49 protein-coding genes (2 of these 49 running past the window's edge) are annotated in these 57,671 nt (G+C 33.1%); 29 read left to right on the top strand and 20 right to left on the bottom strand.

Annotated features, from left to right (window positions below; all coding sequences use genetic code 11):
- From AC2H4K_RS02830 to AC2H4K_RS02850, 5 genes are all read left to right on the top strand, one after another.
- On the top strand, nt 1-501 hold the 3' portion of the coding sequence (locus AC2H4K_RS02830; RefSeq protein ID WP_493742801.1) for a glycosyltransferase family 4 protein. 606 nt of this gene lie to the left of the window's left edge; 501 of the gene's 1,107 nt are visible here — the last part of the coding sequence; its start codon lies off the left edge, out of view; it ends in the stop codon at nt 499-501.
- Nucleotides 502-503: 2 nt separating this feature from the next.
- Nucleotides 504-1,685: a glycosyltransferase family 4 protein gene (locus AC2H4K_RS02835; RefSeq protein ID WP_281138189.1), complete on the top strand. Its 1,182-nt coding sequence runs from the start codon at nt 504-506 to the stop codon at nt 1,683-1,685.
- An 86-nt stretch (nt 1,686-1,771) separates the two neighbouring features.
- The gene (locus AC2H4K_RS02840) at nt 1,772-3,190 is read left to right on the top strand and encodes a CCA tRNA nucleotidyltransferase (RefSeq protein ID WP_281138190.1); all 1,419 of its coding nucleotides are present in this window, start codon (nt 1,772-1,774) and stop codon (nt 3,188-3,190) included.
- Nucleotides 3,191-3,208: 18 nt separating this feature from the next.
- Nucleotides 3,209-4,225: a COX15/CtaA family protein gene (locus AC2H4K_RS02845; protein WP_281138192.1), complete on the top strand. Its 1,017-nt coding sequence runs from the start codon at nt 3,209-3,211 to the stop codon at nt 4,223-4,225.
- A gap of 24 nt (nt 4,226-4,249) precedes the next feature.
- Entirely contained in the window at nt 4,250-4,765 is a 516-nt protein-coding gene (locus AC2H4K_RS02850; RefSeq protein ID WP_493742802.1) for an IS1096 element passenger TnpR family protein, read from the top strand.
- Between the two features lie 6 nt (nt 4,766-4,771).
- Here the strand turns inward: AC2H4K_RS02850 and AC2H4K_RS02855 are convergent, their stop codons facing one another.
- Nucleotides 4,772-5,833 carry a hypothetical protein gene (locus AC2H4K_RS02855; protein ID WP_493742803.1) on the bottom strand — a complete coding sequence of 354 codons (1,062 nt, stop codon included), beginning with the start codon at nt 5,831-5,833 and terminating at the stop codon, nt 4,772-4,774.
- A 99-nt stretch (nt 5,834-5,932) separates the two neighbouring features.
- On the opposite strand from AC2H4K_RS02855, the gene AC2H4K_RS02860 reads away from it, so the two are divergent.
- From AC2H4K_RS02860 to uvrB, 7 genes are all read left to right on the top strand, one after another.
- Entirely contained in the window at nt 5,933-6,832 is a 900-nt protein-coding gene (locus AC2H4K_RS02860; protein WP_281138196.1) for an ABC transporter ATP-binding protein, read from the top strand.
- Nucleotides 6,833-6,887: 55 nt separating this feature from the next.
- The gene (locus tag AC2H4K_RS02865) at nt 6,888-7,715 is read left to right on the top strand and encodes an ABC transporter permease (RefSeq protein ID WP_281138197.1); all 828 of its coding nucleotides are present in this window, start codon (nt 6,888-6,890) and stop codon (nt 7,713-7,715) included.
- Nucleotides 7,716-7,820: 105 nt separating this feature from the next.
- Complete coding sequence (locus AC2H4K_RS02870; protein ID WP_281138198.1) at nt 7,821-11,258, top strand: T9SS type B sorting domain-containing protein; 3,438 nt, start codon at nt 7,821-7,823, stop codon at nt 11,256-11,258.
- A gap of 38 nt (nt 11,259-11,296) precedes the next feature.
- Complete coding sequence (locus AC2H4K_RS02875) at nt 11,297-13,081, top strand: T9SS type B sorting domain-containing protein (protein ID WP_281138199.1); 1,785 nt, start codon at nt 11,297-11,299, stop codon at nt 13,079-13,081.
- Between the two features lie 449 nt (nt 13,082-13,530).
- Nucleotides 13,531-18,372, top strand: a complete 4,842-nt coding sequence (locus AC2H4K_RS02880) for a T9SS type B sorting domain-containing protein (protein ID WP_493742804.1) — start codon at nt 13,531-13,533, stop codon at nt 18,370-18,372.
- A 78-nt stretch (nt 18,373-18,450) separates the two neighbouring features.
- Complete coding sequence (locus AC2H4K_RS02885) at nt 18,451-20,799, top strand: T9SS type B sorting domain-containing protein (RefSeq protein WP_281138201.1); 2,349 nt, start codon at nt 18,451-18,453, stop codon at nt 20,797-20,799.
- 35 nt (nt 20,800-20,834) lie between these two features.
- Nucleotides 20,835-22,841 (top strand): excinuclease ABC subunit UvrB, encoded by a 2,007-nt coding sequence (gene uvrB, locus AC2H4K_RS02890; RefSeq protein ID WP_281138202.1) that lies wholly within the window; start codon nt 20,835-20,837, stop codon nt 22,839-22,841.
- Between the two features lie 119 nt (nt 22,842-22,960).
- On the opposite strand, the gene AC2H4K_RS02895 is transcribed toward uvrB, so the two are convergent.
- A complete protein-coding gene (locus tag AC2H4K_RS02895; protein WP_281138203.1) occupies nt 22,961-23,362 on the bottom strand; it encodes a TerB family tellurite resistance protein in 402 nt (133 codons plus the stop codon).
- A 141-nt stretch (nt 23,363-23,503) separates the two neighbouring features.
- On the opposite strand from AC2H4K_RS02895, the gene AC2H4K_RS02900 reads away from it, so the two are divergent.
- Together AC2H4K_RS02900 and AC2H4K_RS02905 are read left to right on the top strand one after the other, a co-directional pair.
- The gene (locus tag AC2H4K_RS02900) at nt 23,504-24,304 is read left to right on the top strand and encodes an alpha/beta hydrolase (protein ID WP_281138204.1); all 801 of its coding nucleotides are present in this window, start codon (nt 23,504-23,506) and stop codon (nt 24,302-24,304) included.
- Nucleotides 24,305-24,337: 33 nt separating this feature from the next.
- On the top strand, nt 24,338-24,598 hold the full coding sequence (locus AC2H4K_RS02905; protein WP_281138205.1) for a DUF1456 family protein: 261 nt from the start codon (nt 24,338-24,340) through the stop codon (nt 24,596-24,598).
- 33 nt (nt 24,599-24,631) lie between these two features.
- Here AC2H4K_RS02905 and sucC read toward each other — a convergent pair whose 3' ends face one another.
- Nucleotides 24,632-25,822, bottom strand: coding sequence for an ADP-forming succinate--CoA ligase subunit beta (gene sucC, locus AC2H4K_RS02910; protein WP_281138206.1), 1,191 nt, complete (start codon nt 25,820-25,822; stop codon nt 24,632-24,634).
- A 229-nt stretch (nt 25,823-26,051) separates the two neighbouring features.
- On the opposite strand from sucC, the gene lysA reads away from it, so the two are divergent.
- From lysA to AC2H4K_RS02925, 3 genes are all read left to right on the top strand, one after another.
- Nucleotides 26,052-27,254, top strand: coding sequence for a diaminopimelate decarboxylase (lysA, locus tag AC2H4K_RS02915; RefSeq protein ID WP_281138207.1), 1,203 nt, complete (start codon nt 26,052-26,054; stop codon nt 27,252-27,254).
- Nucleotides 27,255-27,414: 160 nt separating this feature from the next.
- Entirely contained in the window at nt 27,415-28,518 is a 1,104-nt protein-coding gene (locus tag AC2H4K_RS02920; protein WP_281138209.1) for a sensor histidine kinase, read from the top strand.
- Complete coding sequence (locus AC2H4K_RS02925) at nt 28,515-28,913, top strand: response regulator (RefSeq protein WP_281138210.1); 399 nt, start codon at nt 28,515-28,517, stop codon at nt 28,911-28,913. Before AC2H4K_RS02920 ends, AC2H4K_RS02925 begins: the two co-directional genes overlap by 4 nt.
- Nucleotides 28,914-29,077: 164 nt before the next feature.
- On the opposite strand, the gene AC2H4K_RS02930 is transcribed toward AC2H4K_RS02925, so the two are convergent.
- From AC2H4K_RS02930 to AC2H4K_RS02970, 9 genes are all read right to left on the bottom strand, one after another.
- Nucleotides 29,078-30,487: a M20/M25/M40 family metallo-hydrolase gene (locus AC2H4K_RS02930; RefSeq protein WP_281138211.1), complete on the bottom strand. Its 1,410-nt coding sequence runs from the start codon at nt 30,485-30,487 to the stop codon at nt 29,078-29,080.
- A 17-nt stretch (nt 30,488-30,504) separates the two neighbouring features.
- Complete coding sequence (locus tag AC2H4K_RS02935) at nt 30,505-31,383, bottom strand: PPK2 family polyphosphate kinase (protein WP_281138212.1); 879 nt, start codon at nt 31,381-31,383, stop codon at nt 30,505-30,507.
- 9 nt (nt 31,384-31,392) lie between these two features.
- Nucleotides 31,393-32,556 (bottom strand): sigma-54-dependent transcriptional regulator, encoded by a 1,164-nt coding sequence (locus AC2H4K_RS02940; protein WP_281138213.1) that lies wholly within the window; start codon nt 32,554-32,556, stop codon nt 31,393-31,395.
- Between the two features lies 1 nt (nt 32,557).
- Nucleotides 32,558-33,442 (bottom strand): DUF6268 family outer membrane beta-barrel protein, encoded by an 885-nt coding sequence (locus AC2H4K_RS02945; RefSeq protein WP_281138214.1) that lies wholly within the window; start codon nt 33,440-33,442, stop codon nt 32,558-32,560.
- Nucleotides 33,443-33,468: 26 nt separating this feature from the next.
- A complete protein-coding gene (locus AC2H4K_RS02950) occupies nt 33,469-34,347 on the bottom strand; it encodes a mechanosensitive ion channel family protein (RefSeq protein WP_281138790.1) in 879 nt (292 codons plus the stop codon).
- A gap of 7 nt (nt 34,348-34,354) precedes the next feature.
- Nucleotides 34,355-35,668 (bottom strand): ABC transporter permease, encoded by a 1,314-nt coding sequence (locus tag AC2H4K_RS02955; protein ID WP_281138215.1) that lies wholly within the window; start codon nt 35,666-35,668, stop codon nt 34,355-34,357.
- 2 nt (nt 35,669-35,670) lie between these two features.
- Nucleotides 35,671-36,597, bottom strand: a complete 927-nt coding sequence (locus AC2H4K_RS02960) for an ABC transporter ATP-binding protein (protein ID WP_281138216.1) — start codon at nt 36,595-36,597, stop codon at nt 35,671-35,673.
- 244 nt (nt 36,598-36,841) lie between these two features.
- A complete protein-coding gene (gene dnaJ, locus AC2H4K_RS02965; RefSeq protein WP_281138217.1) occupies nt 36,842-37,960 on the bottom strand; it encodes a molecular chaperone DnaJ in 1,119 nt (372 codons plus the stop codon).
- Between the two features lie 47 nt (nt 37,961-38,007).
- Nucleotides 38,008-38,559 carry a nucleotide exchange factor GrpE gene (locus AC2H4K_RS02970; protein WP_281138218.1) on the bottom strand — a complete coding sequence of 184 codons (552 nt, stop codon included), beginning with the start codon at nt 38,557-38,559 and terminating at the stop codon, nt 38,008-38,010.
- 153 nt (nt 38,560-38,712) lie between these two features.
- Between AC2H4K_RS02970 and AC2H4K_RS02975 the strand changes: the two genes are divergently transcribed.
- The gene (locus AC2H4K_RS02975) at nt 38,713-39,366 is read left to right on the top strand and encodes a YceI family protein (RefSeq protein WP_281138220.1); all 654 of its coding nucleotides are present in this window, start codon (nt 38,713-38,715) and stop codon (nt 39,364-39,366) included.
- 309 nt (nt 39,367-39,675) lie between these two features.
- Nucleotides 39,676-40,062 (top strand): nucleoside triphosphate pyrophosphohydrolase family protein, encoded by a 387-nt coding sequence (locus tag AC2H4K_RS02980; RefSeq protein WP_281138223.1) that lies wholly within the window; start codon nt 39,676-39,678, stop codon nt 40,060-40,062.
- Between the two features lie 53 nt (nt 40,063-40,115).
- Here the strand turns inward: AC2H4K_RS02980 and AC2H4K_RS02985 are convergent, their stop codons facing one another.
- Nucleotides 40,116-41,183, bottom strand: coding sequence for a branched-chain amino acid aminotransferase (locus tag AC2H4K_RS02985; RefSeq protein WP_281138225.1), 1,068 nt, complete (start codon nt 41,181-41,183; stop codon nt 40,116-40,118).
- Between the two features lie 117 nt (nt 41,184-41,300).
- Between AC2H4K_RS02985 and AC2H4K_RS02990 the strand changes: the two genes are divergently transcribed.
- The 4 genes from AC2H4K_RS02990 (at nt 41,301) to AC2H4K_RS03005 (ending at nt 43,978) form a co-directional block, all read left to right on the top strand.
- Entirely contained in the window at nt 41,301-41,810 is a 510-nt protein-coding gene (locus tag AC2H4K_RS02990) for a DUF4920 domain-containing protein (RefSeq protein ID WP_281138226.1), read from the top strand.
- Nucleotides 41,788-42,246 (top strand): hypothetical protein, encoded by a 459-nt coding sequence (locus AC2H4K_RS02995; RefSeq protein WP_493742805.1) that lies wholly within the window; start codon nt 41,788-41,790, stop codon nt 42,244-42,246. The genes AC2H4K_RS02990 and AC2H4K_RS02995 overlap by 23 nt, the downstream gene beginning before the upstream one ends.
- A gap of 1 nt (nt 42,247) precedes the next feature.
- Complete coding sequence (gene mnmC2 / locus AC2H4K_RS03000) at nt 42,248-42,946, top strand: tRNA (5-methylaminomethyl-2-thiouridine)(34)-methyltransferase MnmC2 (protein WP_281138229.1); 699 nt, start codon at nt 42,248-42,250, stop codon at nt 42,944-42,946.
- A 129-nt stretch (nt 42,947-43,075) separates the two neighbouring features.
- On the top strand, nt 43,076-43,978 hold the full coding sequence (locus AC2H4K_RS03005) for a TIGR01777 family oxidoreductase (RefSeq protein WP_281138230.1): 903 nt from the start codon (nt 43,076-43,078) through the stop codon (nt 43,976-43,978).
- Between the two features lie 81 nt (nt 43,979-44,059).
- Here AC2H4K_RS03005 and AC2H4K_RS03010 read toward each other — a convergent pair whose 3' ends face one another.
- Entirely contained in the window at nt 44,060-46,099 is a 2,040-nt protein-coding gene (locus AC2H4K_RS03010) for a dipeptidyl-peptidase 3 family protein (RefSeq protein ID WP_281138232.1), read from the bottom strand.
- 99 nt (nt 46,100-46,198) lie between these two features.
- On the opposite strand from AC2H4K_RS03010, the gene AC2H4K_RS03015 reads away from it, so the two are divergent.
- A complete protein-coding gene (locus tag AC2H4K_RS03015) occupies nt 46,199-47,221 on the top strand; it encodes an SRPBCC family protein (protein ID WP_281138234.1) in 1,023 nt (340 codons plus the stop codon).
- Nucleotides 47,222-47,590 (top strand): fluoride efflux transporter CrcB, encoded by a 369-nt coding sequence (gene crcB / locus AC2H4K_RS03020; protein WP_281138235.1) that lies wholly within the window; start codon nt 47,222-47,224, stop codon nt 47,588-47,590.
- On the opposite strand, the gene AC2H4K_RS03025 is transcribed toward crcB, so the two are convergent.
- On the bottom strand, nt 47,587-48,189 hold the full coding sequence (locus AC2H4K_RS03025; protein WP_281138236.1) for a DUF1684 domain-containing protein: 603 nt from the start codon (nt 48,187-48,189) through the stop codon (nt 47,587-47,589). The two genes, crcB and AC2H4K_RS03025, sit on opposite strands and share 4 nt — an antisense overlap.
- A gap of 235 nt (nt 48,190-48,424) precedes the next feature.
- Between AC2H4K_RS03025 and AC2H4K_RS03030 the strand changes: the two genes are divergently transcribed.
- A complete protein-coding gene (locus AC2H4K_RS03030) occupies nt 48,425-49,636 on the top strand; it encodes an MDR family MFS transporter (protein ID WP_281138238.1) in 1,212 nt (403 codons plus the stop codon).
- A 33-nt stretch (nt 49,637-49,669) separates the two neighbouring features.
- Nucleotides 49,670-50,641, top strand: a complete 972-nt coding sequence (locus AC2H4K_RS03035) for a YpdA family putative bacillithiol disulfide reductase (RefSeq protein WP_281138239.1) — start codon at nt 49,670-49,672, stop codon at nt 50,639-50,641.
- A 6-nt stretch (nt 50,642-50,647) separates the two neighbouring features.
- Here AC2H4K_RS03035 and AC2H4K_RS03040 read toward each other — a convergent pair whose 3' ends face one another.
- Nucleotides 50,648-51,085 (bottom strand): Lrp/AsnC family transcriptional regulator, encoded by a 438-nt coding sequence (locus tag AC2H4K_RS03040; RefSeq protein WP_281138240.1) that lies wholly within the window; start codon nt 51,083-51,085, stop codon nt 50,648-50,650.
- Between the two features lie 121 nt (nt 51,086-51,206).
- On the opposite strand from AC2H4K_RS03040, the gene AC2H4K_RS03045 reads away from it, so the two are divergent.
- Nucleotides 51,207-51,602, top strand: coding sequence for a hypothetical protein (locus AC2H4K_RS03045; RefSeq protein ID WP_281138241.1), 396 nt, complete (start codon nt 51,207-51,209; stop codon nt 51,600-51,602).
- Here the strand turns inward: AC2H4K_RS03045 and AC2H4K_RS03050 are convergent.
- The 4 genes from AC2H4K_RS03050 to AC2H4K_RS03065 all read right to left on the bottom strand — a co-directional run bounded on the left by AC2H4K_RS03050 (nt 51,599) and on the right by AC2H4K_RS03065 (nt 56,928).
- Nucleotides 51,599-52,138, bottom strand: a complete 540-nt coding sequence (locus AC2H4K_RS03050) for a sigma-70 family RNA polymerase sigma factor (protein WP_281138243.1) — start codon at nt 52,136-52,138, stop codon at nt 51,599-51,601. The genes AC2H4K_RS03045 and AC2H4K_RS03050 overlap by 4 nt on opposite strands.
- Nucleotides 52,139-52,357: 219 nt before the next feature.
- A complete protein-coding gene (locus tag AC2H4K_RS03055; RefSeq protein WP_281138244.1) occupies nt 52,358-52,693 on the bottom strand; it encodes a DUF3703 domain-containing protein in 336 nt (111 codons plus the stop codon).
- A 62-nt stretch (nt 52,694-52,755) separates the two neighbouring features.
- The gene (locus tag AC2H4K_RS03060; RefSeq protein ID WP_281138245.1) at nt 52,756-53,385 is read right to left on the bottom strand and encodes a transglutaminase-like domain-containing protein; all 630 of its coding nucleotides are present in this window, start codon (nt 53,383-53,385) and stop codon (nt 52,756-52,758) included.
- 102 nt (nt 53,386-53,487) lie between these two features.
- Nucleotides 53,488-56,928, bottom strand: coding sequence for a methylmalonyl-CoA mutase family protein (locus tag AC2H4K_RS03065; RefSeq protein WP_281138246.1), 3,441 nt, complete (start codon nt 56,926-56,928; stop codon nt 53,488-53,490).
- A 203-nt stretch (nt 56,929-57,131) separates the two neighbouring features.
- Between AC2H4K_RS03065 and AC2H4K_RS03070 the strand changes: the two genes are divergently transcribed.
- Nucleotides 57,132-57,671 carry the start of a sensor histidine kinase gene (locus AC2H4K_RS03070; RefSeq protein ID WP_281138247.1) on the top strand. 1,050 nt of this gene lie beyond the right edge of the window, so the window shows 540 of its 1,590 coding nt (coding positions 1-540); its start codon is at nt 57,132-57,134; its stop codon lies beyond the right edge, outside the window.

Raw genomic sequence — 57,671 nt, forward strand, 5'->3', positions numbered from 1 at the left:
GATCATTATACTTGGGTAGATACTGTTGAAATTTTAGTTAAAGAAAATGCTATCAAAGCTAAATACATACTTGTTGGCAAAGGTAGCATGGAACAAGACATAAAGAATTATGTAGAAGAAAAAGACCTAACAGAACACATTATTTTTACAGGTTTTAGAAGAGATGTTCCTGAAATTTTACCAGAATTTGATTTATTCTTATTCACTTCAAATAATGAACCTACAGGAGGAGTTCTTTTAGAATCTTATGCTTGTAAAGTTCCTATTGTAGCTGCCGATGCTGGAGGTATTTCTGAAGTTATTGTAGATGGCGAAACCGGTCTTTTAGCCAAGGTAGGCAATCCCAAAGATTTTGCAGAAAAAGTAAGTTTACTAATGCATAACGAAAACCTACAAGATAAATTTACCAAAAAAGGATATCAATATTTATTAGATAACTTTACCAAAAAAGTTATTGCTAAGAAAATGTATGATGAGTTATCTAAGCACGAAATAAATTAAGTATGAAAATCCTGTTTTTCACTAATGAATACTCACATACTAAATTACCTAATTCTGGTGGTGTAGGCTCTTTTTTAAAAATAATGAGCGAATCATTATCAAAGCAAGGACATGACATCTTTGTTTATGGCTTTTCTAAAAAACCTATAGAATTTAAAGACAAAGGCATTCATTTTAAATTCATAAAAAAGTACTCTAAACAATTTCGTTTTAACGAATTTATTAGATCTTCAGCTTCAAAGCTCGGACACAAAAAAGCTAACCTGAATTTTCTCATCAAAGAAAGAAAGTATTATGCCAAAAAGTTAAAAACCCACTGTAGAAAAAACAATATTGATATTATTGAGTCCTTTGTTTTTAACGGTTATACAGCATATTGGGATAACAGTACGCCTTTAGTTCTAAGATTTCATGGATCTAGAGGGTTTTGGCATTATTATTTGGGTGCTGAGAAAGATGAATTTAAAATTGAAATGGAACAAATAGCTTTAAAAAAAACAAAACACCTTATTGCTGTTTCAAAATTCTCAGCAGATGCTGTAAAGAAAATTTACAACATCAACATTCAGAATGTAATATATAATGGAATTGATTCTAGTTTTTTTGCTCCAGATGAGAAGAAATTCGATACAAAGAAACAATCTATATTTTATTTTGGAACAATTTCAAAAGCCAAAGGAGTTGATATTTTATGTGATGTATTTAATAGTATTTCTTTAAATTTCCCAGATGCAACTCTTCACCTCATTGGCAGAGGGCAAAATTACTGGGAACACCTATCAAAAGAAGTACTCACATCAAATGCTTTAAAGAAAACCACATACTACGGGCCAAAAAACCCAAGAGAACTAACAAGCCTACTTCAAGAAGCTAATATTTGTGTTTTCCCTTCTTTAAATGAAAATTTTAGTCTTGCAATAGAGGAAGCTATGTCATTGAAAAAAATTGTTATTGCTTCTGATATTCCTGCTTTTAAAGAAATTATTAATCATGGTGAGAATGGACTTATAGCTCATCATAAGAAAGATTATATAACTTTAATAAGTTATATTTTTAAATCGCCAGAAAGTTATAGTCCAATCGCGGTTAAAGCCAGAGAAGATATTCTCGAAAATTATACAAAGGAAAAAATGGTGGCTCAAACCCTTACTTTATATAAGAGTATTCTATCAAATAAATTTTAATAATCTAAAAATTAAGTTGTCATAAATCCTTTTGATTATACATGCCCTAAATTGTATCTTTGCAAAACCATTTTAGTGGGTAAAGTATGACACACAAAACAGCTCTAAAACACCTAATTTTTAAAATCATTTCTCAATCTGCTGAAGAATTGCAGCTAGATTGTTATGTGATTGGTGGCTTTGTACGCGATTATTTATTAGAGCGCGGAGATGCCAAAGATATAGATGTGGTTGCTGTTGGCAGTGGTATTGAATTGGCGCAACAAGTTTCTAAAAACATAGAAACCAATCCTAAGGTTCAAATATTTAAAACCTATGGTACAGCAATGTTGCGTTATGATGATATTGAAGTTGAATTTGTAGGTGCTCGTAAAGAAAGTTATCGTGAAAATAGTAGAAATCCTGTTGTTGAAAATGGAACTCTACAAGACGACCAAAATCGTCGTGACTTTACCATTAACGCTTTAGCATTAAGCCTCAATAAAGCTAATTTTGGTGAACTATTAGATCCTTTTAATGGAATAGCTGATTTAGATAAAGGTATTATAAGAACACCTTTAGATCCCGATATAACCTATAGTGACGATCCTCTTAGAATGATGCGTGCTATTCGTTTTGCAACGCAATTAAATTTCAAAATTGAAGAGCAGTCTCTTAAAGCTATTGCAGATAATAAAGATCGTATAAAAATTATCACCAAAGAGCGTATTGTTACCGAAATCAATAAAATTCTAGATAGTCAAAAACCTTCTATCGGTTTTTTATTGTTAGAAAAAACAGGGCTTTTAGATTATATTCTTCCAGAACTTATAGCACTCAAAGGTATTGATGAAGTTGAAGGCCAACGTCACAAAGATAATTTTTACCATACGCTTGAAGTGGTTGACAATATTTGTGAAACCACTGACAACCTTTGGTTGCGTTGGGCAGCCTTACTTCATGATATTGGAAAAGCTCCTACCAAGAAGTTTAGCAAAAAAGTAGGCTGGACTTTTCATGGCCATGAATTCGTTGGATCTAAAATGGTTTACAAGCTTTTCAAAAGATTAAAAATGCCATTGAATGACAAAATGAAGTTTGTTCAGAAAATGGTACTTATGAGTTCTAGACCAATTGTTTTAGCAACTGAAGTTACAGATTCTGCTGTTCGTCGTTTGGTCTTTGATGCTGGTGATAATGTAGAAGATTTAATGACACTATGTGAAGCTGATATTACTACAAAAAACCCTAAAAAATTCAAGAAATACCATAACAACTTTAAACTCGTAAGAGATAAAATTGTTGAAGTAGAAGAACGTGATAAAGTACGTAATTTTCAACCTCCTGTTTCTGGTGAAGAGATTATGAAAACTTTCAATCTCAAACCTTCTAAAGAAATTGGAATTATAAAAGAAGCCATTAAAGAGGCTATTCTTGAAGGTGAAATACCAAATGAACACGAAGCCGCTTATCAGTTGATGCTAGATAAGGGAAAAAAACTGGGTTTATCTATCAAGGATATATAAAATTCATAAGAAAGGCTAATGAAAAAAGACAATAAAGCCGTTATATATTGGCTACTTACAGGTTGTATTTTAATTTTTATTATGGTTATTGTAGGAGGCATTACTAGACTTACACATTCTGGGCTTTCTATTTCTAACTACAAACTTATCTCAGGAACAATTCCTCCAATGAATGACCTAGAGTGGCAAGAAGCCTTTGAGCTATATAAACAATACCCTGAATATCAAAAGTTGAATAACCATTTCACATTAGAGGATTTTAAGGATATTTATTTTTGGGAATGGATCCATCGTGTTATTGGTCGTTTTATTGGTTTAGTTTTTATACTTCCTTTTTTATACTTCTTAATACGAAAACAGCTTACTAAAGCCACGATCAAAAAATCTATCATCTTACTAATAATGGGTGGTTTCCAAGGTTTTTTAGGGTGGTATATGGTAAAAAGCGGATTAGTTGACAGACCAGATGTAAGTCATTTTAGATTGGCCGCGCATCTTACCACAGCGTTTTTAACTTTCGCTTACACGTTTTGGGTCGCATTGGATTTAATGTTTCCAAATAAAAAGAGTATAGATAAAAAACTCAGAAACTTTATAAGAATTGGTCTCGTAGTTCTTGTTTTACAGATTATTTATGGTGCTTTTGTTGCTGGTTTAGATGCTGGTTGGATTCATAACCATTGGCCATTTATGAACGAAGGTAAACTGATGCACGAAACCGTTTACACAGAACACACGCCAACTTATCTCAATTTTGTTGAGGGCAAAAGTGGTGTGCAGTTTGTACACAGAACTTTAGCTTATGTGGTAGTTATTTTTGTTCTTGCAATTTATTACAAAGCCAAAAAAACAACTTTAACACCTCTGCAAAACAAAGGAGTAAACGGTTTAATGATAATGGTTGGTGTTCAGTTTTTACTAGGAGTTTTAACTATTCTATTAGCCGTACCTGTTTGGCTTGGAGTAGCCCATCAGGTTGGTGCTTTTGTTTTATTAAGTTTAATGACATTTACATTACATCGTTTTTCTAAATAATCAAATTTCAATTAAATTTGCAGCATGATATACAGATTTAGAGTTATACTAGATAACGATACAGAAGACGACGTTTTTCGTGATTTAGAAATCCGTGAAACCGATACAATGGAAGACCTTCACAACATCATTACTCAATCTTTTGGTTTTGATGGTATGGAAATGGCTTCTTTTTATATAAGTGATGACGAATGGAATCAAGGTGAGGAAATCGCTATGATGGACATGAGTGAAGCTGGAAATGAAGTAAAAATGATGAATGAAACCATCATTAAAGATATTGTGCATGAAGCTTCACCTAAATTGATATACGTTTACGATTTTTTAAGTATGTGGACATTTTATGTTGAACTTGCTGAAATTGTAGAAGAAGCCCAAGGTACAGACTATCCAAACTTAATGTTTGTACACGGGCAAATTCCTGATGAAGCTCCAGATAAATCTTTTGAAGCTGATGATGACGATGCATTCAATGAGTTTGATGACGATCTAGACATCGACGACTATGATAGTTTAGATTTTGATGAAAACTGGAACTAATAGAAACTAAAAGAAATTTTTCATATTAATGCCTTGGTAATTTCGTCTCACGAAATCTAAGGCATTTTTTAGTACCGCTCCCATATTCTTACTACGTCTAAATTCAAGATCGTTAGTATAATTATATATTTCTTCCTTCAGCATTTCTATATGTTTTGGTATAGAAATAACGTCATCCTCCATACAATCTATCAACTCTGTAATTCTATCGTGATAACTAATCATACGACGTGCTACAATAGAGCGTTCCTCAATTTTATACTGATCTATGGACTCTTTTTGAATTTTTTCACGCACTAGCTCAACCATTTTAAAGTTTTCCTTAAAAAATTGAGGTCGATATATTTTAAGCTTTCCTTCATAACTCTGTTGATCAAAATCTATAGCCCTGATTTTAAAAACCACATGGTCAAAATCGTGTGTTGGCACAATCACGTAGTTGTAAGATCGCATATCTCCCAAAAGTCTAATCATACAACGCTCATTAAACTTCACAAACTCTTTGGCAATTTGAGATTTTTCTGAAGGACTGCACTCTGGCAACATATTCTTTATAAACTCATCACCAGGAATCCCAGCAATATGTTCTTCTATTAAAGTATCCTTATACACCAAAAAGTTAAGATTATAAGGAGATAACATATGCTCCAACTCCAACCCATATACACGTGAAGCATCAGCTTTTTTTACATAAAAATAGGTGTAGTTATCATTCAGAATATTCCTAACTTTTACTCGGAAAGGTTTTGAATTTCCGAACGTACAGTAATCAATAGCATCAACACTCAGGTATTTAAAAATATGCTCGTTACCATCTGATATTAATATGGAATAGACACGTTTTAGGCTTAAATCGATTTCTTCACGTTCAAATTCATTGTAATAAACCCTAACCCAAAGTGTATCTTCATCATTTTTATCGTACACAACAACCGAGCCTTGAAAACGCAATAAATCATCATAAAATATTGGCAGTCTAATGTTTCTATTATAGACTTGTAGATAGTTGTGCAGCTTTTCGCTTATTGGATAAGAAGGCTTCTTTTTTGAAATTTTTAAATCTTCCATAACAGTAAATTCATATCTAAAATAATCTTTTCTACTTTTATGATGTAACAATAACAGAATTAGTTCGTCATATTTTTAACTAATCAATCTATTTTTATTTTGGAGCCAATCCTTACAATCAATAATCTTACGAAAAAATTCGGCTATTTAACAGCCGTAAAAGACTTAAGTTTCACCATCAATAAAGGTAATGTCTATGGCATTTTGGGCCCTAATGGCAGTGGTAAATCCACAACTTTAGGTATTGTACTTAATGTCGTTAACAAAACAAACGGAAACTTCCATTGGTTTGATGGTAATACCACTACGCATGATGCTTTAAAACGTGTTGGTGCTATTATAGAACGCCCAAACTTTTACCCTTACATGACAGCCGAGCAAAACCTAAAACTCGTTTGTAAGATAAAAGGAGTTGACCATAGTAAAATTGCTGAAAAATTAGAAGTTGTTGGTCTATTAGACCGAAAAGACCATAAGTTTAAAACCTATTCTCTTGGTATGAAGCAACGTTTAGCCATTGCCTCTGCTCTACTTAATGATCCTGAAATTTTAATTTTGGATGAACCTACTAATGGTCTAGACCCTCAGGGTATTCATCAAATTCGCCAGATTATTAAGGATATTGCTGCAGACGGCACTACCATACTTTTAGCCTCTCATTTATTAGATGAAGTTGAAAAAGTATGTTCTCATGTTGTGGTTTTACGAAAAGGTGAAAAACTGTATTCTGGCCGTGTTGACGAGATGATAAACAGTTATGGTTTCTTTGAATTAAAAACTGAAAAACATGATGAGCTCCTTAAATTATTAGAGGATAATTCAGATTTCGGAAAAATAAAAGTAGAAGGTGAACTCATAACAGCATTTTTAAACGAACCAATGTCTGCTTCAGAATTTAATAGGTTGATGTTTGAAAAGGGCATTGTGCTTTCACATCTTGTAAAACGAAAAGAAAGCTTAGAGGAACAGTTTTTACAACTTACCGACAACCTTAACTAAAATCAATCAAAAACAATAATTCTAGTAATTTCAGAATTACCAATCCAATCCAATTATGTTACGTCTTATACAATTAGAATTACAAAAACTTTGGCTTAACCGCACAAGTAAAGTCCTGATTTTTATATCATTTATTTTACCATTTACAGTTTTAGTATTATCCTCTATAAAAATTAACTTTTTCGGTTTTTTCACTTTAGAATTAGGAGAACTTGGAATTTTTAATTTTCCAATAATTTGGCATATAACTACATTTTTCGCTTCATATTTTAAATTTTTCTTTGCCATTGTAGTAGTAAGTATGATTGGTAATGAGTACAGTAACAAAACTCTTAAACAGAATCTTATTGACGGCTTAAGCAAAAAAGAATTTATTCTATCTAAGTTTTATACGATTGTTTTCTTTTCAATATGTGCTACACTTCTTATCGGAATAGCTACATTTTTAATCGGACTTTACTATTCAAGTTATACAGAAGCTTCAATTATTTTCAGGGAAGTTGAGTTTTTATTAGCCTATTTTATGAAGTTAGTAGGCTTTTTCAGTTTATGTCTATTTTTTGGAATGTTATTAAAACGCTCTGCTTTTGCATTAGCATTCCTGTTTGTATTATATATTGTTGAATGGCTAGTATTTTGGGGAGCTTACGAAATTTTTGATAGCGCAGATAAAGCTTTTCAAGTAAAAAACTTTATGCCATTAGAATCGATGTACAAGCTAATAGACCAACCTATACAGCGAATTATAATGACTAAGTTTCCTGAAAAAACAGATATTGCTTATGATTATGCCGTGCATTGGTACGAAATAGCTATCGTACTTGGTTGGACTGCTATATTTATCTTTTTATCGTACAGATTATTAAAAAAGCGAGATTTATAATATCTTTAAAGCGATTGCTATTTTCTTACAACATTAACTGAGGAATTTTCAAGTTTTAGTTGTTATATAGCTAAACAAATGTGTTTGCTATTAGCCAAAATCGTTATGAAAAAGATATACTTTACGCTTCTTTCACTTATTATTTGTACCCCTATTTTTGCGCAGAATGAAGCCGCTTATTGGTATTTTGGACAAAATGCAGGTTTACGATTTGATGCTGACACAGGTAATGTTACTGCTTTAACCGATGGGCAAATAAGTACTCTAGAAGGTTGTACTTCCATATCTGATGCTAATGGTGATTTAATGCTTTATACAGATGGTAGAACTGTTTGGAATCGCAATCATCAAATTATGGCTAACGGAAATTATTTTGGTGGAACTGGTTTACTAGGCGATCCATCAAGTACGTCTTCTGGGCTTATAGTCCCAAAACCAGACGACCCAACAAAATATTACATTTTTACTGTTGACGAGCCTCATCATCAAAATGCAGCTGTTCATCCAAATCAGTTCACTGGATTTTATGATAGTGGTGGGTCCGTTCCCAGTCAAGATGACGGCTTCAACAATGGCTTTAATTATTCTTTAGTGGATATGACGCTAAACGGTGGTCTAGGAGATGTAGATCCTATAGAAAAAAATGTCCATTTAGTAACTTATGATACAACTAACCCTGAAGAAGTAAAGTTTAAATGTGCCGAAAAAATCACAGCTGTTAGGGCAGAAGATTGTTCTTCTTTCTGGGTGATTACACATTTTACCAGTTCATTTTATGCTTTTAAAATAGATGCTAATGGTGTAGATCCTAATCCAGTAATTTCAACTGTTGCACCAAATATTCCTATTTCTGGATACCGTCGCAATGCTTTAGGGTATCTTAAAGCTTCTCCTGATGGATCAAAAATAATTGTTGCTCATATGGGTGAAGCTACTGTAACTGCAGGTGATGCTGCCGGAAGTGTTCACTTATATGATTTTGATAACAGTACTGGAATTGTTTCTAATGGTATAGAACTCTATGGTACTGCAAATGGCGATAGTCCGTACGGTGTAGAATTTTCTGCTGAAAATAGAAAAGCTTACGCTACAATAGGATTAGGAGCAGCTGGAAATGGTGCGAGCCAAGTTGTACAATGGGATTTAGAGAGTAGCGACATTCCTTCTTCTATGCAAATTATTCATAGTTCTAGCACCACTAGTGCTGGTGCGCTTCAACTTGCAGCAGATAGGAAAATATATAGAGCTCAACTAAGTTTTACAGCTGCAGACGGATCTAATCGATTTTTAGGAATCATTCATAATCCTGAAGCTAATGGAACTGCTGCAAACTATGATGCGCAGGGCATTCTGTTAGATGTTACTGGGCTTAACCAAAATTTAAGTCAGATAGGTCTACCTCCCTTCATTCAATCTTTATTTAATTCTGAGATTGATATCATCAGAAATGATTTAAGCACAACTGAGCTTCGACTTTGTACTGGAGACAGCTACACACTTCAAGCAGATGACATAGCAACTGCAGATTATTTTTGGACATTTGATGGTAATCCATTAGCTGAGGACTCTCACGAATTATTTGTTGATACACCTGGATTTTATGAAGTCTACATTGAGCCTAACAATGGGGATTGTCCAATTATAGGAAGTGCAGTTGTTGGTGTCTATGAAATACCTGTAGCAAATAATTTAGCCAATGTTAATGTTTGTGATGGTGACATACATGACGGTATTTCTACGTTCGATTTTTCTTCTAAAAATTCCGAAGCTTTATTAAGTCAAGATCCTGCCGAACATAATGTTCGTTATTTTGAAAGTCTTGATGATGCCAATAATTTAGAAAATGAAATTGTTTTTCCTTACACCAATATTGAAAACCCACAGACTATATATGTAAGGGTTGATAATGTAGAAAACACCAACTGTTTTGATGTTAACAGTTTTCAACTTGAAGTTTATAGTACACCACAAATTGTACAATTGAATGATATTGAATTCTGTGATAATGAAGGTGATGCCATGGACGGTATTGCTACAATAGATTTAAATGTTCTTATTCCAGCAATTGCAGGAAGCCAAGAAAATGCAGAAGTTAGTTTTCACAGTTCACAGGAAGATGCAGATGATAATATATCTTCACTTCCTTTGAGTTATACCAATACATCCTCCCCTTTTAACGATACAATAGTTGTTAGAATAGAAAATTCAGAAAGTACTGATTGCTACAGCACCCAAAGCTTTGAAATTACTATTAATGATGCGCCTATAGCTAATGATATATCAATAATTCAATGTGATGAAGATGGTATTCCAGAAGGCTTTACTACATTCAATATTTTGGCTCATGAAGAAGAAGTGACAAATGGTAACACAAATTCAGAAGTTAAATATTATCTATCGGAAGACAATGCACAAAATGATATTAACGAATTGACCAACCCAGAAGCTTTCGATAACTTTTTCACCCCACAAATAATTTATACTAGAGTAACCAACACTACTACCGATTGTGTTAATTTTAGTGAAATTTCTTTGGAAATCAGTACTACTTCAATTAACAATGCTACTCTAGAACTCTGTGATACCGATGGCACTGAAGATGGTTTTATGAACTTTGATCTTTCGCAATCCGACGCTATTGTTCTGGCTGGTGCTCCCGTTGGACTAGATCTTCAATATTACGAAACTTATGAGGATGCACTGCTCGAAACCTTCCCTTTAACTTCTTCTTTTACCAATTCTATAGCTTATAACCAGACTATATATGCTCGTGTTGAAAATGCCAATGCTTGTTTTGGCATTAGTGAAATAGAACTTCGAGTTTTTGAGCTTCCTAATATTGAAACAGAAAACGAAACACTTTACTGTCTCAATTTTTTCCCTGAAACTATTGTTTTAGACGGAGGCATTCAAGAAGATCTGGCTAACAATTATCTTTACTCATGGTCTACAGGTGAAAATACTTCAACTATCGAAGTTAATGAAACAGGTACTTATACTGTTAGAGTAACAAATACAAATGGTTGTTTTAAAGATAGAACTATTAATGTACTACCCTCTAACATTGCCACTATTGAAAACATAGAAATCGTTGATGCCTCTTCAAATAATTCTATATCAGTGTTTGTTACTGGTGAAGGAGATTACGAATATGCCCTTGATAATGTAAACGGACCTTATCAAGACAGTCCTATTTTTGAAAACGTAGAACCTGGTTTTTATACAGTTTTTGTTAGAGATAAAAATAACTGTGGTATTGCCGAAGAACTCGTCTCGGTAATTGGATTTCCTAAGTTTTTTACACCAAACAACGATACTATAAACGATTTTTGGCAAGTCTATGGGATTTCTAATCAGTTCCAACAAAATTCAATAATTTATATCTTTGACCGTTACGGTAAGCTTCTTACCCAATTAGATCCTTTAGGACCTGGATGGGACGGAATGTACAACGGTAAAAAAATGCCTAGCAATGACTATTGGTTTAAGGTAACTCTAGAGGATGGCAGAACTTTTACAAGTCATTTTGCTTTGAAGCGCTAAGCAAAAATTGTAATTTAGACTTCATCTAAACCAACCCATTGAAAAAAATCAAGTACATACAGTTTCTCTTACTATTTGGTCTTTTTTTTCAGTCATCAGCTCAGGATATTTCGTTATTTCAACAATTTAACGGAAGATATGATTACCATGCTATTGGTAATACTCTAAATACAACTGAAAATGGTACCAACGGACCATGCACTATATTAACATCTTCTTCTGCTTCACTCAGCTTAAATAGTAATCAGAATGTTGTTGCCGCTTTCCTTTATTGGGCAGGTTCAGGAAATGGTGACTTTGATATTACATTAAACGGTGAATCTGTAACTGCTGAACGCACATTTAATGACGCTCTTGATAGTGCTCGTGTATTTTTTGCTGCATTTGCAGATGTTACAGATATAATTTTAGATCAAGGAAACACAAACTATACTGTATCAGATTTTGATTTAACTGCTGTTCTAAATTCATCTTATTGTGATACCGGAACAAATTTTGGAGGCTGGGCAATGACCATCATCTATGAAGACACAAGCTTACCCTTAAATCAATTGAATGTTTATGATGGTCTGCAAAGTGTCCCTACATTTCTAAGTATTACTTTAGATAACCTTAATGTTCTTGATAATGAAAATGCCAAGATAGGTTTTATAGCTTGGGAAGGAGATAGTTCCTTAGCTGTAAACGAACAATTAGCCATAAATGGTAATGTTATTAGTAATTTCCCATTAAATCCAGCTAATAATGCTTTTAATGGAACAAATAGTTTTACAGGTGCTACTGACTTATATAACATGGATATTGATGTTTATAATATTCAAAACAACATCAATATTGGTGACACTTCTGCAAGCATAACATTAACATCTGGTCAAGATTTCGTAATGATTAATAATATTATAACAGTACTAAACAGTCAATTACCAGATGCTACTATTATTGTTGACAATTATAGTGTTGATTGTGGTGACAATACTGTTCAGCTCTCTTTTACAATTAATAATTTTAATAGTACTGATGCACTACCAGCAAATACACCTATTTCCTTTTATGTAGATGGAATTTTAATCGGTCAATCGGCTACTATCAATGAAATTCCAATCAATGGAAGTGAAAGTAATTCTGTTAGTGTAACCATTCCTGAAAACACTAACCCTAACCTAACAATTGTAGCAGCAGTAGATGATGACGGAACCATGTCAGGAGTTATTACAGAAACTAATGAAAATAACAACACTGATATTGTGAACATTGAGTTATTGACAATACCAGATATAATTACACTTCCTAACCTTATAGGTTGTAATGAAGGTTTTGAAACTTCAACATATAATCTATTTGAAGCTATAACAAGTATTGACTTTTCTAATGAAGACATTACTTTTTACCAATCTATTGAGGATTTGGAGGATTATAATAATGAAATTTTAATCCCGAGTAATTTTAATAACACAACTAATCCTCAAACCATTTATGTAAGATTAGAAAGTGCTCCTTGCTACGAGATTTTTCAGTTTAATCTAACTATTGAAAATTGTCCTCCATTAATTCCAGAAGGTTTCTCACCAAATAATGACAGCTATAACGATTGGTTTAATATTCAAGGGCTCTATGACGTATTTACAGAACATCAATTAGAAATTTATAACAGGTATGGTGATATTATTTTCTCAGGAAACAATGACAAACCATGGCAAGGAGAAATTAATAAAGGGTTGGGTAACCACGGTAATATAGTACCTGTTGGTACTTACTTTTATATCTTAAATTTAAACGACCCGAATTACAGACCATTTGTAGGTTGGGTATATGTAAATTATTAAATATGTTAAAATTTTAGTCCATTCATCTTATTTTTTTGTTGTTTTGACATTCTCTAGTTAGCTTTACTTTCGTTATAGTATGCCTATGACATTCTCCCTCTATAAATAAAACTCTCCCTCATTAGCCATTTGGCTATTAAACTTTTGTTTAGTTAGGTTAATTAAAAAACTACATAGAAAACATTAAAATATTGAGTTTCAGGTTAAGGGGCTTTCGGTATTCTTTACCTAAGTCTTAGAATTCAATTTGGGATGAAAAAGACCTCAAAATGGGGTCTTTTTTGATTTTAAGGTAGGTTTTTTCTTTCATTATGTTAATGTTTAGCGTATTTCATCTTGTTTTTTTGCATTTCATCATAAACACCTTTACTTTTCGCCCCTAAACTAAGTACGTGTTAGTGTCAGACCCAAAACTATACTAACCTAAGTATTAAAAACTTAACCTACTAATGAAATACGTTAACCGTTCCCTCTGCTTATTTTTATGCATTTTTAGCAGCGCTTTGTTCTCTCAGCAAATCACTGTTGACAATACAGTAACCGCTCAAGATTTAATTCAAAATACATTAATACAAGGTTGTGTCGAAGTCTCAGACATTTCGTCTCCTTATAATGGAAGTTCTATTGGTCTAGGTAGCTTTGGCTACTTTGAAAAAGGATCATCAAACTTTCCTTTTGAAAATGGTATTGTATTAACAACAGGAAATGCTTACGCATCTGGAAACGGTCTTAACAATACAGTTCTTAACGATGGTGATGATACTTGGACCACAGATGCAGATTTAGAAACTGCTCTTGGAATTTCAGGAACATTAAATGCTACATCTATAGAGTTTAATTTCGTTTCTATTTCAAATCAAATTCAATTTAACTACATTTTGGCCTCAGAAGAATATTACGGAAATTTCCCTTGTGATTATTCTGATGGTTTTGCTTTTTTAATACGTGAAGCAGGATCTTCAGATCCTTATACCAATATCGCTTTAGTACCAGGAACTTCAACTCCAGTAAATACCAATACTGTTCATGATGATATTATAGGATTTTGTGAAGCTTCTAATGGTGAGTACTTTGAAGGTTATAACTTGGGTGACACCAACTATAATGGTAGAACAACAGTAATGTCTGCTACAGCATCTATACAACCAAATGTACAATACCAAATTAAGTTGGTTATAGCAGATCAAAATGATGAAAACTATGACTCAGCTGTATTTATAGAAGGTAATAGTTTTAATGCTTCTGTTAATTTAGGAGAAGACATTACAACTTGTGCTACAAGTGCAGACTTAAATGGAGATATCCAAAACCCTGATGCAACATACTCTTGGTATTTAAACGATGTTTTAATTCCTTCTGCTACTCTACCCGATTATACAGCAGTACTATCTGGTACTTATAGAATAGAAGTAGAAATTCCTTTAGCTGGATCTTCTTGTGTTATTGAAGATGAAGTGAATATTAGTTTAAGTTCTACACAAACTGCAGAACCTATAGATGATTATGTTTTATGTGATGACAGTAGCGCTGATGGTGTAGAATTTTTTGACTTATCGACCAAAGATTCTGAAGTTTTGGCATCTGTTCCTGCTTCAAATTATACATTTTCATACCACTACACTAGCCTTGATGCTTTAAACAATGTAAACCCTATAACAGCACCAATACAAAATACCTCAAGTCCACAAACTATCCATGTCAGAATTGAAGATATTGACAATGGCTGTTTAGCGTATTCATTTATAGATTTAGTAGTTAATCCTTTACCTTCTATAACAGATCCTACACCTTTAGAAATATGTAGTGGCCAAGAATCAAGTGGTACCGCTTCGATTGACTTAAACTCTCTGAAAGATGACGAGATAACAAATGGACAAACAAATCTTATCGTTACATACCACACAAGTGCATCGGACGCTGAAGCTGGCACAAACGCTATCCCTATGCCTTACGTTAATACTAACGCAAATGAGCAACTGTTCGTTAGTGTAGAAGACCCTGAAACTGGCTGTAATAGTACAACAAGCTTAAGCATAACGGTATTAGAAAACCCTGATATTAATACTGAAGATTTATACATTGATGCCTGTGATGTAGACCATGACGGCTTTGCTAGTTTTGATCTTACTTCTATTACGCCAGATGTTCTACAAGGTGTAACAGGTGTAACAGTAACTTTTCACACTTCTGAAGAAGACGCGCTTTCAGGAGCTAATCCCATTGCTGATGAAAACAACTATCAAAACGTAGATACTGAAGAACAAACACTATACGTAAGAGTTGTAAGCAACGCTACTGGTTGTCCTTCAATTGCTTCATTTGAAATTCATACAAATTTATTATTGACTGCTACAAACATTAGAGATGTTAATGCTTGTGACGAAGGAGATGATGGTGTAGAAGAGTTTGATTTTGAAAATATTTCGGTTGGGATAATTAATAATGTTCCAGATGTTACCATCACATATTATGAGTCTGAAACGGACAGAGCCAATCAAGTAAATGCTATTGATACTTCTTCACCGTACACTAATTTATCAAATCCTCAGACTATATATATTACTCTAGAAAATTCAACTTGTAGTGAAGATGCTGAAATAGAATTAGTATTATTTCCTATCATTGAGTTTGAATCCGTAGGTAACTTAACTGTTTGTGATGAAGATCAAGACGGAATTACAACTATTGATTTAACTCAGTTCAATGATATTATAACTGATGGTCAAAATGGTTTTCAGGTAAAATACTTTTTAACAGAAGAAGATGCACTTAATAATCAAAATGCTATACAAGGTTCTTACACTAATGAATCATCTACATTTACACTTTATCCAAGGATAAGGCTTCCTCAAACAAATTGTTCTTCAGTAAACTCATTTGAGGTTACCGTTTTACCTGCACCTCTTGGAGAATCACCAGAAGAAATAATTATATGTGACGCGGACATGGATGGATTTTCTATTGTGAATTTGTTTAATAGTATACCAAATTCTATTCTTTCTACTCCGGACAGAAATGTTACATTCTATAACACGCAAGAAGATGCTGACACAGCTGCAAATGTTATATCTAACACATCTAATTATAATGCACAAACCGAGATTGTTTATATGCGTATAGAAAATACTATTACAGGTTGTCACACTACAGAAGAACTTAGTATTATCGTAAACACATTACCTTATATTGGTGATTTATCTAACTATGTAAACGAATATAATTTCTGTGAAGACGAAACCGACGGTATCGGAGAATTTGTTTTTGAACTTAAAGATGACGAGGCTCTAGATGGGCAAACAGGAAAAGAGGTGTCTTACTATCTTACGCAAGCCGATGCAGACAATAAAGTGAATGCTATTGACAAAACTAGTGTTTACGAGAATGTTAGCAACCCACAACAGATATATGTAAGAATAGATAACATCTCTGACGAATCTTGTTACACAACATCTTCATTTACTATTGAAGTAGGTACAAACCCACTATATAACGAACCAACAGACATATTTGTTTGTGATGATTTTTCAAATGATGGTTCTGAAACATTTGACCTTTCTTCGAAAATTGCTGAAGTTTCTCAAGGAATTCCAGACATTCAAAATGTAACATTTTATGCTACTGAAGAAGATGCTAGAAATAGTACAAACGCACTTCCAACAGAGTTTACAAATACGGTAAACCCTCAAGAAATATACGTCCAAATAGATAATGGTACAATTTGTAATTCTATAACTTCATTCGTTATCAATGTTATTTTAGTTCCTGAAGTAACTGCTCCAGAGCCAATAGTTGAATGTGACGATGATACTGACGGTGTTTTAACTTTTGATATTACTCAAGCTGAAACTAATATTTTAGATGTTAGACAAGAAGATATTGTTATTGACTATTATTTAACTTGGGAAGATTCTGAAGCTAATGTAAATGAAATCACTAACCCTGAAAGTTTTAACAACACATCAAACCCTCAGACGGTTTTCTTTAAAGTTACAAATACGGTATCTAATTGTTATATTACCTTACCTATTGAACTAGTTGTAAATCAACCACCATTAATCAATGATTTCGAAGTTTACAATGTTTGTGAAAATGAAAGCAATACAGTTGATTTATCTGAGATTAACGAGATAGCAAGGGATACTAATTTTAATGTTTTATATAGCTACTTTGCTACCGAAGCAGATGCCATAGCAAATGAAAATGCTTTAGATACAAATTACACTTACTCTTCAAATCAAGAAACCTTATTTGTAAGAACTGAATACAGTACAACTCACTGTTCTACTTATTATGAATTTGATTTAGTTGTAAATCCATTACCGATTGCAAACCAAGCCAATGACTTAATTGACTGTGATGATAATTTTGATGGTATTTTAGAGTTTGATCTATCTCAACAAGACGCTGACATATTAGGGTCTCAAAGTTCAAGTAATTATACTGTAACATATCATAATAGTGAATTGCAAGCTCAAGAAGCAAACTCTGCTTTAGAGACTAATTATATGGCGTTTGACACAGAAGTTATTTATGCTAGAGTTGAAAACAACATGACGGGGTGTTACGATATATCACAATTCTCGGTCTTTGTTAATCCACTTCCAGTAATAGATATAGAGGATCAAGTTATTTGTTTAGATAACTTACCGTTATTGGTTTCTGCAAATACAAATAATCCAAATGACACCTATTTATGGTCTACAGGACAAACAACACCAGAAATAGAAATCACAGAAATAGGTTCTTATTGGGTTACTGTAACTAGTGAGTTTGGATGTGAGAACACTAGGGTTTTTGGAGTTACAGAATCTGAATCTGCGAGTATTGAAGTTACTGAAATTTTAGATTTCTCTGACCCAAATAATATCACTGTTACGATAAGCGGTATTGGTGATTATCTTTATCAACTAGACGATTTGGAGCCACAGGAATCTAATGTTTTTTATAACGTGGCAATGGGTTATCATACAGTAACAATTATAGATTTAAACGGTTGTTCTAATGTTACTAAAGAAGTTTTAGTGGTAGATATTCCTAAGTTCTTCACCCCTAATAACGATGGAGCTTTTGATACTTGGCATATCGTTGGTGTAGAAACCTTACCAGGAACTACTATTGATATTTTTGACCGTTATGGTAAATTTATCAAAAGGCTAACCTCTAATACACCTGGTTGGGATGGCTATTATAATGGTGTAAAAATGCCTACTAGCGATTATTGGTATGTTGCAAATGTTCAACGAAACAATATTTCATTTGAAGTAAAAGGACATTTTACCTTGAGAAGATAACCCAACATCTTTTTTAACATCTCGTTGCATTTTCAATAAGGGTTAGATACGTATCTTTGCAATCCCTTAAAAAAGAAAATGAAAAGAACGTTAATAGCTGTAATACTGTTATTTCAACTATTTAGTTATAGTCAAGGTATTTCAGTAGATAGTCAAACTTATACTCCTCAACAACTTATTGAAGACATCCTCATTGATAGTGATTGTATAGAAAATGTAGTTGTAACAAATGTATATGGTGGAGACTTTAATGGCTCTGATCAAAGTTATGGCTATTTTGATGCTAGCGGAACTTCATTCCCTTTTCAAAGTGGCTTAGTTTTAAGTACAGGAAGGCTTCAAAATGTACCTGGCCCTAATAACTCTCTTAGTGATGATGATGCACCGAATTGGCAAGGAGATGTTGATTTAGAAACGGCTCTAAACGAAAACAATACTATAAATGCTACTATTTTAGAATTCGATTTCACTTCAATTGCTTCACAAATTAGCTTTAGATATATTTTTGCTTCTGAAGAATATCAAGAAGGTAATGCCAATAGTTGTCAGTATTCAGATTTATTTGGCTTTTTAATCCGTCCCGTTTCTGGTGGAGGCCAATATCAAAATATTGCTTTAGTACCTAATACTTACACACCTGTAAAAGTTACAACAGTTACACCTGGTGTGCCTGGGGCTTGTCCACCGCAAAACGAAACTTATTTTGGTAACTATAATTACGGTAATACACCTATAAATTTCAATGGGCAAACTACAGTTTTAACAGCAACTGCCAATGTAACACCAAACGCAACCTATCATGTAAAATTGGTTATCGCTGATGAACAAAATTACAGATATGATTCTGCTGTTTTTTTAGAAGCTGCAAGTTTTGAACTATCTACTGATTTAGGTCCAGATCGACTATTAATAAATAATAATGCACTTTGTGAAGGTGAAACTTTAGAACTGAGTGCTTCCCAACCTGGGCAAAACACATACGAATGGTATAGAAATGGCAATTTAGTACAAGGCGTATCTACAGGCTGTGGATCTTGCGACACATTTACCGTTACAGAACCAGGAAATTACAGTGTAGAGGTTAATTATGCTAACGGCTGTATCTCTTACGGAGATGTTATTATAGAATATGCTGATTTACCTGTAGCAAATGACAATGTTCTTATTGAGTGTGATTCTAATGAAGATGGTCTTACAACTTTTAATCTTTACGATGCTATTTCTAACCTAACGAGTAATGACAATACCTTATCTGTTTCCGACTTCTTTTTAACCGAGAATGAAGCGTTGGACAATAGCAATCCTATCACTAACCCTAATGAGTTTCAGAATGATTATCCTATGCAAATTGTTTTTGCAAGAGTAGTAAATAGCAACAACTGTTTTGATATAGCTAGCTTAGAGTTACAAACCTCTAACAATACATTGAACATTCCTCAATTAGATGCTTGTGATAGTGATGATTTTGATGGTTTTGCAACATTTAATCTTAATGAAATTGAAACTTCTATAATAGCTCAAATTCCTACAGGTGCAAATGTCACTTATTACCAGACTGAAGAAGATGCCTTAAACGAAGTTAACGTGCTACCGATTAGTTTTGAAAACACATCAGCCTACTCACAAACTATTTATGTAAAAGTTGAAAGCAATAGTCAATGTTACAGTATTACTACAGCAAACCTCAATGTTTTAGATCCTCCAATTCTTGAAAGTGATGCCACTACTATATATTGTATCAACAGCTATCCTGAAACCATTACACTTTATGGTGGTGTTGCTAATGATATACCTAACAACTATTATTACGAGTGGTTACTCAATGGGAATCCAACCGGAACAGATACTTCTTTCATAGAAATCAACGAAACAGGTACTTATACTGTTATAGTGACTAATACAGATGGTTGTTCTTCTAGTAGAACTATAAATGTGAATCCGTCTAGTACAGCAATCATTGATGATGTGAGTTATTCAGGAATGTATCCTAACAATTTTGTGGAAATTATCACTTCTGGAGAAGGTATTTATCAATATGCACTTGACGATAGTGAAGGCGCCTATCAAGATAGTAATATCTTTTACGGTGTAACAGAAGGTTTTCATACCGTTTACATTAAAGACCTTAATGGTTGCGGAATTATAGAACAAACAATTTCTGTACTTGGTTTTCCTAAATTTTTCACACCTAACGGTGATAATGATAATGAAACTTGGAGAGTTATCGGTAACGATGAACAATTGAGTGAAATACAAACTATAGAAATCTATAACCGTTACGGAAAACTTATTACAGTACTTTCTTCATCAAATCTTGTTTGGGATGGCTCATACCATGGCAAAAAATTACCCAGTGATGATTATTGGTTCAGCGTAAAATTTCATAATGGTAAAACTATAGTTAATCATTTTGCATTAAAGCGCTAATCTTTTTTATGAAGCAATTATCGTAACTTTGCTGTATGCGCTTTAAAATAGAATCAGAATTCAAACCTACAGGAGATCAACCACAAGCTATAAAAAAATTGGCTGGTGGAATTGAAAGCAATGAAAAGTACCAAACCCTACTTGGTGTAACCGGCTCTGGTAAAACATTTACCGTTGCCAATGTTATACAAGAAGTACAACGACCAACATTGGTTTTGGCTCATAATAAAACGCTTGCAGCTCAATTGTATTCTGAGTTCAAACAGTTTTTTCCTGATAATGCTGTTGAATATTTTGTTTCCTACTACGATTACTATCAACCTGAAGCTTATATTCCTGTTTCTGGTGTTTATATAGAAAAGGATTTATCTATCAATGAAGAGATTGAAAAGATGCGTCTCAGCACCACCTCTTCCCTACTTTCTGGCCGAAGAGATGTCTTGGTTGTTGCCTCAGTATCTTGCTTGTATGGTATCGGTAACCCAGTAGAGTTTCAGAAAAATGTAATCACTTTAGAACGCGACCAGGTCATTTCAAGAACAAAACTATTACATCAACTCGTTCAAAGTTTGTATTCGAGGACTGAAGCCGATTTTAAAAACGGAAATTTCAGAATAAAAGGAGATACGGTTGACGTATTTCCTGGTTATGCAGATCATGCTTTTAGAATTCACTTTTTTGGTGATGAAATTGAAGAAATTGAGGCTTTTGATGCGCATTCTAATGAAGTTATAGAACGCTACGACCGTTTGAACATCTATCCTGCCAATATGTTTGTAACGTCACCTGATGTACTCAATGGTGCCATTAAAAATATTCAAGATGATTTAGTAAAACAACATGATTATTTTAAGGAAATTGGTAAACATCTTGAAGCAAAACGTCTTAAAGAACGTACAGAATTTGACCTTGAAATGATTCGGGAACTTGGCTACTGTTCTGGTATTGAAAACTATTCAAGATATTTAGATGGAAGAGCGCCTGGGACAAGACCATTCTGTTTGTTGGATTATTTCCCAGACGATTATTTAATGGTTGTAGATGAAAGTCACGTGACTATTTCTCAAGTTCATGCTATGTATGGTGGTGACCGAAGCAGAAAGGTAAATCTTGTAGATTATGGTTTCCGTCTACCTGCTGCTATGGATAATAGACCTTTAAAATTTGAAGAGTTTGAAGCACTTCAAAATCAAGTTATTTATGTATCCGCAACTCCTGCAGATTATGAAATGCAAAAGACAGATGGTGTTTATGTGGAGCAAGTGATTAGACCAACAGGTTTATTGGATCCTATTATTGAAGTTCGCCCTAGTTTGAATCAAATTGATGACTTAATAGAAGAAATTCAGAATAGAGTTGAAAAGGACGAGCGTACTCTAGTTACAACACTTACAAAGCGTATGGCAGAAGAGTTAGTGAAATATTTAACGCGTATTTCTATTCGTTGTCGCTACATTCATAGTGATGTAGACACTTTAGAACGTGTTGAAATTATGCAAGATTTACGAAAAGGGCTATTTGATGTTTTGGTCGGTGTTAATTTACTTCGTGAAGGCCTAGATTTACCCGAAGTGTCTTTAGTTGCCATACTAGATGCTGATAAAGAAGGCTTCCTTCGCTCTAATAGATCATTGACGCAAACGGTCGGTAGAGCTGCAAGAAACCTCAATGGAAAAGCTATAATGTATGCAGATAAAATTACAAATAGCATGCAACAAACTATAGATGAGACCAACTATAGACGTGAAAAGCAAATCGCATACAACACTAAGAACAATATTACCCCAAAGGCTTTAAATAAAAGTTTAGATAGTGCCTTAGCTAAAAATTCGGTCAGTACTTACAGAACGGAATTGGATGCTAAAATTGCTGCAGAACCAGAGAGTGAATACCTAACAAAAGCTCAGCTTGAAAAGAAAATACGAGAAAAACGTAAGCAAATGGAACAAGCTGCAAAAGCGCTCGACTTTATGGAAGCTGCAAAATTCAGAGACGAAATTACTGCCTATCAGGAAAAATTGGAGAAACTGAAAGTAAAGTGATTAGTGTTTAGTGTTTAGTGTTTAGTGTTTAGTGTTTAGTGTAACTAACAATCTAATGAGACCATAAACAACTTAAAGAAACGATTAAACAAATAAACGCTTCATCAGTTAAACATTATTTAATTATACTGAACCTTAAAGATATCAATCAAAAAGTCGGGTGGCACAATTTTATTAGGAAAACTATCCATTAGATCTAAAACTCTATTAATAGACTCATGGCTCAATCCCATTCTTAGACCAAAATTATGAATCTTTACCAATTGTTTTGGTGCAACTTTATGGTCTAAGTTCATTAATAAAACTAATCTATGGAACTGTACAATACGTTCACTGTGGGACTTTAAATGAACATAAGTTACAGGATGTTTAAAAAGGTATTCAAAATCTTCTTTAGAAATTTCCAATTGCTTGGCTATACTAAATAAGAAATTATATTCAATGGCTCTAATATTATCATCTGTCTGAGCGAATGCGATCATCTCGGAAAGTAGGCTCAATTTTTCAGCACGGTTAATCATAATCTTGAGGGAATTATTTATAGTGTAAAGTTAAAGAGGTTGTTTAATTTATTGTCGTTGATATAATGTATCTTGTCGAAAAGTTGGCTGTATTTAGTCGGTAATTTTAAACGTTTGTCAAACTTCGACACTTATAACTGCATGAAATTGAAGTATTTTCATTTATTAATAGTATTGATATTTCTTACAAAAATAAACAGTCAAACTACTGCCTCTAAACAAGTTATAAAAATAAACATAGATTCACCTGAACTTCATACAGATAAAACCATATGGATTTATTTACCTAAAAATTACGAAAATTCTAAAACGCGATTTCCTGTGATTTATATGCATGATGCACAAAATTTGTTTGATGCTGAAAGTGCCTATGCTGGAGAATGGCAAGTTGATGAATATTTAGGTGGCCTAGCCAATAATGAAAGTATCATTGTTGGCATAGAGCATGGCAATGAAAAACGTATAGAAGAACTTACTCCTTATAAACATGAAAAACATGGAGGAGGTAATGGTAATGCTTATATGAATTTCATCAAAAACACATTAAAACCACATATTGATCAATCTTACAGAACAAAACCTGAAGCAGAATATACTACACTTTTTGGTTCTTCTTTAGGTGGACTTATATCATTTTATGGTGTTATTAAATATCCTGAAGTTTTTGGTAAGGCAGGTGTTTTCTCACCATCATTCTGGATTAACCCTGAAATTTATGATTTTGTGAAATCTACAGAGATTCCTAAAAGTTCAAAATTCTATTTTTTAGCGGGAACCAATGAAAGCGAAGACATGGTTAAAGATCTTGAGAAAATGACAGCTTTATTAAATCTTAAAGGAGTTAAAAATAAAAACATCAAAAGTAATATTGTTGAAGGAGGTAAACACAATGAAACATTTTGGTCTGCTTATTTTGGTGAAGCTTATCAATGGTTGTATTAACTTTGTCCTATTAATAGAAATAAAAAAATAATTATGACTAATAACGATATATTTAAAAAGCTACGTGTTGCACACAAACTTCGTGATGACGATATTGTAAAAATACTGGCGTTAGTAGATTTTAGAATTTCTAAAAGTGAACTTAATGCTTTCTTTAGAAGAGAAGATCATCCTAAATATGTAGAATGTGGTGATCAAATATTGAGAAATTTCCTCAACGGTTTAATTATTCATCTAAGAGGGCCAATGCCAAAGAAAAACAACAACCCTAAACAAAAAAAGAGCAACGATTAAGTTGCTCTTTTTTATTTATATTATTAAAGCTTATTAGCTAAGTACTTCTTGTACTTTATCCGCAGCTTCTTTAAATTCTGTTGCACTTAATACATCTAAGCCAGAATTATCAATTAAGTCTTTAGCTACATCTGCATTTGTTCCTTGTAAACGTACAATAATTGGCACTTCAATGTTACCCATATTTTTATAAGCATCAATAACACCTTGCGCTACTCTATCACAACGTACAATACCACCAAAAATGTTAATTAAAATAGCTTTTACATTAGGATCTTTAAGAATAATCTTGAAAGCAGCCTCTACTCTAGCCGCATCAGCAGTACCACCAACATCTAAGAAGTTAGCTGGCTCACCACCTGCTTGCTTAATTAAATCCATGGTTGCCATTGCTAAACCAGCTCCGTTAACCATACACCCAACGTTTCCATCTAAATCTACGTAGTTTAAGCCTAAAGAACCTGCTTCAACTTCAATTGGGTTCTCTTCACGTAAATCACGCATTTCAGCTAAATCTCTATGTCTGTATAAAGCATTAGCGTCTAAAGTTACTTTAGAATCTACTGCCATGATTTTATCATCACTTGTTTTTAAAACGGGATTGATTTCAAAAAGAGAAGCATCAGATTTTGTGTATGCTGTATATAAAGCAGTAACAAACTTTGTCATTTCTTTAAAAGCTGTACCAGATAATCCTAAATTAAAAGCTACACGACGTGCTTGGAATGGTAAAATTCCAATTGCAGGATCAATTTCTTCAGTAAAGATTAAGTGAGGTGTTTCTTCAGCTACAGTTTCAATATCCATACCACCTTCGGTAGAATACATAATCATGTTTTTACCCGTACCACGATTAAGTAAAACAGACATGTAATATTCTTCTGGCTCACTATCACCTGGATAATATACATCTTCTGCGATTAATACTTGGTGTACTTTTTTCCCTTCAGCAGAGGTTTGTGGAGTTACCAAATTCATTCCAATGATTTGTCCTGCGATTTCTTCAACTTCTTGAAGGTTTTTGGCAAGCTTTACACCACCACCTTTTCCACGTCCACCAGCATGAACCTGAGCTTTAATAACATGCCAGCTAGTGCCAGTTTCCGATGTTAATTGTTTTGCTGCATCAACAGCCTCTTTTGCATTTTTAGCAACAATACCACGTTGGATACGTACGCCAAAACTACTTAGTAATTCTTTTCCTTGATATTCGTGTAAATTCATTTTTTATCAGAAATTTTTGATTGCTCTTCGGAAAAATTTAGACCGAAATATTAATGACACAAAAATAATTAATCGTATTTACTTACGCTAATATTTAATTATTAAATCCCCTAATTTTAAAGACAATCTCAAATTGTTAATTATATAACATATTGTTTAATATGTGAAATATTCTGTGGTATTCATTTTATAATGACTCTAAAAAAATATATTTGAAAAAAAATCTAGAATGAACAAGCAACTTTTACAAATCGCTAAAGACTTTGGAAGTCCAGTATATGTTTACGACTCTGAAAAAATTGTATCGCAATATCAACGTTTGACCAGCGCTTTTAGCAAAGTAAAAAAACTAAAGATAAATTATGCTGTAAAAGCACTTTCTAATATTTCTGTATTAAAACTATTTAATAGTCTAGGCTCTGGAATAGACACCGTTTCTATACAAGAAGTACAATTGGGTTTAAAAGCTGGTTTTAAGCCTGAAAACATCATCTACACTCCTAATGGAGTATCACTTGAAGAGATAGAAAACGTTGCGAAACTTGGTGTTCAAATTAATATAGATAACCTTTCCATTTTAGAACAATTTGGTACAAAACATCCTAATATTCCTGTTTGTATTCGTATAAACCCTCATGTGATGGCTGGTGGCAACACTAACATTTCTGTTGGACATATTGATAGTAAGTTTGGTATTTCAATACATCAAATTCCACTTTTGCTTCGTATTGTTGAGAATACAAAAATGAATATTAATGGTATTCACATGCATACTGGTAGCGACATTTTAGATATTGATGTCTTTTTATATGCTAGTGAAATTTTATTTGAAACTGCCAAAAACTTCAAGGACTTAGAGTTTATTGATTTTGGTTCGGGCTTCAAAGTACCATACAAAACTGGAGATATTGAAACAAATATTGAAGAACTTGGTAGTAAACTCTCAAAACGTTTTAATGAATTCTGTAAAGAATATGGTAAAGATTTAACTTTAGCTTTTGAGCCTGGTAAATTCTTGGTGAGCGAAGCTGGTGTGTTTTTGGTAAAAGTCAACGTTGTAAAACAAACCACCTCAACTGTTTTTGCTCAAGTAGATTCTGGTTTTAATCATTTAATTAGACCTATGCTTTATGGCTCTCAACACGAAATAATAAATATATCTAACCCAACAGGTCGTGAACGTTTTTATTCAGTTGTAGGTTACATATGCGAGACCGATACTTTTGCAAGCAACAGACGTATTTCTGAAATTACTGAAGGTGATATTCTTTGTTTCAAAAATGCTGGAGCTTACTGTTATTCAATGTCTAGCAATTACAATTCGCGCTACAGACCTGCCGAAGTACTCATTCATAATAAAAAACCTCACCTGATTAGAAAACGTGAGACTTTTGACGATATCATCAATAACCAACTGGAAATTAACATCTAACATTTTTTTAATCTCTATTTAGAGAAAAAACCTTACAAAGTATTATTATTACTGTGGTTTCCTTTTTAAAAAAATCATTATATTGAACTACGTTTGAATTTTTTATCATTATAAACACAATATAATCAACCCTTAGTAATCTGATCTAACCCTAAAGATTATGATAAAAAGTAAGTCCCTTAAAAGCAATAATGATGTTGATTTGTTCAACTTCATTCAAGAAGCTGCAGTAATTGGCACATGGGAATATGACGTAACAACTCAAGACTTATTCTGGAGTGATGTTACTCGCAAAATACATGAAGTCGACTCTGATTACGTTCCAAATGTAGAGTCCGCTATAAGTTTTTACAAAGAAGGTATTAGTAAATCTAAGATTACTCGACATTTTACCAGTGCTATAGAGTATAATAATAATTACGATATTGAAGTTGAGATAATCACCCCAAAAGGAAAGGAGAAATGGGTAAGAGCTATTGGTTATCCTGTTTTAGAAAACAATAAATGTATTAGGGTTCGTGGTTTATTTCAAGATATTTCTAAAGCAAAACGAACGGAAACAGAAATTAAAAAACTATTAAGAACCACAGTAGACCAGAATAAAAGACTAATTAATTTCGCTCATATTGTTTCCCACAATCTTAGGACACACTCTGGTAATTTATCTTTACTACTAAACCTAATTGAAGAAGAACACCCAAAAACTACGGAAAACGAACTTTTTCCTTTGTTGAAAAAAGCTTCTGAGAATCTTAATGAAACTATTTTGAATCTCAACGAAGTTGCTCAAATCAACATAGCTCTAACAGAAACTTACTTTAAAGTTAATGTTCACCAAGAAATTCAGAAACACATCAATAGTATTTCGGCAAAAGCTATTGATGCTCATGCTACAATAAATAATGATATTCCTGAAGATACTTTTTTAAACACTATTCCAGCTTATTTTGAAAGTATTGTAATAAATCTTTTATCTAATGCCATAAAATATAGAAGAGTTAATGTACCTTTAACTATTAATATCTTCTGTGAACAAAATGACGATTATTTTATTTTAAAATTTGAAGATAATGGTTGTGGTATAGATTTAGAACTACATGGCGATAGAATATTTGGCATGTACAAAACATTCCACAAAAACAAAGATGCAAGAGGCCTTGGATTATTTCTTATAAAAAATCAAATTGAAGCAATGCAAGGTAAAATAAAGGTGGATAGCTTTGTAAATAAAGGCTCTACTTTCACAATATTCCTGAGAAAATGAAAAAAATAGATACTGCCTGTATTATAGACGATGATGAAATATACATTTTTGCTGTAAAACGGTTAATTCAAAAAAATGATTTTTGCAATAATGTTATAGTCTACAACAACGGTAAAGATGCTTTGGAAAAAATCAAACATCTTATTTCAAGCAATGAAAATTTACCCGATGTTATTCTTTTAGATATAAACATGCCTATTATGGACGGTTGGCAATTCTTAGATGAATTCACCTCAATTAAAACTGAAAAAGAAATAACCATTTATATGGTCAGTTCCTCTATTAATCCTACTGATGTAGAACGTGCCAAATCTTACAAGAGAGTAAGTAATTATATTGTTAAGCCTATTTCAGGTGAAGATCTATGTGAAATCAAAAGATCGTTTGCTGCATAGTACTGCTTTATCATTTTAGATAATATACCATGACTGGTTTTGACATTGTTATAGTAATTTCCGTTATACTTTTCGCTAGACTTGGTGTGCGCTTAGTATCAAAATACATGAAGATGAAGAAAGGGAGCAAACAAGATGAAACGGATTAGATCTAATTAATAGCTCTAATTTTTTATTTCGGTTTCCTTAGTAATTGGATTAACACCATATTTATCATAAAGATAAACCAAAGCTGTCATAGTCGCAGCACCAAGTTCTAGTTCTCTTTTATTTACATGTTCAAACGTATCGTTAGATGCATGATGATGATCGAAATAACGTTGAGAGTCTGGTCTTAAACCAGCAACAACATTAGTTTCTGTTTTTAGAGGACCTACATCTGCTCCACTTCCACCTTGTTCAAAATAATGAATTAAATAAGGTTTGAATAATGATTGCCAACCCAAAACTTGATTAAAATTGGTATCATTTGCTGAAAATGAAAACCCTCTTGGAGTAAAACCTCCAGCATCACTTTCTAAAGCAAAAATGTGATTTTCATTATTTTCTTTTGCAACTCTAGCATATTCTGTAGCACCACGAAGGCCATTTTCCTCATTCATAAACAACACTACTCTAATACTTCTTTTTGGGGTAATACCACTTTCTTTTAAAAGTCTTAACACATCCATAGACTGCACCACTCCTGCACCATCATCATGCGCTCCATCTCCAAGGTCCCAAGAATCTAAATGACCACCAACAATGATATATTCATTAGGATATTCACTACCTGTAATTTCTCCAATAACATTATACGACGGCACATCTTCATACTGTTTACAATTCTGTTTAAAATAAAATTGTAAGTCTTTATTACTTTTTAATGCTACACTTAAAACATTAGCATCATTGGTACTTATTGCTGCAGAAGGAATACGTTGTTCTACCGGCAAATCACCATAACTCATGCTTCCTGTATGTGGAAAATCGTCTTGTCTTAAATTCATTGAACGTACTATAACACCAATAGCACCATATTTAGCAGCTTCCATTGCACCTGCATAACGCTGATTAACGCAACCTCCATAAGCATTAAAAGTGCTTATTAAATCAGCTTGCATTGGTCTATTGTAAAAAACAATTTTTCCTTCGATATTTTCTCTGCCAAGTTTTTCTAATTCTTCAAAATCATGAACTTCTACTATATTAGCTTGCAATCCATTCTCATCAGTTGCTATTGAACCGCCAAGGGCACAAATATTCACGTTTTTCTTTTGGTTTTCTATCAAATAAAAAGCTTCTTCCTTTTCTCCTCTTTCCCATTTTGGAACCATAACGGGTTGTAACCAAACTTTATCCAAACCTAATTTCTCAAGTTCAGCTTTGGTATACTGTACAGCTAACTCGGCATTTTTAGATCCAGATAATCTTCCACCTATTTCATTCGATAAATAATCTAGCCATTCATAACTTTTTCCATTGGTTAAGGATGTGGAATAAATAGTCTTTAATGCTGACTCATCCGTTTGACCGTTAACGTTAATAGAAATTAACAAAGAAAGTGTAAAGGCTAAAATTGAAAAATATCTCATTTCAGATGGTGTTTAAATTATTCGTTTTCCAGTTGCTGTTTATACAAATGAATTTTAGACTTTTCGTCAGCAGGTAATTCTGGTTCTTTAATATCGGTATATTCTTTTAAAGTATCGTATAAAATTTTAGCGACTAAATATCTTGCTGTAGGTTTATCATCTGCAGGAATGTTATACCAAGGTGCATGAAATTTAGATGTTTTATTGATGGCATCTTCATAACAATCCTGATATTGACCCCAAAGTTTACGCTCATCCAAATCATCAGAAGAAAATTTCCAATTCTTTGAAGGCTTTTCTAAACGTCTTATTAATCTATTTTTTTGTTCATCTTTTGAAACATTCAAAAAGAACTTAAAAATAATGGTACCATTATCTGCAATATGCTTTTCAAAATTATTGATTTCTTCAAACCGTATTTCCCAAAATGCTTCATTCACATCATCAACACTTTTAATGTCTGGCATATTTTCATACATCAAATATTCTGGATGAACTCTTGTTACCAATACATTTTCATAATGTGTACGATTAAATATTCCAAACTTACCTCTAGCAGGAAGTGCGATGTAGTGTCGCCACAAATAATCGTGTTTTAATTCATTTTCCGTTGGTTTTTTAAAACTATGCGCATCAATTCCCCTAACATTAAATTCTTTAAAAACCTCTCTAATCAAACTGTCCTTTCCTGCTGTATCCATACCTTGAATACAAAATAGTACAGCATATTTTCCATGTGCATACATGGTATTTTGAATTTCGGCTAATTCTTCACTTACCGTTCTTAACTCACGCTCGGTTTTCTTTTTGTTAACCTCTAAATCATAGGTTGTCGGTAAATCCTTAATACTGATTTTTGAAGTGATTTTAAAGTCTTCGATATTGATATCTTTCATAAGCTTAGTTTATTTTGAAGCAAAAGCTTTAACATCAGTTTCGCTTACTTCATTACCTCCAAGAATAATAAGTCGCTCTACAACATTGCGAAGTTCACGGATATTACCTGTCCAGTCATAATCTTGAAGCAATTTCACAGCTTTATCAGAAAATGATTTTTTTGATGTGCCTTGTTCGTTTGAAATTTTTTCAGAAAAATGTTCTATCAGCAGAGGAATATCATCTCGTCTGTCGTTCAATGCTGGAACCTCAATTAAAATCACAGCGAGTCTATGATATAAATCTTCTCTAAATTTTCCATCAGCAATTTCTTTTTTAAGATCTTTATTTGTTGCTGCAACTACCCTAACGTTGACTTTAATATCCTTATCACTACCAACACGTTGAATTCTACTTTCCTGTAATGCTCGTAGAACTTTAGCTTGGGCAGATAGACTCATATCACCGATTTCATCCAAGAAAATTGTTCCGCCATTGGCAGCTTCAAATTTACCTGCTCTGTCTTTAGCTGCAGAAGTAAAAGCCCCTTTTACATGACCAAACAATTCACTTTCTATAAGTTCGCTTGGTATGGCTGCACAGTTAACTTCAATCATTGGTCCTTTAGAACGCTCGCTCTTTTGATGTAACCAATGCGCCACTAATTCCTTTCCAGTTCCATTTGGTCCCGTTACAAGAACTCTTGCATCTGTGGGTGCCACTTTATCAATCATTTCTTTGATACGACCAATACTGTCACTCTCACCTATCATTTCGTAGTTTTTGCTAACCTTCTTTTTTAGCATCTTATTTTCAACTACAAGCTCTTTTCTATCTAAAGCAATACGTACAGTGTTAAGGAGTCTATTTAAATCTGGTGGTTTTGAGATATAATCAAAAGCTCCAAGACGCATCGTATTTACGGCTGTATCTAAATCTCCATGACCAGAAATCATCACCATTGGTGTTTCTGGTTTTATTTTTTTCACAGCTTCTAGCACTTCAACACCATCCATTTTTGGCATTTTAATGTCACAAAGCACTAAATCGTAATCGTCTTTTTTTATTTTTTCGACACCAACCAAACCGTCTTCGGCTTCTTCTACTTGGTATTTGTCATTTTCTTCGGATAGTATTTTTACCAGCACTCGTCGGATTGCTGCTTCATCTTCAATGATTAATATTTTTGGCATTTTATATTTTGAGTTTTATTCCCGTTCTAAAATACAAAGTATTTTTTGCTTCTATGGTATAAATGTCTTCACGTTCATTATCTCTTAACCTAAAGTCGTTAGAAATAGTATACGCAGCATAGCCATAAAACATAATATGATCTGTAAAATAATGCTCATAACCAAGACCTCCCAAAACTGTTGTCATAGAAATATTTTCAGCCACTCTACCATTTACTTCTTTATTAGCTTGAATATTTGCAAAGAAATTGTCAAGAGTTACAAAGGCTTGAACATGATTTGTCTTATCAAATTTATAACGAATGTTTGTTTTTGGCACACCTAAAGTATAGGTCCAATTGGGATGAAATTCTCTATAATAGTTTAAAATTGGTAATGGATAATTACGACCAGGTGTGGTTGTATACTGTAAACCTATTATGAGTCGATTGGGTTTATCTCCTTCTTTTACATCTTCTGTTCTATCTCTAATCGCATACACGTTTCCTACGTAAATGTAATCATCGCTAACTAACTTAGATGCGAAGTTAGATTGTAAACGCATTCCGGCTTTGGCAGCATAAATCCAATCACCACTTGTTCTATAAAGATAACCTAAAGAAGCTTCTATTCGTTGTACAGAATGTAAATCACTTGTATCAAAAGGCACATCTTTTAAATCTAAATTTATGTTTCTATACTCACCACCAACTACGATATAATTATTTTTCTTAAACTCTAATGGCAATTGAAAAAACGTTCTAAATCTTCCTATACTATTTCCTGTATTATCATTCGGAATATGTAAATATTCAATACGAAATAGATCTGAAGATTGCGCGTTTCCAACAAAAACCAAAGAAATTAAACAAAATAATAATGTAGCTTTAATGTGTTTTATAGACATAAATGATTTTTAAATTAAACTATACTTTATTGCGGTTTTTCAATAATATGAATATCGCGTTGAGGGAATGGAATCGTGACTTTATTTTCTCTAAATAACTTATCGATTTCAAACCGAATATCACTTTTTGGGAATTGTGCTTTAAAACTGTCTGCAAGTGTAAATACAAGCTTAAAGTTTAAAGAACTATCACCAAAATTGGTAAATATTACAGAGGGCTCTGGTTCTGAAATAACATCTGGATGTGTACTTGCTGCCTGTAATAATAATTTTCTTACCAACTCAACATCACTTCCGTAGGCTACACCAACTTCAACACTTTCACGTGTTGTGGTTCCGTTTTGTGTCCAATTGTAAAGCGAATTTGTTAAGTATAAATGATTAGGAATTACCAATACTTTATTGTCTATAGTTACTGCTCTTGTGGTTCTTAATTTTATTTCCTCAACTCTTCCTACTTTACCTTCTATTTCAATAATATCACCAACGTGTACCGACTGATCTACCAAAATAAATACTCCAGAAATTATATCTTGAAACAGTGTTTGAAGTGCTAAACCAACACCTATTAAAAGTGCTGCAGAAGCTGCAAAAACAGCCGTTACATTTACACCAACACTATGAAGCGTTATGAGCAAAATGATAAGATAAACAACCCATCGGAAGTAGCCATAAACCACATTAAACTTCCCTTTATCATCTTCTGGTAATTTTCTTGTAATTATTCTAAGTAGAATTCTTAAAACAATTGTGGTAATGAAAATAGCAGTTACTACTATGATAAGATCAAAAATTGATACGCTTATATCTTCCGTAAAATCTAAATGCATCCCAAGAAAATTCTTAACGGCTTCCCAAGCAGAACTTTCAGTAATTGTTTCTTCTATTTTTTCTAAATCCTGCATCATAATCTTAATACTTCAACCACTTAAATAGCTCCTTGTATGTTGGTTTTTTACCATACATTAAAATGCCTACTCTATATATTTTAGCTGCAAACCATACAGCAAAAATGAATGTTCCTATTAATAACAATAGTGACAAACCTTGTTGCCAAAGCGGTACACCAAAAGGAATACGCATTAACATAACCACAGGTGACGTTAGCGGAATAAAAGAAAACACTGTTGAAACCGTACCATGAGGATCTTCAATAACCGTAAATACACCAACATAAACTGCTAAAATCAAAGGCATTAATATTGGCAGCATAAATTGCTGTGTATCTGTTTCATTATCAACCGCAGCACCAATTGCTGCATATAATGAGCTGTATAATAAGTATCCACTAATAAAGAATAGTAAGAATGCAAAAACTAAATTAGCCAATGGTAAACTTTGAAATGCAATGAAAAAATCTCCTATATTCTTTTCTAACCCAGAACTTTCGATAGATTGCAACAAAACTTCTTGTCTCTGAGCTAACAGTGCTGTCACATCGATATTAAATATAAAACCAACTACTGCCATCAAAACTACACCAAGAATAGCCCAAATAGCAAATTGCGTAACACCTGCTAATGATGTACCTATAATCTTACCCATCATTAATTGTATTGGTTTCACAGAGGATATAATTACCTCAATTATTCTACTCGTTTTTTCTTCTATAATACTTCGCATTATCATATTTCCATAAATGATAATAAACATGAATAGCAAATAACCTGCCGCTCCACCAAAAGCTAGTTTTACAATATTATCTGCCTTAGAACTTTTTTGCCCATCAAAACTTTCTTGGGCAATATCAACCTTGGTGTTAGAGGCTTCTATCTGGGCCATCGTTACTCCATCTTTCTGCAATTTAAGCTCACGTAAACGATTTTCTATCTTGGACTCTAAATTAGAGATTACAGAAAATGATGGTGTTTCTTCTGAATAAAATTTTATCTCATTTGAAATATCATTGATAGAATCCGCTCCAGTAATATATAAAAGCCCATAACCATCGCTCTCTTTCACCAAAGTAATAGCGTCGTCCAAACTCAGCCCTGTTAATTGAGAATAAGTTGTATTTTCTGTATTCTTAAAACCTTCTGTTATATAGCCAGTTTCATCAAGTATGGAAATCGTTCGTTTTTTATCGTTGTTTAATTGAGATAAATAGGCAACAACAGCTATAAGCGCAATCATTATTACAGGACTTAAAAATGTCATAATAATGAACGACTTGTTTTTAACCTTAGTTAAATATTCGCGTTTTATTATAAGTGGTAAATGATTCATGCCTAATTATTTTTTACTGTTTGAATAAAAATGTCATTTGCTGAAGGAATAACTTCTACAAAATGATTTACCTGTGCTTTTGAAGTTAAAAATGACAACAAATCATTTGGAGATGTTGTTTCAGGAATCTTAACATTGAGTTTGATATCATCATACAAATTTTTGAATGTAGCTGGTAACACATCAAAACTATTCTGAATATCTGCAATCACTTTTTCCTTATCCAAAGCTTCTAAACCAACTTCAAACGTATTGGTTTTGTATTGACGTTTTATATCATTTAACTTGCCATCTAAAACTTTATTTGATTTATGAATCAAAGCAATATGATCGCATAATTCCTCAACAGATTCCATACGATGTGTAGAAAAAATAACAGTAGCTCCTTCATCTCTCAATTGTAAAATTTCATCCTTTATTAAATTGGCGTTAATAGGATCAAAACCAGAAAAAGGCTCATCAAAAATTAAAAGCTTTGGTTGATGCAAAACTGTGACGACAAACTGAATTTTTTGCGCTTGTCCTTTACTTAACTCTTGAATTTTTTTGTTCCACCAATCACCAATATCCAATTTATCAAACCAGTATTTTAATCTACTTTTTGCTTCAGATTTAGACATGCCTTTCAGTTGTGCCAAATACAAAGCTTGCTCACCGACTTTCATAGATTTATACAGTCCTCGTTCCTCTGGTAGATATCCAATATCCTGAATATGTTCTGGTTTAAGCGGTTGACCATCTAGCATTACAGTACCTTCATCTGGCATTGTAATTTGGTTTATAATTCTAATAAGTGTTGTTTTTCCTGCTCCGTTTGGTCCCAGCAAACCAAAAATACTTCCTTTTGGAACAGCTATAGATACTTGATTTAGTGCCTTGAAATCCCCATACTTTTTTGATACGGAATCAGCAACTAATAAGTCATTCATATTTGATAAGATTTTACTTAGGGTTAATACGTAAATATATTAAATGTTGTAGAGTAATAAAGAATAAATAGGATATATAATAATGTATTCTTTCACAGCAACTACCACACTTTCAACCTAAAAAACAAAACCCACCCTTATAATTAAATAAGGATGGGAAAAAATTGCTATGAAAAAGAAAAATTACCGCTAATTAGCATTAGCGATAATTCAAAGATAATATTTTTTATGAATTAATACCTTTTTATGAAAACATATCTTTTACCTTTTCAAAAAAAGATTTATCAGAGCTTTCTGGTTTTGGTTCAAAATGCTCGTCATCTTTCATACTTTCAAAAAATTCTTTTTGTTTTTTATTTAAGGTCTTTGGTGTCCAAACATTTACATGTACCAATAAATCTCCTTTACCATAACCATTAATACTTGGTATACCTTTGCCTCGTAATCTTAATATTTTACCAGACTGAACACCAGCTTCTATTTTAATTCTAACCTTACCAGTTACCGTATCTATTTCTTTAGATGAACCTAACACGGCATCAGGTAGACTTACATACATATCATAATGAAGATTATCACCTTCACGTTTCAATGTTGGATGTTCTTCTTCTTGTATTGCGACTAACAAATCACCAGAAATACCATTTCCAGGAGCTTCATTACCTTTTCCTGTAACTTTAAGCTGCATACCATCTACAACACCTGCAGGTATTTTTACAGACACTGTTTCCTCAGCTACTTTTAAACCTTGAGCATCTGCATCTGAAGGTTTTTTATCAATAGTTTGACCAGCTCCACCACAAGTTTGACAAGGAGCAGACGTCTGCATTCTTCCTAAAATTGTATTGGTAATTCTTGTCACTTGACCAGAACCGTTACAAGTACTACAAGTTTTATAAGTTGTACCAGGTGCTTGAACTTTGCGCTTAACTTTAATTTTCTTTTCTACTCCATTAGCCACTTCTTCTAAAGTCAGTGTGACACGAATACGTAAGTTACTTCCTTTTACAACGCGTTGTCTACCACCTCCACCAAAGCCGCTGAAACCGCCTCCTCCACCGAAAGCGCCTCCAAAAATGTCACCGAACTGGCTGAATATGTCATCCATATTCATACCACCTCCACCAAAACCACCTGATCCGTCAAAGGCTTGGTGACCAAACTGGTCGTAACGTGCTCTTTTATCAGCATTACTTAAAACTTCGTAAGCTTCTGCTGCTTTTTTAAACTTTTCTTCCGCTTCTTTATCATCAGGATTTTTATCTGGATGATATTTTAGCGCCATCTTTCGATAGGCTTTTTTTATCTCAGAATCTGATGCTCCTTTACTTATTCCTAATACGTCGTAATAATCTTCTTTCATCTAAATAATTAATTGTTCGTCTTTAATTCTCGAAAAACGATTTTCACTTACTGTCCAAAAACAACTTTTGGAAAACGGATAACTTTATCTCCTAACTTGTAACCTTGTTCAATTACATCTATGATTTTACCTTTAAGATCTTCTGAGGGTGCAGGAATTTGAGTTACCGCTTCATGGTCATCTGCATTGAAAGTGTCTCCTTTATTAACTTCTATTTTAGATAATCCTTTTTGCTGTAACGTACTCACCAATTTATTGTAGATTAACAAAACACCTTTTCTTAATTCTTCAGCTTCTTTGTCTTCTTCAATATGAGTTAAAGCACGCTCAAAATCATCTAAAATTGGTAACATAGCCGTCATAACATCTTGACTAGCTGTTTTGAACAAGTCTATACGTTCTTTAGTAGTTCGCTTCTTGTAATTTTCAAACTCTGCAAACAAACGCATGAATTTATCTTTTTCAGCAGCTAATTCACCTTGTAATTTTTCTTCTACAGATTGTTCTGTCTGTCCTTCATTTTCTGCTTCAGCAGTTGCAGTTGCTGTGTCCTCTATTTGAGGTTCTTCCACTTTTTTGTCTTTATCTTTTTTACTCATTTGAGTTCAATTTTTTAAATCTTCGATTTAGAAATGGCAAAAGTACTGCCATTATTATTAAAATGTCAAAATGTCATTAACATTTTTTTATAATTGTTGTGTTGAAACAATTATTAATTTTACGCCTCAAAAAAACAAACTTAAAACACTAACATGAAAACACCTATTTTTAAAATTTTTGCTGTTGTTGCTCTAATCACTTTTTCAAGTTGTGGTGACAAAGCTAAAGAAGCTGAAACAAAAGAAGCAACAGAAGCTGCAGTTGCTAAAGTTGAAGCTGTAGCCTATACTGCGAATACTGAAAAGTCAATGATTGAGTGGACAGGTTACAAGCCTACAGGATCTCACAATGGTACAATTGCTATTAAAGACGGAAAGTTAAAAGTAAATGATAATACTGTTGAGAGCGGAAAATTTGCAATTGATATGGCTAGTATCGAAGTTTTAGACATTCCTAAAGAAGATGAAGGAAATGCTAAATTAGCAGGACACTTAATGAATGCTGATTTCTTTGATGTAGAGAATCATCCTGTTGCTAATTTTGAAGTTACAGGTATTGAAACTGTTGACGGAAAAACAATGCTTTCTGGAAACTTAACTATGAAAGAAAAAACTAACAACATTAGTTTCCCTGTAACAATTGAAGTAAATGGTGATACTTTAACTTTAACAAGTGAAACGTTTACAATTGATCGTTCTAAGTGGAACATCGAGTACGGTTCTAAATCATTCTTTGATAATTTAGGTGATAAGTTTATCAATGATGATATTGAGTTAAAAGTGACTTTAGTAGCAAATAAAGCTTAATTAAAAGCAATTTTATATAAAAAAAAGCAGCTAGATAATAGCTGCTTTTTTTATGCTCTAAATTTAGCTATTACATAAAAATAAACTTAATAGCCGCTATCATGCCTATGAAAGCTATAAAAGCTATAAGTATCCAAATGGTTCCTTTGTAGTGTTGTTTATGAAGTTTAAGGTTTTTTCGATATTGAAAACCAATAATGATAACAAAAACAATAAAAAATAATAAACCAAAAATCAATTGACCGTTACTAAACATCTTCTTATTTTTATGCGAATTTAATAATTGCCAGAATAAAAAACTAACTAATAATGCAAGATAAAATCAATGCTGTTAAAGCATTTCATACCGCCTTCAAAATAGGACATAGAGGAACTCCGAAAGCCGATTTAGGTCTAGAAAAAAATATGCTTCGTTATAAATTAATGCGCGAAGAAAACGAAGAATATTTAGAAGCTGCCAACAATAATGATTTAGTAGAAGTTGCTGATGCTTTGGGTGATATGCTATATATTCTTTGCGGTACCATTATAGAACATGGTTTGCAACATAAAATAGAAGAAGTCTTTGAAGAAATTCAACGTAGTAATATGAGCAAACTTGGAGAAGATGGAGAACCAATTTACAGAGAAGACGGGAAAGTTCTTAAAGGCCCTAACTACTTTAAACCTAATATTAAAGATATTTTAGAGTCATAAAACAAAAAAGCAGTCAATAATTTGACTGCTTTTTTATTTTAATTATTTCCATATTACTTCACCTCATATCTCCAACCGTGAATATCCTCAGAGATATTGTTCTGAATATTCAGTAAGGTTTCCTTGAATAATTTTCCGTAAGAGTCTTCAATTTCAGGAACCTCAAACAATTCACCTTGATGTTGAAAAGCAGACACTGGACTTACAACAGCAGCTGTACCAACACCAAAAACTTCTTTTAGGTTACCTTCTCTAGCTGCCGTTTTAATTTCACCAACAGCTATTTGTCTTACCTCACATTCTATATTAAGGTCTTCTGCTAATTGAATGATACTTTTTCTTGTAATACCATCCAAAATTCTATCGCTAGTTGGTGCTGTTACCAATTTGTCATTGATTCTAAAAAAGACATTCATAGTACCAGCTTCCTCAAGATATTTGTGTGTATTGGCATCTGTCCAAATTACTTGCTGAAAGCCTTCTTTCTGAGCTAAGCTTGTTGGGTAGAATTGTCCTGCATAGTTACCTGCTGCTTTAGCAAAACCTATACCTCCATCAGCAGAACGGCTAAACTCTTCAGCAATTAAAACGCGCACTGGCGAATTATAATATGATTTTGCAGGTGAGCATATAATCATAAAACGGTAAGTGCTTGCTGGTGATGCCGATATTGCTGGTTCAGTAGCTATTACAAAAGGTCTTATGTATAAAGAATTTCCAACTCCTGCTTTTATCCATTCGTTATCTAATTTTAAAAGTGTCTCTAAACCTTCAAAGAAATAATCTTCAGGAAATTCTGGCATTGCCAAACGTGCTGCAGATTTATTAATTCTGTCAAAATTCTGTTTTGGTCTAAACAAAAATACTTTTCCGTTCTCATCTTTATAGGCTTTCATACCTTCAAAAACTGCTTGTCCGTAATGAAACACACGTGCAGAAGGTTCAAACGTCATAGCTTGGTAAGGCTTTATTTCAGGATTTTGCCATTTTCCATCTACATAATCGCAGACAAACATATGATCTGTAAAAATTCGACCAAAGTCTAGTTTACTAAAATCAACACTGTTTATTTTTGAAGATTGTATAGTTTCTACGGTAAGTTTGCCTGTTTCAATAGCCATAATTATCAATAATTTAGTCCACAAAAATACGCAATCATTACCGTTAAAAAAAGGCTACAATCTCTTAAATTTATGTAAATTTGTTAATCAATAACTTATTCAAATAAAAACTTAATAATGAAAAAATTAGCTTTATTAGCTATACTTGGTTTAGCTATGTACTCATGCAAAGACGACACAAAAAAAGTTGAAGAAGACGTCGCTGATGTTAAAGAAGTAAAGGAAGAAATTGCTTACGCATCTTTTGGTGATAAAATTAACGATACTGATGCTTTAAGTCCAGATAATATGATGGAAAAATACAAAGGTCTTAAAGCTGGTGACACTATTAATGTTAAAACCACAGGAAAAATTATTGAAGTATGCTCTAAAAAAGGTTGTTGGATGACTTTAGATATGGGTAGTGATGAAGTTATGGTACGATTTAAAGATTACGGTTTCTTTATGCCATTAAATGCTGAAGGCGAAGTTGTAATAAATGGTAAAGCTTTTATTACCGAAACACCTGTTGAAGAATTACAACATTATGCTGAAGACGCAGGAAAATCTAAAGAAGAAATCGCTGCTATTACAGAACCTAAATTAGAATACCGTTTTGAAGCTGATGGAGTTTTACTTAAAGAATAAAAATCTTTTGGCGGTCTTACTTTTCGCTTTCTTAGCTTTTAGCTGTGAAAATGAAGAAAAAAAGACCGAGGAAACAGCTCAAAAAAAAGTTGAATACGATATGTACAAGCCTTCTGAAATGGCAAATTTTATGAATGCTATGTACATATACAATCAACAAATTAGAGATCAAATTATTGCTGGAGAAATACCAAAATCAATGCCTTTGGATTTGATGACGCTTCATTCAGCAGAAATGTCTGATGGAAAAGGTAGAACACCAGTTTGGGACAGCTTTGTAAATGTGTTTATAGAATCTCAGAAAACTATTGCTGATACACTTTCTAATGTAGAGTTAAAACAGCGTTATAATGATGCTATCACAAATTGTTTGAACTGTCACAAAACAGAATGCGTAGGACCGATTCCTAAGATTAAAAAGCTTTTGATTCAATAATTTGAAACGAAAAATAATCACCACATCAGATGGTTCTAAAACCATACAGATAGAAGATTGGAATGAGCAATACCATTCCATTCATGGTGCCATACAAGAAGCAAACCATGTGTTTTTAAAACATGGTTTGCTTTATTTTTCAAAATCTTACCGTCCTGAAATTACTTCAGAATTCAATCCTATAAACATCCTCGAAATAGGTTTTGGCACAGGTCTTAATGCTTTTCTAACTTTAATCGAAGCCGAAAAAACAAATCTAAAAATCAACTATGTTGGTGTTGAAGCTTATCCTGTAAAGAAAGAGGAAATAAATCAGCTCAATTATATTGAACTTATTTCAAAAGAACACGATACTTTTTTTGAAAAAATGCATGCTGCTCCTTGGGAAGAAGAACACTTTATAACATCTAATTTTCAACTAGAAAAACAGAAAAAATTCTTTAAGGACATACAAGCCAAAGATACTTTTGACATCATCTACTTTGATGCTTTTGGAGCACGCGTTCAACCTGAATTATGGACAGAAGCTATTTTCAAGATTATGTTTACAGCACTTAAAAAGAATGGTATTCTAGTCACGTATTCTGCTAAAGGTAGTGTAAGACGTGCTATGCAAGCTGTTGGTTTTACCGTAGAACGACTTCCTGGACCGCCTGGTAAAAGAGAAATGCTGAGAGGAACAAAGCATTCAGTGGAATGAAATGAACTAAATGCTGAGAGCACCGAAGTATTCAACGAAATGAAACTTTAATTCTTGCTAAACGTTAAAGCAAAATTAAAGTTCTTACCTACGCTTTTCACCTTTCGTATCTTTACAAAAAAAGCAATAATGACAGTTTTAATAACAGGTGCAACAGGTTTAATAGGACAAGAAATTGTAAAAATTTGTCATGCCGAAGGTATAACTGTACATTATTTAACGACTTCAAAATCAAAACTAAAATCAGATCCTAATTATAAAGGATTTTATTGGAATCCTGATAATAACGAAATTGACCATAAATGTTTTGAAGGTGTTTCAGCTATTATCAATATGGTTGGTGCAACAATAGCGAAACGCTGGACAGATTCTTATAAAAAAATCATACTAGAAAGTCGAACAAAAACCGCAGCATTACTTCAAGACACTATAGAAAAACATAATTATAGTATAGATCAAGTTGTTTCTGCTAGTGCTATTGGTATTTATCCTTCAAGTTATGTGAATTATTACGAAGAAACTAATACTGAAATCTCGAGTACATTTTTAGGTGATGTAGTAAATGCCTGGGAAGATGCTGTGGATGGATTCAAAACTCCAACATGTAGAGTAGCTAAAATACGAATCGGACTTGTTTTAGCTAGTGATGAAGGCGCTTTACCTAAAATGGTTCAACCTATAAAATTAGGATTGGGAGCTCCCTTAGGAAGCGGTAAACAATGGCAAAGCTGGATTCATGTAAAAGATTTAGCTAATATGTTTGTTTTTGCATTAAAAAACGGACTAGAAGGAATTTACAATGGAGTGGCACCAAACCCGGTTACTAATAGAGATTTAACCAAAATAGCTGCTAAGGTTTTAAAGCGACCATTACTCTTGCCAAATGTTCCAAAATTTACTTTGAAATTAGTTCTTGGTGAAATGCATATTTTACTTTTTGAAAGTCAACGTGTGAGCTCACAGAAAATGGAAATTGAAGGTTTTGATTATACCTATGCCAATTTAAAACCTGCTTTAGAAGATTTACTTTAAAAAAATAATTACCAACATTATAAAAAATAAAAAAGCACTTACAAATTTGTAAGTGCTTTTTTAGTTTGAGTAAAGATTTTATTAATTCACCTCAGGCAAATGACTATACGCTTTACTGTACTCTAACATTTGTTCTGGGAAACCAGCTGGCTGTGTTACTTTAATTGCTGTGATTTCTCCATTATCATCCATTTCTGGAACTAAAACTGGGTTTACAAAACCACTATAAGGAGCAGATTTAAATTGCTTATTACGCTCTAAAACCTCAGCGTGAACATCTTGATCTACCTTAACACCATAACCTTCAACCAAGGCTTCAACGGCAGCATAATCTCCTTCAGACTTAATACGTTGTGTTTCTCTTAATAATTGTCCGAAAAGATCATGTAGTTTTTCGTAATCGTTAATATTGAAATACGTTTTACCGTCTTTGTTTACCTTTTCAATAACGTTATCTGCTTTTCCTTTTTCAAATACCCAAGCAGAAACCCATTGACGGTTTCTCATGTGAGCTTCTTCAACATCATCACCTAGATTCAAACGGATTAACTGTGTCATTAAACCATTTCTGATATAACCATCATAAGCTGCTTTTCCTACCTTTTGCCAATCTTCAACTAAACCTAATTCTTGTAATTTAGGATTGTATAAGTAATATAGACCAACTAAATCTGCACGTCCTTCTTCCAAAGTAGAGGCATAATTTTTCAAAGTTTCTTTGGTCTCACCTACTCCAGGATTTAACTGACCTGATGCATGACCAATAACTTCATGTAATGCTGTATGAAGTTTATCTGCCAATTGTCCGTATTCTTCTTCTAATTGCAACTCCTCTTCATCGTGAACAAATTCTTTTAATCTACCTGTACTACCTGCATTATTATATGCATTAATGATATTTCCAAGTGATACTGACTTACTTCCAACTTCTTTTCTAATCCAGTTGGCATTTGGTAAGTTCACACCAATTGGTGTACTTGGTGATGCATCTCCTGCTTCACCTGCAACAGTAACAACTTTGTAAGTTACACCAACTACATTTTTCTTTTTGTGCTCATCCATTAAAGGTGAATTATCCTCAAACCACTGTGCATTATCCGATAACACCTTCATCTTTTTAGACATATCAAAGTCGTTGATTTGCACAATAGTTTCATAAGAACCTCTATAACCTAAAGGATCGTTGTAGACTTCGATAAAGCTATTTATGTAGTCTACATTACCTTCTGTTGCTGCTGTCCAAGCGACATTGTAATCATCCCAAGTTTGTAAATCACCTGATTTATAATATTCAATTAACAAACCTAAAGCATCACCTTGTGCTTTATTTTCAGCTACACCTTGCGCTTTTTCTAACCACTTTATAATTTCATCAATAGCAGAACCGTAAAGTCCACCAGATTTATAAACACGTTCTTTCAATTCGCCATTTTCTTTTACAAGTTGAGAATTTAAACCGTATGATAATGGCTGCTCAGGGTTTGGTGATTTTTTATTTTTGTAAAAACCAATAACATCTTCATTAGTTACATCTGGACCATAAAAATTTACAGCAGATAAAGCTACATTATCAACACCTTTAGCTTGGTTTACTTTTTTCATGTCCTTATCATTAAAGATCACATCAAAAGCTTCACCATCTAACTTAGTGTTGGTTGCCAAAAGCAACTCATTTAAATAGTCTTTTGAAAATTCTGGTTTCAACTTATCGTTAGAATAATGATGATGAATACCATTACTGAACCAAACACGTTTTAAGTAAACTTCAAAAGCGTTCCAATCATCAGATGATTTATCACCTGAATAGTTAGCATAAACATTCTCTAAAGCTTTACGGATTTTAAGGTTATGTCTGTAGTTTTGATCCCACATAATATCTCTACCAGCTAAACCAGCTTGCGTTAAATAGTAAACTAATTTTTGCTCTTTTAAAGATAGATTGTCCCAGCCAGGAATTTGATAACGTAGAATTTTAATATCTGCAAATTGCTCTACGTTAAAGTCGAACTTTTCATCAGATACTTCAACAGTATCTTGCTCTGTAGGTGCTTTTGAATCGTCCTTGCAAGACCATGCAAACACTGCTACGAAGCAAAACACCACTATAGATTTTAGTTTCATATAAGTTAGTTTTATTTTGTTTTACACAAATGTAATGTTTATATCACATATAATAAATTACTATCTTTGAGAAACAACTAACTAACTCAACATTATTTAATGAAATCCCTAAAGTACATTTTACTACTACTGCTCATCCTTATTATTGGATTTTCCGTCTATGTTGCTGTGCAACCTAATGACTATAAATTCAGTAGAAGTAGGACTATTGAAGCACCTGTAAGTTTGCTTTACAATAAGGTTAACGACTTTAAAGAATGGCCTGAATTTTCCCCTTGGATTGAACAAGAAAAAGATGCTAAACTGACGTATTCTGAAAATACTAGTGGTGAAGGCGCAAGCTATAGTTGGAATGGTGAAATTTTAGGTGAAGGTTCTATGACGACCTTAGATACAGAAAAAAATAAGGCTATCAATCAAAAGATTGAATTTATAAAACCTTTTGAAGCGCAATCTAACATCAACTGGTATTTTGAGCCAACCGAAAAAGGCACCAAAGTAACTTGGGAAATGGAAGGCAAACAGGATTTCATGACAAAACTTTACACCACTTTTGCAGGTTCAATTGAATCTGGAACTGGTCCAGATTTTGAACGTGGTTTATTTAAATTGGATAGTATCACAAATGCTGAAATGAAAGTTTACAGCATAAATATTGATGGTGTAACCCAACATAGTGGTGGCTATTACCTTTACAATACAACATCTTGTAAGTTCAGTGAGTTTGAAACAAAAATGAAGGAAATGATGCCAAAAGTTGGTGCATATGCTATGACAAATAATATCACCATGGCTGGTTCACCTTTTGTACTTTACCATAAATGGGACGAAGAAAATAATGCCGTTATCTTTTCGTGTTGCATACCTACAAACTCTAGAGTTATTACTGAAGATTCAGATATTCTCACAGGAAAACTAGATTCCTTCAATGCGCTTAAGACTACTTTGAAAGGAAATTATGACAACCTTGAGGAAGCTTGGAACAAGTCTATGGAGTATATCAACACCAACAATCTTGTAATGTTAGAAGCTGGACCAATGTTAGAAACTTATGTTACTGATCCGATGAATCATCCTAATCCTGCAGATTGGATTACTGAAATCTATATTGCTGTTGAATAAATGAAACAAATTATTCTCGTTTTTATTGGTGGTGGTTTTGGCAGTGTCCTAAGGTTTATTATTGGGAAATGGCTAAATAGCAATGAAACAGGTATTCCATATGGTACATTTGCCGCCAACATTTTAGGTAGTTTATTAATAGGAATCATACTAGGTTTAGCTGCAAAAAATGATAGCTTATCACAAAATCAAACGTTACTACTTGCAACAGGTTTTTGTGGTGGCTTTACTACATTTTCAACTTTCGCTTATGAAAATCACGTGTTTTTAAAATCAGGCGATTTTATGACTTTCGCGATTTATACTATTGCCAGTTTTATTGTGGGATTTTTAGCTGTGTTCTTAGGAATGTATTTGGTGAAGGCTTAGTGTTTTTCAAACGCCTTTACTCCTGCTTCAACTTCTGTACTTAAATAATTTACCCTTGGTACAATTGGACAAGAATACTTTTCGTTATATGCACAATAAGGGTTATAGGCTTTGTTGAAATCTATTTCTATTTCGTCCCCTTCTGGAATTCGTAAGTCGATATAGCGTCCACCACCATAGGTTGCATCTCCATTAGTATCATCTAAAAATGGTAAGAATAAATAGTCTTCATAACCTTCGGTAGTCATTAAATCTTTACCCTGATACACATTTAGTTGAAACTTTTGTCCTTTCAACTCAAAAGAAAGGATACCAAAAACCCTTTCTTCCGATTCTCTACTTGTGGTCGTTTTCATTTTGAACCATTCCGAGTCTGGTGTTTTTTTTAGAACTGCTTTTACTACATATGTAGAATCAAATTTGAAAAAATCTAATCCTTCAAAAGCCTTCAGATCTTTAGCTTTTAATGGCGATTTTGAAGCATCTTTAAAATCTGAATTCATTTCTTTTTGCCACTCCGTATCACCTTTTGTAGTAGTTTTTTCTTGTGTACATCCTAAACATAAGGCTAAAGTAAAAATGACCAGTAGTTTTTTCATTCTTGATTTTTTTGATTTCCAAAAATACAACATATCAAAATTTATTGTAGTTTTACCGCAAGTAATTAAAAAATAAAATGTTACAAGTCATTAGATATTATAAGCAAACCTGGACAATTTCTTCGGAAATGATTCGGACGTATTATCTATTGTAGCTATTCCTATATACTATTTAACAATATTTAAAAGTCCGACGATACCGTCGGACTTTTTATTTTTATAATAATCAATCAAAATGAAAACATTATTCAAAAATTACTTAAGCACATTTAATGGACTCTCTAGAGAAGTTTGGTGGTTGGCATTAATAACATTTATCAATCGCTCTGGTACAATGGTTATTCCTTTTTTATCCTTATACCTAAAGGATGATTTACAATTCTCATTTGATCAAATTGCATGGATTATGAGTGCCTTTGGTTTAGGCTCTGTAATTGGTACTTGGATTGGCGGAAAACTAACCGATTCCATTGGCTATTATAAAGTAATGGTAAGAAGCTTATTGAGTACTGGTTTTTTATTCATTGCTTTACAGTACCTAAATACATTTACTAGCATTTGTATCGGCATCTTCTTGGTTATGGTTGTTGCTGACACTTTTAGACCTGCAATGTTTGTGGCCATGAGTGTTTATAGCAAACCTGAAAACAAAACACGATCTGTAACTCTAATTCGATTAGCGATAAATTTAGGATTTTCTGCTGGTCCTGCTATAGGTGGTTTTATCATAACAGCTATGGGTTATGGTGGTTTATTTTGGGTTGACGGCATTACCTGTATTCTGGCGACATTACTTTTGATTAAAGTTTTGAACCCTAGAAAAACTAAAGCTATTGATGAAATTACAATCGAAAATCCTGTATCTGTTTACAAAGACAAACCCTTTTGGATTTTCTTTGCAGCCATGACAATTTTCGGAATTATATTCTTACAATATTTTTCTACAATCCCATTATACTATAAGGATATTCATAGTCTTACTGAATTTGAAATTGGTGTGCTTTTAGGACTTAATGGCTTTTTCATTTTCTTACTAGAAATGCCATTGATTAAGTGGTTAGAGAATACAAAATATTCCAAAATTGGTCTCACACTCATTGGGCTTTTTCTAACTATTTTGAGTTTTTATGCGCTTAATATTTCATCTTGGACTGGGATTCTAATTGTAGGTATGCTATTTATGACTATTGGAGAAATGATTGCTTTTCCATTTTCTAATGCATTTGCAATGGACAGAGCAAAAAAAGGAAAGCAAGGCGAGTATTTATCTATGTACGTAATGTCTTTTTCGATTGCTCATATTTTTGGTCATAATGCAGGACTTCGCCTAGTGGATAGCTTTGGATATACAAATACTTGGTACATAATGATTGCTTTAGGAGCCTTAGGTATTTTACTTTTATATTATTTGAAACGTGTACTAATATCTAAGAATGAATTAGCATAATTCTTACCTAAAACCCGTAATTTTGCCTTCAATATGAAAGACGAAAATTTAGACATCATAATTATTGGCGCAGGACCTATAGGAATTGCCTGCGCCTTAGAATGTAAAAAACGAAATTGGAATTATTTGGTTATTGAAAAAGGAGCCTTAACAAACTCTTTGTTTAATTATCCTTTAAATATGACATTTTTTTCAACCTCTGAAAAACTTGAAATTGATGCTATTCCATTTATAAGTAATAATCCGAAACCAACTCGAAATGAAGCTTTGGAATATTACAGAAGAGTAACAACATCAAATGAATTACACATTAATTTATATGAAGAAGTAAAATCAATTTCTAAGGATAATGGTAGTTTTGAAATCACGACAAACAAAAACAATTTCAAAGCTAAAAAAGTCATTATTGCTACTGGTTTTTATGACATACCTAATTTATTGAATGTTCCTGGTGAGGATTTACCTAAAGTGCTACATTATTACAAGGAAGCGCATCCGTTTACTTTACAAGATATAGCAGTTGTTGGCGCCAGCAATTCGTCTGTGGATGCCGCTTTAGAAATATACCGAAAAGGTGGAAACGTCACCATGATTGTTAGAGGTGATGCCATCGGAGAACGAGTAAAGTATTGGGTTAGACCAGATATTATCAATCGAATTGAAGAAGGCAGTATAAAAGCCTATTTTAATTCTGAAATCACAAATATTGAATCGCATCAAATAACAATACAAACACCTGAAGGTAAAAAAATCTTACCTAATGATTATGTTGTAGCATTGACTGGCTATCAACCTAATTTTAAGTTTTTAGATAGTGCTGGAATTGAATTTTCAAAGGACGACAAACATATTCCTGTTTATAATGATAAAACCATGGAGTCTAACGTAGAAGGCTTATATCTGGCTGGTGTAATTTGTGGAGGTATGGAAACCCACAAATGGTTTATTGAGAATTCTAGAATTCACGCAAAGCTTATTGCTGAACATATTGAAAATTCAATTTAAGACTAATTATTTCAAAGGCTTTATTTCACTCTGTTTCACTACTCTAGAAAGTACAATATGTGTTTTTGTTTCACCATAAATAATGAGTTGATCAATAAAAGATTCAAGATGTTTATGATTTTTTAGCACAACTTCCATTACAAAATTTTCGTTACCAGTAATCCTATAACAATTGATAACTTCATCATAAGTTTTTACTTTTTCAAGAAAAGGTTTTAGCATTCCCATAAAAGCACGCATTGTAATTAAAGCCTTAATTTGATAACCGACTTCAAAAGGAGATACAAAAGCAGAATACCCTTGAATTATTTCCGCATCCTCCATCTTCTTAATACGCTCACTAACAGCTGGTGAGCTAATTCCAACACGTCTTCCGATCTCAGCATTAGACATACGAGCATTAGCTTGTAAACACTTTAAAATCTTCCAGTTTAGATTATCCATAGGTTTTTAAGGTAAAAACGAATTATTATTTTAATAATTAAATCAAATATAAGAAATCACCTTAATATCTAAAGTAAAATATCATTTCTACGCTGTAATTTCGTAATAATTGCTATTGAATATGAACTATAACCTCCCATCTCACCTATCTGATTTGCCTATATATAGAAAGGCATTGGATATTATTACCCTATCTCGAAGTATTTCGACTTATCTAAACCATGATTTATCTTACTTAAATCCTGATGGTTCAGAAGATAACAACATATATTTTTCGGGAGATATAGTACAGCAATCTACGAACTTGGCACCAGAGATTATTAATGCCGAACGTGAACGTTACTCTGATAAAAAACACAAACATTTAGAAAGTTTAGATCGCTTAACAACCAGACTATACAGCAATTGTAGACGTCTAGAACGTTCAAATAGCAACGGAAGAGATTATTTACCAATTCTTAGAGGTGAATTAAGAAAATTCAGAAAGTTACAACGTAATTGGATGATGACGCTCTAATTACAAACCTTGCAATCATCTCTATCCTGAATTTCTCCAACTAAATGGCCGTCTTCATTCATTTTATAACCGCAACAATCCATAAAACCTTGTGCAATCTGTTTTTTAGCACGTTGTATTTGAGACTTTACAGTTGGTAATGGTAAATTCAATCGTTCTGCAACCTCCTTTTGTTTTAAACCCATAATATCCGATAGAAAAATAGGCTCTCGATACTTTTTAGGCAAGTTTACAAGAATACCTCTCAGGCAATCCTTCTCGGTATGTTCATGATTTATAGTGGTATCTTCGGCTTCAAAGTCATTTAACTCTAAAACAGATTTAGAAGCTTTAAAGTGATCTAGAATGGTGTAACGCGCTACTGAAAATAGCCAAGACTTTAATTTATCCTCATTTTTTAAAGTATGTAATTTGGTATGTACCTTAATAAAGGTGTCTTGTAATATATCGTCAGTTATGGATTCATCTTTAGTTTTACTAAAAATAAAACGTCTTATATCATCCGAATAGGTATCCCAAGCTAATTTCGTATTCATAATTAAAGATAAAAAAATCAGCTTAAGTTACAGAACCTAAGCTGATTGATTTTTTTAACAATTACAGTTTATACATGTACAGTTTTCACAAGTACAATCTGTACACTTTCCATTATTACATGGTTCACAATTGCAAGTACATTCTTTATCGTTTTTCATAATTATAAGTTTTTAATATTCACTTAATAGACGATAGAAACACAAAAAAGATGCATGAAACTAAAAATATTTCTGAAGTTCTTTTCTTATCGGCATTCGCTTTACTGCTGATACATTAGATCCTCCCGTATTTCCAACCGGAACCCATATCAATGTAAATAAAACTGATGCTATAATTCTGAAAAGTTGACCTAGTACATCTTTGAAATTTTGTTTTTTGACACCTAAAATTAAAAGCCAAATGTGAGAGACGGTATGCCTATACAAATGTTTTTGACCTAATATATGAGCGTTCTCAAAATAATAGAATGCTTTTGAAAAGCGATGTTCTCTTAATGCTTTTTTCCCTAGTTTTAAATAATTGTAGAATGCCTTTTTTAGAATAGATTTTTCCATAACTAACTTACTTTATCAGTAGACGCTGTTAGTTATGAAAAGATGCAAATTTGTATAAAAAATTAAAGCTTAAATTCTTTTATAGACTCATCAATATCAAAAATATGAGGATAATGTTCCTTAATATTCTGCTTCATAAACTCTAAAGGCACATCTTCAAAAAAGCCATAATCAGCCGTATATTCCATGAATTGATTTCCTTCACTATTATAGGCTTGTAAAAACGAATCGCTTACACCATCAAAGTCTAAAACATCAACATTAAACTTTTTACAAAGTTCTTTATTGAAAGCTGGTGACAATTTCAACCATTTATCATTCAACCTAACATTGACCATACCATGTGGTGTCAACTCATTCGATCCGAATTTTTCAGTCAATCGTTCTACAGCAATATGATTTTTCACTTTACCTAAATGAAGTCTTGCTGGCAAGCCAACAGCTCTGTATACAGCTACCAACAACACAGACTTCTCTACACAATTTCCACTAGAACGTTTCGCTATGTGACTAGCTTTATAATTTGAAGCCTCTAAACTGATTGTGTACGGATCGTAACGCCAATCGTCCCTAACTTTTTCGTATAAAGAAATCGCCTTCTCTTTATCGGATAAGGTTTTATAGGCTTTTACTAAATCTTGAATTGATTTAGATTCATAGTCTATGTATGATGTTGCTTTTAGGTATGTCATTCTTTGTTATTAATTTTAACAAATAACTTTTTAAGACCCTTCGACCACGCTCAAGGTAAGCGATTTGCACGCTTTTTGAAACATCAAAAAGCGGCTCTCTGCTTACATATTTCGTCTATACTGTCCACCAACTTCAAATAATGCTGAAGTAATTTGTCCTAAACTACATACTTTACAAACATCCATTAAGGCTTCAAAAATATTTTCGTTGTTAATGGCTTTTTGCTGAAGTGCTTTTAATAAGCTTTCAGTATCATTTCCTTTGTGTAGATTTTCTAATGTTTTAATCTGATTTTGCTTCTCTTCTTCTGTTGCTCTAATCACTTCCGCAGGAATTACGGTTGGCGATCCTTTACTACTTAAGAAGGTATTTACACCGATTATTGGGAAATCTCCGTTATGCTTCAACGTTTCATAATACAAACTTTCTTCCTGAATTTTGCTACGTTGATACATAGTTTCCATTGCACCTAAAACGCCACCACGTTCTGTAATACGGTCAAATTCTGCTAAAACTGCTTCTTCAACTAAATCGGTTAATTCTTCTATAATGAAAGAACCTTGTAACGGATTTTCATTCTTTGCTAATCCTAATTCTTTGTTGATGATTAACTGAATTGCCATAGCACGACGTACAGATTCTTCTGTTGGTGTTGTAATCGCTTCGTCATACGCATTAGTATGTAACGAGTTACAGTTATCATAAATCGCATAAAGCGCTTGTAATGTGGTACGAATGTCGTTAAAATCAATTTCTTGCGCGTGTAAACTACGACCAGACGTTTGGATATGATATTTTAACATCTGCGCTCTAGCATTGGCGTCATATTTATTTTTTAAAGCTTTTGCCCAAATACGTCTTGCTACACGACCAATTACGGCGTATTCTGGATCGATTCCGTTTGAGAAAAAGAATGATAAGTTTGGTCCAAACTTATTAATATCCATACCGCGACTTAAATAATATTCTACGTAAGTGAAACCATTAGATAACGTCAACGCTAACTGTGTAATTGGGTTAGCGCCAGCTTCTGCAATATGGTAACCAGAAATAGATACCGAATAGAAATTACGCACGTTATTGTCAATAAAATACTCTTGTACATCACCCATTAAACGTAAGGCAAACTCTGTTGAAAATATACACGTATTTTGAGCTTGATCTTCTTTTAAAATATCTGCTTGTACTGTACCTCTTACTTGCGCAATGGTTTTGGTTTTAATATCGTTATAAACTGCTTCTGGTAACACTTGATCACCAGTAACACCTAACAACATCAACCCTAGACCGTCGTTTCCTTTTGGTAAATCTCCGTGGTATTTTGGTCGTTCTACACCTTTTTCTTTGTAGATGGTTTCTATTTTACCTTCAACTTCTTTTTCAAGACCATTTTCTTTGATGTAAATCTCACACTGTTGGTCTATAGCTGCATTCATAAAAAAGCCTAACAACATTGGCGCAGGACCATTAATAGTCATACTTACCGATGTTTTTACATCTGCTAAATTAAATCCTGAATAGAGTTTTTTAGCATCGTCTAAACAGCAAATGCTTACACCTGCATTACCTATTTTTCCGTAGATATCAGGACGTAAATCTGGATCACTTCCGTATAACGTTACACTATCAAAAGCTGTAGATAAACGCTTTGCTGGCATACCATCACTTACATAATGAAAACGCTTGTTGGTACGTTCTGGTCCGCCTTCGCCAGCAAACATACGTGCAGGATCTTCACCTTTTCTTTTAAAAGGATATAAACCTGAAGTATATGGGAATTCTCCTGGTACATTTTCTTGCAACGTCCATTTTAAAATATCGCCCCAAGCTTGATACTTTGGCAACGCGACTTTTGGAATTTGTAGATGTGAAAGCGACTCGGTATGCGTTTCTATTTTTATTTCTTTATCTCGAACTTTAAAGCTATAAATTGGCGCTTTGTATTTATTTACTTTGTCTTCCCAACCTGTGATGACTTCCCAATTGTATGGATCTAAGTTTAGTTTTACACGGTCAAATTCTGCAATAAGCATTTTGATGAAATCTTTTTTGTCATCCTGAACTTGATTCAGGATCTCATCAAAATTTAACCCATTTTTATCTAAAAGAGATTTCTCACTTTCGTTCGAAATGACAGCTACAGAACATATAGTTTTAAAAATTCCATATAATTTTTGAGCGACTTCAACTTGAACTGCCGCAGTACTATCATAAGCACGGTTATTTTCGGCAATTTCTGATAAGTAACGTGTACGATTTGGTGGAATGACGAATACTTTTTCGCTCATTTCATCAGTAATTTCAAAAGTTGAATTTAAATCAGTTTCTGTTTTTTCAACTAATTTATCCATTACTGTTTTGTACAGCGTATTCATTCCTGGATCGTTAAACTGCGATGCGATAGTACCAAAAACAGGTAATTTGTCTTGCGGAATATCCCAAAGATTATTGTTTCGCATGTATTGTTTACGTACATCTCTAAGAGCATCTTTTGCACCTCTTTTATCAAACTTATTGATAGCTACTAAGTCTGCAAAGTCAAGCATATCAATCTTTTCAAGCTGAGTTGCCGCACCAAATTCTGGCGTCATCACGTAAAGTGAAACATCAGAATGTTCTATAATTTCGGTATCGGATTGTCCTATACCAGACGTTTCTAAAATGATTAAATCGTATTCGGCAGCCTTTAAAACCTCAACCGCTTCATTAACATATTTTGATAATGCTAAGTTAGATTGACGTGTTGCCAAACTACGCATATACACGCGAGGTGAGTTAATAGCATTCATACGAATACGGTCACCTAACAATGCTCCACCAGTTTTTCGTTTTGATGGATCTACAGAAATTAAACCAATGGTTTTTTCTGGAAAATCGATTAAAAAACGTCTAACAAGCTCGTCTACCAAACTCGATTTTCCTGCGCCACCAGTACCGGTAATTCCTAAAACTGGTGTTTTTGACGTTTTATTTTTATTATGAATTTGATCTAAAGTGTCTTTTGCTACTTCTGGAAAATTTTCAGCTGAAGATATAACACGTGCTAAATCTTTTGGGTTTTTCTTAGCTAAATCTTCAACTTTTACCTCTAGCTTATCTCCTATTGCAAAGTCAGATTGTTGCACTAAATCATTAATCATGCCTTGTAAACCAAGCTCGCGACCATCATCTGGCGAGTAGATACGAGTAATACCGTAATCCATTAATTCTTTAATTTCAGCAGGAAGAATTACTCCGCCGCCACCGCCAAAAATTTTGATATGACCTGCGCCTTTTTCATTTAAAAGGTCGTACATGTATTTAAAATACTCGTTATGCCCACCTTGATACGACGTTAATGCGATTGCATTTACATCTTCTTGAATAGCTGTATTTACAACTTCTTCTACACTACGGTCATGACCTAAATGAATAACCTCTACGCCTGTAGCTTGTATAATACGGCGCATGATATTTATGGATGCATCGTGCCCATCAAAAAGTGATGCTGCGGTTACGATACGTACTTTATGTTTTGGTTTGTATGGTGCGATTTGTTCCATTCGTAAAAATCTATCTTTTTAAGAGCTGCAATTTACGGATAATTCAAAAAAATTGCGATTTATAAAAGGATTTTTCAATATCTAAGAAAGACTTATCCCTAATTATTTGTCTATGCTAGTTAATTTATTTAAATTGAAATTAATTTAAATAGACTTTCTTGTGTGTAAAGTCTTTTTTTTCAGACAATTAAAACATTAGCCCTATGCAAAATCTTGTAAGAAAAAACTTAAGTGTCAGTCTATTTTTTTCCTATAAGTTAACTGCTATAGTAACCATTCTTGTCTCTGTAATTAACATTACTTTTTGGCTCACTAGTGATTTTCATAATGTTTTTTCAGGTTATACTATAAATCCTAGCGCAACAATGAAAGTCATAACTAGTATTAGTTTCCTATTACTAGGTTTTGTTTATTTCCTTAAAAATAAGACTTTAATTCAGGTTCTAATACTTTCTGGTTTACTGATTCAAACTACACAACTTTGTTTAATAAGTTTTGGAATAGTTGACCCTATTGCATGGAGACTTAGCTCCATAATAACAATAATACTCTTTGTTTTAACCTATCTAGCCTTATATTTTATAAAAGTAAAGAGACTAAAGGTTGTGTTTTTATTGCTAAACGGATCATTATATATTTTATCTTCTTTTGCTGTTTTTTATTATTTATTGGACATGGAAGAACTCAATACCATACCTGGTTTTGAAACATTAAGCTGGAATACAGCTATGTTATTCTTTATG

The sequence above is a fragment of the Winogradskyella sp. 266wxhm genome, from assembly GCF_058964685.1.

What these genes read in the sequence shown, in the direction of transcription:
- AC2H4K_RS02995 (WP_493742805.1), top strand. Translation starts at nt 41,788, where the DNA reads ATGGAGTTTTACTTAAAGAATAAAAATCTTTTGGCGGTCTTACTTTTC.
- AC2H4K_RS03050 (WP_281138243.1), bottom strand. Translation starts at nt 52,138, where the DNA reads ATGAATACGAAATTAGCTTGGGATACCTATTCGGATGATATAAGACGT.
- AC2H4K_RS02935 (WP_281138212.1), bottom strand. Translation starts at nt 31,383, where the DNA reads ATGAAAGATATCAATATCGAAGACTTTAAAATCACTTCAAAAATCAGT.
- AC2H4K_RS02955 (WP_281138215.1), bottom strand. Translation starts at nt 35,668, where the DNA reads ATGAATCATTTACCACTTATAATAAAACGCGAATATTTAACTAAGGTT.
- AC2H4K_RS02900 (WP_281138204.1), top strand. Translation starts at nt 23,504, where the DNA reads ATGAAATTGAAGTATTTTCATTTATTAATAGTATTGATATTTCTTACA.
- AC2H4K_RS03005 (WP_281138230.1), top strand. Translation starts at nt 43,076, where the DNA reads ATGACAGTTTTAATAACAGGTGCAACAGGTTTAATAGGACAAGAAATT.
- AC2H4K_RS03055 (WP_281138244.1), bottom strand. Translation starts at nt 52,693, where the DNA reads ATGGAAAAATCTATTCTAAAAAAGGCATTCTACAATTATTTAAAACTA.
- AC2H4K_RS02985 (WP_281138225.1), bottom strand. Translation starts at nt 41,183, where the DNA reads ATGGCTATTGAAACAGGCAAACTTACCGTAGAAACTATACAATCTTCA.
- AC2H4K_RS03025 (WP_281138236.1), bottom strand. Translation starts at nt 48,189, where the DNA reads ATGAAAAAACTACTGGTCATTTTTACTTTAGCCTTATGTTTAGGATGT.
- AC2H4K_RS02850 (WP_493742802.1), top strand. Translation starts at nt 4,250, where the DNA reads ATGATATACAGATTTAGAGTTATACTAGATAACGATACAGAAGACGAC.
- AC2H4K_RS02945 (WP_281138214.1), bottom strand. Translation starts at nt 33,442, where the DNA reads ATGTCTATAAAACACATTAAAGCTACATTATTATTTTGTTTAATTTCT.
- crcB (WP_281138235.1), top strand. Translation starts at nt 47,222, where the DNA reads ATGAAACAAATTATTCTCGTTTTTATTGGTGGTGGTTTTGGCAGTGTC.
- AC2H4K_RS02855 (WP_493742803.1), bottom strand. Translation starts at nt 5,833, where the DNA reads ATGGAAGATTTAAAAATTTCAAAAAAGAAGCCTTCTTATCCAATAAGC.
- AC2H4K_RS03035 (WP_281138239.1), top strand. Translation starts at nt 49,670, where the DNA reads ATGAAAGACGAAAATTTAGACATCATAATTATTGGCGCAGGACCTATA.
- AC2H4K_RS03065 (WP_281138246.1), bottom strand. Translation starts at nt 56,928, where the DNA reads ATGGAACAAATCGCACCATACAAACCAAAACATAAAGTACGTATCGTA.
- AC2H4K_RS03060 (WP_281138245.1), bottom strand. Translation starts at nt 53,385, where the DNA reads ATGACATACCTAAAAGCAACATCATACATAGACTATGAATCTAAATCA.
- AC2H4K_RS02950 (WP_281138790.1), bottom strand. Translation starts at nt 34,347, where the DNA reads ATGCAGGATTTAGAAAAAATAGAAGAAACAATTACTGAAAGTTCTGCT.
- AC2H4K_RS02975 (WP_281138220.1), top strand. Translation starts at nt 38,713, where the DNA reads ATGAAAACACCTATTTTTAAAATTTTTGCTGTTGTTGCTCTAATCACT.
- AC2H4K_RS02885 (WP_281138201.1), top strand. Translation starts at nt 18,451, where the DNA reads ATGAAAAGAACGTTAATAGCTGTAATACTGTTATTTCAACTATTTAGT.
- AC2H4K_RS02940 (WP_281138213.1), bottom strand. Translation starts at nt 32,556, where the DNA reads ATGCCAAAAATATTAATCATTGAAGATGAAGCAGCAATCCGACGAGTG.
- AC2H4K_RS02880 (WP_493742804.1), top strand. Translation starts at nt 13,531, where the DNA reads ATGAAATACGTTAACCGTTCCCTCTGCTTATTTTTATGCATTTTTAGC.
- AC2H4K_RS02905 (WP_281138205.1), top strand. Translation starts at nt 24,338, where the DNA reads ATGACTAATAACGATATATTTAAAAAGCTACGTGTTGCACACAAACTT.
- dnaJ (WP_281138217.1), bottom strand. Translation starts at nt 37,960, where the DNA reads ATGAAAGAAGATTATTACGACGTATTAGGAATAAGTAAAGGAGCATCA.
- AC2H4K_RS02970 (WP_281138218.1), bottom strand. Translation starts at nt 38,559, where the DNA reads ATGAGTAAAAAAGATAAAGACAAAAAAGTGGAAGAACCTCAAATAGAG.
- AC2H4K_RS02925 (WP_281138210.1), top strand. Translation starts at nt 28,515, where the DNA reads ATGAAAAAAATAGATACTGCCTGTATTATAGACGATGATGAAATATAC.
- AC2H4K_RS02840 (WP_281138190.1), top strand. Translation starts at nt 1,772, where the DNA reads ATGACACACAAAACAGCTCTAAAACACCTAATTTTTAAAATCATTTCT.
- AC2H4K_RS02980 (WP_281138223.1), top strand. Translation starts at nt 39,676, where the DNA reads ATGCAAGATAAAATCAATGCTGTTAAAGCATTTCATACCGCCTTCAAA.
- lysA (WP_281138207.1), top strand. Translation starts at nt 26,052, where the DNA reads ATGAACAAGCAACTTTTACAAATCGCTAAAGACTTTGGAAGTCCAGTA.
- uvrB (WP_281138202.1), top strand. Translation starts at nt 20,835, where the DNA reads ATGCGCTTTAAAATAGAATCAGAATTCAAACCTACAGGAGATCAACCA.
- AC2H4K_RS03040 (WP_281138240.1), bottom strand. Translation starts at nt 51,085, where the DNA reads ATGGATAATCTAAACTGGAAGATTTTAAAGTGTTTACAAGCTAATGCT.
- AC2H4K_RS02835 (WP_281138189.1), top strand. Translation starts at nt 504, where the DNA reads ATGAAAATCCTGTTTTTCACTAATGAATACTCACATACTAAATTACCT.
- AC2H4K_RS02990 (WP_281138226.1), top strand. Translation starts at nt 41,301, where the DNA reads ATGAAAAAATTAGCTTTATTAGCTATACTTGGTTTAGCTATGTACTCA.
- AC2H4K_RS03030 (WP_281138238.1), top strand. Translation starts at nt 48,425, where the DNA reads ATGAAAACATTATTCAAAAATTACTTAAGCACATTTAATGGACTCTCT.
- AC2H4K_RS03010 (WP_281138232.1), bottom strand. Translation starts at nt 46,099, where the DNA reads ATGAAACTAAAATCTATAGTGGTGTTTTGCTTCGTAGCAGTGTTTGCA.
- sucC (WP_281138206.1), bottom strand. Translation starts at nt 25,822, where the DNA reads ATGAATTTACACGAATATCAAGGAAAAGAATTACTAAGTAGTTTTGGC.
- AC2H4K_RS02870 (WP_281138198.1), top strand. Translation starts at nt 7,821, where the DNA reads ATGAAAAAGATATACTTTACGCTTCTTTCACTTATTATTTGTACCCCT.
- AC2H4K_RS02960 (WP_281138216.1), bottom strand. Translation starts at nt 36,597, where the DNA reads ATGAATGACTTATTAGTTGCTGATTCCGTATCAAAAAAGTATGGGGAT.
- AC2H4K_RS02845 (WP_281138192.1), top strand. Translation starts at nt 3,209, where the DNA reads ATGAAAAAAGACAATAAAGCCGTTATATATTGGCTACTTACAGGTTGT.
- AC2H4K_RS03045 (WP_281138241.1), top strand. Translation starts at nt 51,207, where the DNA reads ATGAACTATAACCTCCCATCTCACCTATCTGATTTGCCTATATATAGA.
- AC2H4K_RS03015 (WP_281138234.1), top strand. Translation starts at nt 46,199, where the DNA reads ATGAAATCCCTAAAGTACATTTTACTACTACTGCTCATCCTTATTATT.
- AC2H4K_RS02920 (WP_281138209.1), top strand. Translation starts at nt 27,415, where the DNA reads ATGATAAAAAGTAAGTCCCTTAAAAGCAATAATGATGTTGATTTGTTC.
- AC2H4K_RS02865 (WP_281138197.1), top strand. Translation starts at nt 6,888, where the DNA reads ATGTTACGTCTTATACAATTAGAATTACAAAAACTTTGGCTTAACCGC.
- AC2H4K_RS02895 (WP_281138203.1), bottom strand. Translation starts at nt 23,362, where the DNA reads ATGATTAACCGTGCTGAAAAATTGAGCCTACTTTCCGAGATGATCGCA.
- AC2H4K_RS02930 (WP_281138211.1), bottom strand. Translation starts at nt 30,487, where the DNA reads ATGAGATATTTTTCAATTTTAGCCTTTACACTTTCTTTGTTAATTTCT.